Source organism: Cryobacterium sp. TMT4-31, assembly GCF_004403385.1.
GTDB lineage: Bacteria > Actinomycetota > Actinomycetes > Actinomycetales > Microbacteriaceae > Cryobacterium > Cryobacterium zongtaii.
Genome location: NZ_SOGI01000074.1, coordinates 57672 through 112701, shown reverse-complemented (window position 1 = coordinate 112701; position 55030 = coordinate 57672). Strand labels below are relative to the sequence as shown.

The window sequence follows — 55030 nt, the reverse complement described above, 5'->3', positions numbered from 1 at the left end:
CGGAACACTACTCGGCACCGGCACAATGGACCAATGCACATCACGGACGTCACCCCCGCCGATCTCGAGGCCGTGACCACCCTCTGGGAGGAAGCCGGCCTCACCCGCCCGTGGAATCCGCCCGCCACCGACCTCCATCGCGCGCTGGACGGATCGACATCGACAGTGCTCGGTGCCTTTCGCGACGGCAGACTGGTCGGCACCGTGATGGTCGGCCACGATGGCCACCGCGGCTGGGTCTACTACCTGGCCGTCGCCGTGCCCGAGCGCGGCATGGGCCTCGGTCGCCGGCTGATGCAGGCCGCCGAAGCCTGGCTGGTGGAACGCGGCGCCGTCAAGCTGCAGCTCATGGTGCGAGAGAGCAACACCGCCGTCACCGGTTTCTACGACCGGCTCGGCTATGCGGATGCCCACGTGCGCGTTGTCGCGAAACGGCTCGACTGATCTCACTCCCCGGCAGCCGGGGTGCTTGGTTTTCCACCGGGAGCGTGATTCGCTGGGGTCATGTCGAATCAGGGGAGCTCACCCGACGAGCCCGTCGGCGCCACCGGCCTGCCGATGTTCCCGCTCGGTTCGGTGCTCTTCCCCTACATGCCGTTGCAGCTGAGGGTGTTCGAGGAGCGCTACCTCATGATGCTGGCGAGCATCCTCGAATCGGAGCCCGCGGAGTTCGGTGTGGTCCTCATCGAACGCGGCCAGGAAGTGGGCGGTGGCGAGCACCCGTTCAGTACCGGGACCGTGGCGCAGGTGCTCGAGCTGGTGGCGCCGGAGGGGTTCGTCGGCCTCGTCGCGCAAGGAGACCGGCGCATCGAGGTGATCGAGTGGCGCCAGGACGCCCCCTACCCGCAGGCCGTGGTGCGGGAGCTGCCCGCCCTGGTCTGGGACGACGCCCTCACCCCGTTGCGGGTGCTCGCCGAGCAGACCGTGCGTCGTACCCTGTCGCTGGCCAGCGAGTTCACCGACGATGCTTGGTCGGCCAACGTCGCCCTGTCCGAGGACCCCGTCGAGGCCGCCTGGCAGCTGGCCGGCATCGCCCCGGTGGGTCCGCTCGACCAGGTCGCCATGTTGCGGTCCACCAGCATGGCCGGCCTGCTTCGGGCGATTTTCGACCACACTGAAGCGGCCGCCGACGCGTACAGGGTGCCCGGCCCCGGTGAGCTGGACGCGGATGATTTGAACACGGATGACCTGGACCCTGACGACCCGAACGCCTGACCCTCGCGAGCGACCGCGACCGGCTCGTCATCGGTGCCGGCGGTGTACCGTCGCGCGCCGTTGAGCACTGGAGCATTCCGGGGCAGCATGGGGGCATGCCCCCTCAATCGTCCTCCCCCTCGTTCTCACGGTCCGTCGGCTTCCCGATCCCCCGCCACGACCGCTTCCCCGATGGGTCGGTCAAGGCCAGCGGCTTTGAACTCGACGGCAAACTCCACGGACACTGGGAGTGGTTCCGTCTCGACGGTTCGCTGATGCGTTCCGGGGAGTTCGACCTGGGTCACCAGGTGGGCTTGTGGCGCACCTGGGACCGCACCGGGCGCCTCGTGAAGGAGACCTCGTTCGACCGGTCGACCCCGGGCACCAGCCCCGCGGACCCTGCCACCCGGTGATGACATGGCCGGAAACCGGATCGGCACCGGCACAATATTCGACGCCGATGTCCTGATCGTGGGCGCCGGGCCCACCGGGCTCGCCCTCGCCCGAGAGCTGCACACCCACGGGGTCACCGCGATGATCGTCGACAGGGCAGCGGATGCAGCGCACGAATCCCGCGCGCTGGCTATCCAGGCACGCACCCTCGAGGTCCTCGCCCGCAACGGCCTCGCGGACGACCTCGTGAGCGCCGGCAACCCGACCGGGACGCTGTTGCTGCACGGGCGCGGACGCCGCCGCCGCGGCAGCCTGAGCGCTGCGCCCGCTCATGCCGTGTCCCTGTTCGACGAGGCACTGTTCGACGAGGCACTGCTCGACGAAGCAATCGGTGACACGCGCTTCCCGTTCCTGCTGTTCCTCTCTCAGGCCGGCACCGAACGAGTGCTCGTCGACCGCCTGGCCAGCGCGGGCGTCGGCATCCGCCGGGGTCTCACCCTGACGGGCCTGAGTCAGGACGATGACGGGGTCACCTGCACCCTCGACTCCCCCGGCGTGCCGCCCAGGACGGTACGCACCCGCTATGTGGTGGGCTGTGACGGCGCGCACAGCGCGACCCGGCACCTGGCCGGCATCGGTTTCTCCGGTCGAGCCTTCCCGCAGCGCTTCCTCCTCGCCGATCTGGAGGCCGACGGTCTGGAACCCGGCCGGGTGCACGTCTACCTGTCCGGAGCCGGTCCGCTGTTCCTGTTTCCTCTCGGCTCGCCGGCCGGCTGGCGGCTGCTGGTGATGCTACCGCCGGGCAGCCGCACCGGCCCCGTCACCCTGGCCCTCGCGCAGGCGGCCGTCACCCGGTACACCCGGGACACCATCGTGCTGCACGACCCGGTTTGGCTCACCGAATTCACCATCAGCAGTCGGCTCGCCGATACCTTCGCGCGCGGCCGGGTGTTCCTGGCCGGCGATGCGGCTCATATCCACAGCCCGGCCGGCGCCCAGGGCATGAACACCGGCATCCAGGATGCCGTGAACCTCGGCTGGAAACTCGCCCTGGTCTGCCGGGGCGCCGCCGACCCGGCGCTGCTCGGGAGCTACGAGCAGGAACGACTGCCGGTGGCCCGCTCGGTGCTGGCCGGCACCAACCGTGCCTTCACGGTGGCGACCAGCCAGCACCCGGTGCTGCGTGGCCTGCGGGCCGGCCCGGCCGTGCCGGTGGCCGCGTTGCTGCTGCGCAGCCGGATGGCGCGCCGCACCGGCTTCCGGCTGATCTCCGAACTGGGCATCCACTACCGGCGCAGCTCGCTATCGGTGGACGGGGTCCCCAGCCTCGACCGGGGGCCGCGGCCGGGCGAGAGATTCCCCCAGCCCGGGATGGGCGCGGTGCCGGTTTCTTCCGTCAGGACCGCAGCCGCCGGTCACGGCGCGGCACCGGGCCCGCCGGTGTTCCGGATGCTGCTCTGCGGGCCGGCCGCTGAGTGGCCCGATGCAAGGGTGCGGGAGTTTCAGGCCCGCTGGGCGCACCTGCTCACCGTGGAACTGACCCCGTCCGCACCGCGATCCCGCTGGTCGGCCGCTCCACGCGCCGCCGCCGTCTCGCGCCGACGATCCGGCCTGGCCCAGTATCTGGTGCGTTGGGACGGCTACGTCGGCTACCGCGCTGACGGCTCCGACCTTGACGGCGCCGACGCCTACCTCCTGGGGTTCGGTGCTCGACCGCTCCCGCCCTGACCGGGGGCGGGCTCGGCGGGGTCTGCTCCTCGACCGATGAACCAGTAGTAGCCATCGGCGTCCCGCCGCACCAGGTCGCCCGTGAGGTACCAGCCTCCGACGAAGCGCCGCCGGTACCGGGCGTCGTCCCGCAGGTAGCCGCGGAACATCGACGGCCAGTCGGCGCGAAAGGCGAGCTCGCCGATGGCACCCGGTTCGGTGACCAACACCACCCCACCGTCGTCCCCGCGCACGAACCGCCCGTCGGCGTCGGTGAGCAGCACGGCGGCCTGCACCCCGGGTAGCGGCCGGCCGAGCGCGCCGGGCCGAATCGGACTGCCCGGGAAATTCGCGAGCATTATGCCACCGGTCTCGGTCTGCCGCCAGGTGTCGTGCACCGGCCGCCCGAACGTCTCCTGGGCCCAGGCGAAGACCTCGGCATCGAGCGGTTCACCACCGCTGGCCACATGGCGCAACGCCCTGAGGTCATGGGCGGCCGCGAGCGCGGGGCCGGCCGCCATGAGCATCCGGAGCACTGACGGTGTGGTGTACCAGACCGTCACCCGCTGGTCGGCGAGCACACTGTAGGTGCGCTCGGCGTCGGGCTCGCCCTCCACGATCAAGACTGTCGCCCCGTGGACCAACGGCGTGATCACGCCATGCGAATTGCCGCTGACCCAGCCGGGGTCCGCAGTGCTCCAATAGACGTCCTTCGGGTGCAGGCCGAGGGCGTAGAGCCCGGCGACATAGAGCGAGGCGACGGCATCATGCACGTGCACCACACCTTTGGGCGGACCCGTCGTGCCGCTGGTGAAGTGGAGCATGGCCATGTCCTCCGACTGCATCGCCACGATGTCGCCGTACGGCGGGGCATCGCGCATCAGCGCGACCAGGTCGACGGTGCCGGGGTCCGGTTCTCCGTCGGCATCGATGAGGAGGACCTGCACCAGCTCGGGCAGTTCTGCCCGCACCGGCGCGACGGTTTCTCGGTACAGCTCGCGGGTGGTCACGAGCGCCCGCCCAGAGCCGCGCTTGAGTCGTTGCCGCCCCTGCTCGGGGTCGAAGCCGGAGAACATCGGGCAGAACACGCTGCCGTTCTTGAGGGTGCCCAAGGCGGCCACGAAGAGTTCGGGTATGCGTCCGCAGAGGGAGAAGACCCTGTCCGCCCGCTCGATTCCCAACCGCTGCAGCACACTGGCGAAGCGTCCGGTTTGTTCGGCGAGCTCGGCGTAGCTGAGCGGGTGAGTGGTGCCGTCGGTGCGCACGAACCGCAGCGCATCGTGTCCGGCGAGCGCTCCGGCAGCGTGGCGGTCCACGGCTTCGTGGGCGATGTTGACACCCCGGCCGTCCGGCAGCCCCGACAGCACCTGTCGCACCCGGTCCCAGCTGAACTCCGCATAGACCTGCCCGTAGTCGACCAGAGTCGACCGCACCACGAAGGACGCGGAGTCTGTGTCAAGCGGGGGCCGCGCCGGCGCGGGGTCTGAGGCGTTTGATCCTGCCGTCATGCCCCCATAGAACTCCTGCTCGGTCGCCCGGCATAGGGGCCGGCCACAGCAACAGGGCGGTCACAGAAACAGGGCGGTCAGCGCAGCAGGGCGAGGACGATCCGCAGCGCCACGACGGCGAGCGTCGCTCCGGCCAGCGCCAGCGCCGCCACGGTGAGGCCTCGACCTCTGGCTCCCGCGGGAATGACCCTGTAGGCCTGCATGGTGAAGTAGAGGCCGACGGCGCCGATGATCAAGGCCGGGACCGGGTACACCACGGCGACGACGAGCCCGAGCAGGGCAACCCAGAAGCCGGGCACCCGGCCGGGCGCCTTCGTCCAGTCCGCCTGGGGGGCGCCCATGGCGAGGAGGCGGTTGCCGTCCATCTTGGCGCGGGGATCGTTCACTGTGGAGCTCCTTCGAGGGTCCGTTGGACCAGATCGGCCGCGACCACTCATCGCTCCCATTCTCGTGCATCCGATGCGCCGGTGGGCGACAATCAGCCGCGGCGTCGTCCGGCGGCCGCCTCCAGCTCCAGGGGGGTGGCACTGGCCAGCGGAATGTTGAGAAAGTCAACCAGGGGCGCCAGCACCCTGAACCGTTCGACGACGGTATCGACGAAGCCGTCCGTGAGGGCAGACTCCCCGGGCAGCTGTGCGAACAGTGCCCAGCTGCGCACGCGAAGCAGGTCGGCGGCCGGATGCTCGGCGGGAAAACCCTTGGGGCCGCGAATGAGCGGCCGGCCGGCCAACGGCTCCGCCAGCCTGGCCAGCGACGCGTCGGCGAGCAGGCTGCGCATCTGGTCATGGTGGTCGAGCAGGTACTCGCGGATCGCGTGCAACTGGGGCGAGCCCGGAGAGTAGGCGCCGGCGGCCACCATCACGCCGTGCACCCCCACCTGCAGGAAGAATCCGGCGCCGCCGGCCTTCTCCAGGCCCTGCCGGGGCCAGTTCGCCGCCAGATGGGTCTTGTACGGGGTCTTGTCGTTCGAGAACCGCACATCGCGGTAGATCCGCAGCATCGCCTTCGGCGCCGGCCGCAGATAGTCGGGCGCGAACCCCGCCAACTGCAGGTTGATCGCCTCGATCACCTCGAGCATCCGGGCCTTCAGCTCAAACTCGTAAACGCCCTTGTGCTCCTCGAACCACTCACGGTTGTTGCGGTGTTCGAGCTCCTCGAGAAAGTCGAACGCCTGCTCGCTGAAATGGGGACCCACCTGCACGCTCCTTCGATCACGTCAGTCCATTGTCTCGCGGCCATCTCCGAGCCCGTTCTTGCGCGGGCCGCCTTGAACGCCCCGGCACACCGGACTAGATTCACTCCATCTACGCCATCTGGCACCTCCGGCCCCACCTCAATCGGCTCCCGAAGGGACAATCATGACCAGCGAACCGGCATCCCCCGACACCATCGTGCTCATCCACGGGCTCTGGATGACGCCCCGAAGCTGGGAACTCTGGGTTCCCTACTACGAGGCCAAGGGCTATCGGGTGATCACCCCCACCTATCCGGGCTTCGAGATCGAGGTCGAGGCCCTGCGCGAGAACCCCGAGATCATCGCGGACCTGACCGTGCCCGAGACCGTCGATCACCTCGCTGCAGTCATCGGCGCGCTCGAGACTCCCCCGATACTCATGGGCCACTCCTTTGGTGGCACCCTCACCCAGCTCCTCACCGCCCGGGGGTTGGGCGCGGCATCCGTCGCCATCAACTCGGCGCCGACGGAGGGAGTGCGGGTCACCCCGCCGTCGCAGATCCGGTCGTTCTTCCCGATCCTCAACAACCCGGCCAACTACCACCGGGCTGTCGGGTACACGGCAGAGCAGTTCCACTACGTCTTCGCCAACACGCTGAGCCGAGAAGACTCCGACGCCGTGTACGAGCGTTACCACATCCCCGCACCGGGCAACTGGGTGTGGGCATATGGGTTGATCGCCAACTTCAAGCCGGGCAAGCAAGAAACCTGGGTGGATTACGCGTTCGACGACCGGGCCCCGCTGCTGTTCATCGCCGGCGGCGCGGACCACATCATGCCCGCGTCGGTGAACAAGTCCAACGCCGACCACTACCGCAAGTCCGCGGCGCTGACCCAGTTCCACGAGTTTCCCGGTCGGTCGCACTGGACCTGCGGGGAACCCGGCTGGGAGGCCGTCGCCGACTACGCGCTGGACTGGGCGGTGACGCACGCCAGCACCGCACACATCCGTCGTGCAGAGCTGGCCTGACGGCTGGCCCTGTTACCTGCCCGCGGATTCCTTCGCGGCGGCCTTCGCGGCCCGTTTGCTCTCGCGCACCCTGGCGAGCGATTCCGGGTCGACGATGTCGGCCACCGACCGCAGCGAGCCGTCCTCGCCGTACGGGGCGGATGCTTCGCGCCAGCCGGCTGCGGTGACGCCGAGCCGTTTGCCGAGCAGCGCCAGGAAAATCTTGGCCTTCTGCTCACCGAAGCCGGGCAGTGCCTTGAGGCGGCGCAGCACCTCGGTGCCGTCGGGGGCGGCCCCGTCGGAACCGGGGGCGGTCCAGATGGCGGCGGCGTCACCGTTCCAGTCTTGGGCGACGACCTCCGCTATCGTCTGCACCCGGGTGGCCATGGAGCCCGGGAAACGGTGCACGGCCGGGGTCTGCTTGAAGATCGCGGCGAATTCATCAGGGTTGTATCCGGCGATCACCGACGGGTCGAGGGTGCCGATCCGGTCCCGGATCTTCGCCGGTCCCGCAAAGGCTGCCTCCATGGCGATCTGCTGATCGAGCAACATGCCGAGCAGGAGCGCGAACGGGTCGTCACTGAGTAGGGCGTCTGCGGCGGTATCGCCGGTGATGTGCAGCGTCATCAGAGCATTCTCGCACCGTCGACACAGATTCGCTGGACGGCCGACTCGGGTTGGCAGCGGCAGATCGCGCTGCCAGCATGGCGAGTGCCGGCGCGAATCCGGCGGACAGGAGCCGTCATGTTCGATATCCCCGCTGGCAGCGTGATGCGCAGTTGGACCGGGTGGATCAGACCGTCCGACCGCGCCTCATACACGGCCTACATGGAACGCACCGGGCTCGCCGATTACAGGTCCACCCGGGGCAATCTCGGCGCCGCGATGGTGTTCCGCGACCTGCGCGACGGTCGGTGCGAGGTGCGCACGATCTCGTTCTGGCGCGCTTACGCCGATATCGTCGCCTTCGCCGGCGAGGACATCGAGCTGGCGGTCTTCTATCCGCAGGACGACTCCTTCCTCATCGATCGCGAACTCACGGTGGCCCACTTCGACGTGGTCTGACTCCGGTTTCGTCGCCGGGCGGGCTCCCGTTTCTGCCGGTTCGGGCCGATCATGGCTGCATGGATGCCGTGGATGCCCTCAGCGAGATCGCCTTCTGGCTGGAACGAGGCCTCGCCCCGAACTTCAAGGTGCAGGCATTCCGACGAGCCGCCTCGCTCATCAGCGACCTCGACCCGGTGGAGCTCGCCGATCGGGTGCACGACGGCCGGCTGCGGGCGATGAAGGGTATCGGCGGCCGCACGGCCGAGGTGATCTCCCAGTCGCTGTACGGCCTGCCCGACTACCTGGACAACCTGCGACGGAGCGGCACAGACCCTGTGGCCACCGGCGGCCGCGAGCTGCTCGCGGTGGTTCGCGGCGACCTGCACACGCACAGTGACTGGTCGGACGGCACCACGTCCATCGAACTCATGGTGATCACGGCGCGGATGCTGGGCCGGGAGTACCTGACGCTGACCGACCATTCGCCGAGCCTCACGGTCGCGCACGGCCTGACCGCGGACCGGCTGATGCAGCAGCTCGGTGTGGTCGCCGACATCAACGCAGACGCGGGATCCTCGCCCGACCCGGTCAGGCTGCTCAGCGGCATCGAGGTCGACATCCTCGAGAACGGCGAGCTCGACCAGGACCCGGCGCTGCTGGCCCGGCTGGATGTCGTCGTCGCCAGCGTGCACTCCAAGCTGCGCGCCGACTCGCTGAGCATGACCCCGCGGATGCTCGCCGGCATCCGCAACCCGCACACCAACGTGCTCGGCCACTGCACCGGTCGTCTCGTGACAGGGTCGCGCGGCACCCGGCCGCCGTCGAGCTTCGACGCCGAGCGGGTGTTCGCCGCGTGCGCCGAGAACGCCGTGGCGGTCGAGATCAACTCCCGGCCGGAACGCCAGGACCCGCCGGACGACCTCATGGCTCAGGCCCTCGCGGCCGGCTGTCTGTTCAGCATCGACAGCGACGCCCATGCCCCCGGGCACCTGGACTTCCTGGCCTACGGCGCCGAACGCGCCGCGGCGAACGGGGTGCCCGCCGAGCGGATCGTCAACACCTGGCCGGTCGAGAAACTGCTGGACTGGTCGCGAGCCACCCGCTGAGCGACCCGCTGGCCAGCGCCCGGTCAGGATGCTTCGCTAGGTTGGAGGTCTGCCACATCGGCTGCCCCGGCAACTCACGAGGAGCTCCATGCCCATCACCGTTCAAGGCGCGATCGCCCGTTCGAAGGGGGCTCCCGTGGAGCTCACCGACATCGTCATCCCCGACCCCGGACCCGGTGAGGTCGTCGTCGACATCGATACCTGCGGAGTCTGTCACACCGACTTCCACTACAAGGAGGGCGGCATCAGCGACGACTTCCCGTTCCTGCTCGGCCACGAGGCCGCCGGCCGGGTGAGCATCATCGGCGCCGGCGTCACCCACGTGGCCGTCGGCGACTTCGTGGTGCTCAACTGGCGGGCCGTCTGCGGCGACTGCCGGGCCTGCAAGCGCGCCGAACCCTGGTACTGCTTCAACACCTTCAACGCCAGCCAGAAGATGACCCTGATCGATGGCACCGAGCTCAGCCCGGCACTGGGTATCGGCGCGTTCGCCGAGAAGACCCTCGTGCACGAACGTCAGTGCACCAAGGTCAACCCGGAGGCCGACCCCGCCGCGGTCGGGCTGCTGGGCTGCGGCATCATGGCCGGCATCGGCGCCGCCATGAACACCGGCAACGTCGCCGCCGGCGATTCCGTGGCCGTGATCGGTTGCGGTGGTGTCGGCGACGCCGCTGTGGTCGGCGCGAAGCTGGCCGGCGCGAGCACCATCATCGCGATCGACCGTGACGCCAAGAAGCTGGCCAAGGCCACCGAGTTCGGCGCCACCCACACCATCGACTCCGCAGGGCTCGACGAAGACGGCGTGGTCGCAGCCGTGCAGGCGCTCACCGGCGGCTTCGGCGCCGATGTCGTCATCGACGCCGTCGGTCGCCCGGAGACCTGGCGGCAGGCGTTCTACGCCCGCGACCTTGCCGGCACCGTGGTGTTGGTCGGCGTGCCGACACCGGAGATGATGCTCGAGATCCCCCTTGCCGATGTGTTCGGCCGCGGTGGCTCGCTGAAGTCCTCCTGGTACGGCGATTGCCTGCCGGAGCGGGACTTCCCGATGCTCACCGAGCTCTACCTGCAGGGACGTCTGCCGCTGGCGGAGTTCGTCAGCGAACGCATCCGCATCGATCAGATCGAGGCGGCGTTCGCCAAGATGGCGTCCGGCGACGTGCTGCGTTCGGTGGTGGTGCTCTGATGGGCGCGCGCATCGAGCACCTCGTCACCGAGGGCACCTTCGACCTGGACGGCGGCAGCTGGGCGTTGGAGAACAACGTCTGGATCGTCGGCGATGACACCGAGTGTGTCGTCATCGACGCCGCCCATGACGCCGAGGCGATCCTCGCGGCGGTCGGCGAGCGCCGACTGCTCGGCATCCTGAGCACCCACGCGCACAACGACCACATCGGCGCGGCCGGTGCAGTGGCTGCAGCCACGGACGCACCGGTCTACCTGAATCCGGACGACCGCATGCTCTGGGACGTCGTCTACCCGGATGCCGCGCCGAACCGCGAGCTCGCCGACGGCGACACCATCGAGGTGGCCGGGATCGAGCTGCAGGTCATCCGCACGCCGGGTCACTCCCCCGGCTCGGTGTGCTTCTACGCGCCCGCGTTCGACACGCTGTTCAGCGGGGACACCCTCTTCCACGGCGGGCCGGGCGCGACCGGACGGTCGTACAGCGACTTCCCGACCATCATCGAGTCGATCACGACGAAGCTGCTGACCCTGCCCGCCCAGACCGTCGTGAACACCGGCCACGGCGAGTCGACCTCGATCGGCGCCGAGGCCCCCGACCTGCCCGACTGGATCGCGCGCGGCCACTGACGGCCCGCGAGTTGCCGCGAAATGCCCCTTGGATACCTCCTCAGGGGCATTTTTCGGCATCTCGCGGCGAGCAAGCTACTCCGGCCGGTGGGGGTCGGCGCGGCCGCCCTCCGACTCCCGAGCCCGGTGCCCGAAGTACTCGCCTGCGGTCACCGCGCGATACGACGTCGTGACCATCTGCTCGAGCACGTCCAGGTCGACCTTGTCGAGGTTGGTGACATACAGGCAGCTCAGTGCGGCCTTGTGCGGTCCGAGCCGAGCGAGCTCGTCGGTGTAGGTGCCCAGTCCGTCGGGAAAGTAGATCGACATCGACGCCTTGCGTGGTGAGAAGCCCGCCGCGCCCGCGTCGCCCTCCCGCCCGCTCTCGTACTTGTAGTGGTACTGACCGAAGCCGATGATCGACGAGTACCACAACCGTGCCGGCTCCCCCGTGATGCGCCCGAACATCGTCAAGAGGGTCTCGGCATCCCGCCGCCGGGTGGCGCCGGGGACGGCGTCGACGAAGGCGCGCACCTCGTCGTCGGCGGCCTGGTGGTCGGTGCGGTCGGCGGGGGTTCCTGTTGCCATGCCCCTACGGTAGCGCCGGGCCACCGACAGGGACAGGTGCCAGGGAGCAGCCTGCAAAGCTGTCTACGCGGGTTCGATTCCCGCCACCGCGTCGCCTGCGCCGGGGCCTCTGGAGCGACCCCGGCGGGCGCCGCGACGCGCGAGTCAGGCGTGCTGCTCGGTCTTGGCCAGCTGCCGGGCGAGGTCGTCCGGCGACAGGTTGGCGTCGCGGAACGCGTCCGTCAGCGGCAGCTGCAGGCGCAGGTCGGTGCCCAGGCAGAGCGCCGCGCTGCCGCTCTTGAGCTTGAAGTCGAGCACGTGGCCACCGCCGGTGCGGTCGTCGGTGATGAAGTGGGTGTGGCAGCCGGGCACGCCGATGCCCTGCTCGTAGAGCGGGGTGCGGAAGCCGACCAGGGAGCCGGACACGTTGTGCAGCTCGACGATGGCATCTTCGTCGGTCGCCTCCACCATCGGCCGGTACGGCTTCTGCTGCTTCACGACGGTGCGCATCCGGATCCACTCGAAGTCGCCGTCGATACGCAGCGCGTACATGTAGTTCTCGGATGCCGTCATGTGGTCGATGAACGCGGATGCCTCGGCGCGCACGATATTGTCGGGCAGCCGGCTCTCGATGTGCGGCACGAAGTTCGTCACCACGGCGTACGGGGTGTACGCGCCCAGGTCGGGCTTGGTCACCCCGCCGTCGGCGCGCAGCTGATAGCACTTGCCGTCGACGATGAGCATCTCCCCGTCGAGGCCGTTGAACGTGCCGATGCCGAAGCTGCCGTGGCCGAGCAGGTCGCGCACCGTCATCTCACCCTCGTAGACACCGTCGAGCAGCGCGCTCATCAGGCTGGTCTGGAAGATCTCGTGCCTGGACACGGTGATGTTGGTCACAGCAGCACGTCACTTTCCAGGTCGGCCATCAGCTCATCGCGATTGTTGCGGTAGTCCACCCGCACGTCGATGATGCTCGGGCCGTCGTCGTTCATGGCCTGCTCGAGCACCGCGGCGAAGTCGTCGAGGTGGGTGACCCGGTAACCGTGGGCGCCGAACGACTCGGCGTACTTCACGGCGTCGTAGTCGCCGAGCTGCACGCCGGAGGTGCGGCCGTACTTGCCCTGCTGCTGGAAGGCGACCATGTCGTAGGTGCCGTCGTTGAAGATGATGTGGGTGAATTTGGAGCCGAGCCGCACCGCGGTCTCCAGCTCCATGGCGGAGTAGAGGAACCCGCCGTCGCCGGACACCGAGACCACCGGGGTGCCGGGGCGCACCAGCGTCGCGGCGATCGCCCAGGGCAGTGCCACACCAAGAGTTTGCTGGCCGTTCGAGAACAGCAGGGTGCGCGGGTGGTAGGTGCGGAAGTGCCGGGCCATGTAGATGTAGTGCGAACCCACATCGCAGAGCACCGTGGTGTCGTCGGGCAGCAGGGCCCGCATCGCCAGGGTCAGCTCGGCGGGGTGCACGCCCTCCGACTCGTCGTCACGATGGACGGGCTGGTCGGCCTCGGCCAGGCGGGCGCGCTCGGTGGCGACGACCGCCGAGGCGGATGCCGACAGGGTGAGGCCATCGATCTGGCTGGCGAGCGCATCCATCGTCTCGGCCACGTCACCGCGCAGTTCGACGGTGGGCCGGTAATAGTCGTCAAGGTCGGCCGACAGCTCGTCCAGGTGGATGATGCGGCGCAGGTGATCCTTGTTCCATTTGGCGGGTTCGTACTCGACGAAGTCGTAGCCGATGGCCAGGATCAGGTCGGCCTTGTGCAGCAGAACGTCCCCGGGCTGGTTGCGGAACAGGCCGACCCGGCCGAGGTAGTGCTCCTCCAGGTCGTGGGAGATCACGCCGGCGGCCTGGAAGGTCTCCACGACGGGCAGCGCGGCAGCGCCGAGCAGGCGGTGCAGCGCGGCGACGGCCCGGTCGGAGCCGGCGCGGGCACCGGCGAGGATCACCGGGAACTGGGCTTCCTTGAGCAGCTGGGCGGCCTGGCTGATGCTGGCGGCCGGGGCCGCGCCGAGCTGAGGGACCCAGTGCGGGGTGGTCATCGACACAGTGGTGGAGTCGGTGAGAACGTCGTAGGGCAACACCACGGCCGCGGCGCCCTTGGGCTCCTGGGTGGCTTGGCGGAACGCGTTGGCGATGGCCTCCGGCACGTTGTCGGCGACGCTCACCTCGCCGGCAGACTTGGTGACGGCGGAAAGCATGCCGACAGCATCCATCGACTGGTGGGTGCGCTTGAGCCTGTCTCCGCGGGAAACTGCGCCGCAGATCGCGACCAGGGGGTCACCCTCGGTGGTGGCGGTGAGCAGGCCCGTGGCGAGGTTGGCGGTGCCGGGTCCGCTGGTGACCAGCACGACGCCGGGTTCGCCGGTGAGCCGGCCGACGGCGGCGGCCATGAAGGCGGCGTTCTGTTCGTGGCGCACCACGATCAGCTGCGGACCGCCGTCGAGGAGGGCGTCGTAGACGGGGTCGATCTTCGCACCGGGGACGCCGAAGATCCACTTGACGCCGTAGGCCTCAAGGCATTCGACGACGCGGTCGCCGGCCCGGCGGGGCGAGCCGAGTGCTGCGGAGCCGAAGGCGGTGCCGTCGACCGACTCGTCCGGGACCGTTGAATTCTGAGCCATGCCGTGCCTCCTGTAGTGCGGGTGACGCCGTGGTGTGAACCAGCGTCTCGTTCCAGCCTGCCCGATCGACCGATATAGAACAACGCCGATACCGGATGCCAATCATCTGCTTCTCAGATGAGACGTGGGAGGATGGGTGGCATGGATCTCAGGCAGCTTGAATTCTTCAGCGCCGTCGCCGGCGAGCTCAACTTCACCCGGGCGGCCGAGCGGCTCACCATCGCGCAGTCCGCGGTGTCGGCCGGGGTGCGTTCGCTCGAGAGCGAGCTCGGCGTGGAACTGTTCGACCGCAGCCGCCGGCAGATCCGGCTCACCTCTACCGGTGAACTGCTGCTGCCCAAGGTGCGCGGCGCCCTCGACGCCGTCAACGAGGTGCGGGATGTCGCCCAGCAGTCCACCCAGGCCATCACCGGCTCCATCGTGATCGGCCTGATGACGTCGGTGACGCTCGTGAACGTGCCCCGGCTGCTCGGGCTCTTCCGCACCGGGCACCCGGGTGTGGGGGTGCGGCTGCGCGCGGCGCGGCGCGGCTCGGCCGATCTCGTCGACGAGCTGGCCAGCGGCGAGCTGGACCTGGCCTTCCTGGCGCTCAGCGGAGCGGTGCCAGCGACGCTGTCGGCGGTGCCGATCGCGTCCTCCCCAATGGTCCTCGTGGTGCCCGCGGGGCATCCGCTGGCCGGAGCCGCCGGCGTGGACCTGGCCGACGTCGGCGACGAGGAGTTCATCGACCTGCCGCCGGGCTACGCGAGCCGGCAGATCGTGGACGACGCCTTTGTCGCCGCCGGGGTGGAGCGGCGGGTGATGATCGAGGTCTCCGACATCGGCACCGCCGCCGAGTACGTGACCAACGGCCTCGGTGTGGCGCTGTTGCCCGAGTTCGCCGCACACGATGCGCTCAACGTGCGCCGCATCCCAGTGGCGCACGTGCCCGACTTCACCGTCTACCTCGCCGCCTCCCGCAAGCGCCGGGCCTCAGCGGCCGTGCGCGCCTTCGTCAACCTGGCCCTCTCCGGCGAGTAGCCCCGCCGCCCGGCCCACCGATGCCCGCCCCACCCGGCCCACCAACTGTTCCCGAAGCGGACATCTGCGCCCGGCGCACCGGGCGCAGATGTCCGCACGGGCAACAGTTGCGCCGCGCTCGCCCACTCGTGGTGACCTGTGTGATGCGGTGTGCCCGTGGACTGGGACGACCTGCCGGCCGGCTGACCGCCCCTGCCGCGCACCCTCGCTAGACTTCGCGTAAGGGGGAACAACGATGAAAACTTTTCGCCATCTGACCGGGGACAACGCGTACCAGCAGAATTCCGGTGTGCTGAGGGTGGGCCCCCCTCGCGCTCAGTACCGAGCGGCCGCGGGCGCGCTCCTCGTCTCGGCGGTCCTGGTCCTCACCGGCTGCGCCGGTTCGGCGCCCGCCGCGGAGGCTCCGTCCAGTGCCGCCCCGGCCCCGGCCACACCGGCACCCACCGCCGTCGGCGCCTGCCCAGAGTCTGACGGACAGGGGCCCTGGGGCGACGTCATCGCCAAGGAACAGGTCACGGACGCCGCCGGCAGCTACTGCCACACGACACTCGACCCGGCGTCAGTCGGCGCCCAGTTCGACCCCGCGGTCGTCGATCTCGACTCGCTGGCGACGTACGGCTTCACCATTGAAGACGCCGAGACCGCACAGCGAGCGGCGCTCATCTACGTGACGGAAGCAGGGCTGGACTCTGCCCTCCTGGACGACTCCGCGACCGCCGACGCAGCCTGGTTCGAGAGCGCCTCGCCGTGGTTCACGCCTGCGGGTCACACCGCCCTGACACCCCAGGTGGCAAGCTTCGGGCTCAGTGAGGCCGGGGTCATCGTTTCCCAGAGTCTGCCGTCGCCGCTCACCAGGGACGGCGGTCCGCGTGCCACCAACACGGCCGTCGGCGTCGACAAGATCTTCGGCACCCTGAGCGTGGACCAACAGACTCCCCTGCTCCTGGTCCGCACGACCGTCACCGTCGACTATGCCGCCACCGATGCGGCCATCGTGGAAGCGGCCATCCGTGACGAGCGCGGGACCACGAGCCTGAGCGAGGACAGCCTGCGGGCGAGCGCACCCACCCTGTTCGACGGTTCAGACGACGAAGGACTCGTGCTGGTCGGCGGCTTCAACGTGGGCTTCGCCTCCGGCGACCTGACGGCGATAGAGTACATCAGCGCCGCATGGACCCTGTCCACCGGCGACGGAGCACTGCAGATCGACGCCATCGAGCCCGAGCTGGACCCGAGCCTGCGCTAGAGCTGAGTCCGCCCGGAGTCGCCACGCGGTGGGCGCCCGCCCATTCCGCCCCCAACTGCCACGCCCTCGCCCGCTCTTCCCGGCCGCCGTGGCCGGTGCCACGATGGGTCCACGCTGAGCATGCACGTTGAGCATCAACACGAGGAGCGAGGAACGAGGCGACGATGACGATCGACGTGAGCCCGGCCCACGACTTCGACGAGATGGCGACCATGTTCGCGCCGAAGAAGCCCGAATCCTCGGTCTGCTGGTGCCTCTCCTGGCGGCTGGACTCGAAGCAGAACCGCGCGCTCACTGGCGCCGCCAGAGCCGACAAGGTGCGGGAGCTCTGCGCGCGGAAGCTCGCCCCCGGTGTGCTCGCCCACCTCGACGGTGAGGTAGCCGGCTGGGCCGGCATCGCCCCGCGATCCGAGCTGCACCCGTTCGCCACCTCACGCAAGATCCCGCACCTGGACGACCTGCCGGTGTGGTCGCTGTGGTGCCTCCGAGTGCGCCCGGGGTACCGCAAACAGGGCGTCACGCCGGCGCTGATCGCCGGCGCCGTCGACTACGCACGAGCATCCGGCGCACCCTGCGTCGAGAGTTACCCCGTGGACAACGACGGACAGCGGGTGGACCTCACCATGGCCTACGTCGGCACCAGAACCATGTTCGAGCGCGCCGGCTTCACAAAGGCGGCCGACACCGACTCCGTAGCCGGCGGGTTCCCCCGCATCCTCATGCGGCTGATGCTGACTGACGCCCCGGCAGCCTGCTCCGGCTAGCCGCAGTACTCGCTGTCCATGAGCGCAGTGTCGCGTACGACGATGGTGTCCACCAGCCCGGCGGAGCTCAACGCGAAGTTGATCCAGTGTCCGCTGCCGTCGGGCAGGGAGTAGTACGGGGCGTACGTGCCGTCGTTTTGCTCGATGTCAGGGTAGGCGGCCGTGACCTGGTCCAGGGTGGCACCGATTCCGATTCCCGCGCTGGTCTGCGGCGAATTGGCGGCGACCGTGGCCTCAGACCCCCAGGCCTGCAGCACGATCTGGTCCGTGACTCCGGTGCCCGCCGGGTCCGGGAGCCAGATGCTCGGGAAGTCGGCCTTGTCGAGGGCGGTCACCCACGGGCAGCCATCCTGGACCGTGGTGGTGAACGCCGTCGTCGAGGCGGCTTGGTCGGCCAGCTGCCCGTGCAGAGTCAGCGGTCCGATGGCTGTGTAGTCGATGAGCCATGAGCTCGGATCATCCAGGTTCGGCTCGGCCGGCGCCGGCGTGGCAGACGGCACCGGTGTCTCGGTGGGAGCGGTGGATGCCGCCCCGGCTGCCGGTTTCTCGCCGGCCGGTTGTTCGCCGGCGGACTCGCCGGCACATCCTGCTACGAGCAGCACGCCAACGGCGAGTGCCGCAATCGTGCCCTGCCTGTAGACCACCGATGCTCTGCTATTCATGTGTATCCCCCCGGATGTCGATGCCCCGTATCGTACTCCCAGGACCTCCTGAAATACCAGATCGCAGGGAACTTCTCCGCGCCCTCATACCGAAGCTGTGACGGCATAGCGCTCAGCGAGGTGGCCGAAGGCCACGGAAAGCTCGGGCGGGCCCACGACCTCGATGGTGGTGTCGAACCGGCCCAACGATGCGGCCAGCGCCACCCACGACCAGGAGCCGACCTCGTAGCGGCAGCGGTCGGGTCCGAGGTCTTCGAGGATGCCGTCGCCGGCGAACGGCAGCACCGCGGTGGCGGGCAGCCCCAGGATCACAGTGCCCCGGCAGGGCCAACTGTTCGCCCGCTCCGATCCCGTGAATCGGGCCGAAACGTAGTCGCGCACGTTTTTCCCGGGAAGCTCACGCGGGGTGAACCGGGGCCCGGTGGGTGCGCGCGGCGCAACCCGATCGGCGCGGAAGATCCGCCAGTCTCCCCGGTCGAGGTCCCAGGCGACGAGATACCAGCGCCCGCTGGAGGTGACGAGGTGATGGGGTTCGACCCGGCGCGGCGGCGTCGGCGTCGGATCTGTGTCGCCGGGTTGCCGGCTCGCGTAGTCGAAACGGAGCACCTCACGGGCGCGGATGCCGGTGGACAGTGCGATGAGCACAGCCGGGGACACCGGGTCGGTGACGGCGTCCCCGGCGCGGGTCGGGATGGTCGTGAAGGTGAGGGCGTCCAGACGGTGACGCAGGCGGGCGGGCATCACCTGCCGCATCGTGGTCAGCGCTCGCACGGCGGCCTCTTCGATGCCGGCCCCGGTCGCGGTGGCGGCCTGCAGCGCCACGGTCAGGGCGATGACCTGGTCGTCGTCGAACAGGAGCGGCGGCAGTTCGGTGCCGGCGTCCAGCCTGTAGCCGCCGTCCGGTCCCTTCATGGCATGGATGCTGTAGCCCATCTCGCGCAGGCGGTCGACGTCCCGGCGCACCGTGCGGTGGCTGATCTCGAGCCGATCGGCGAGGAGGGCACCGGGCCAGTCCCGCCGGGTTTGGAGAAGCGAGAGCAACAGCAGCAGCCGTGAAGTAGTCGACGTCATGTTTTTCACTCTAGGCGCAGTAGAGGACCGAATCTGTCCTCTACTGGTGTGACCATGACAGGTATCCGGGACGAGCCCGGCGAACACCCTCGAATCTAGGAGCAGACATGACCATTCACACGACCACTCACCTCAACTTCCGCGGCGATGCCCGAGCCGCTCTGGAGTTCTATCAGAGTGTCTTCGGTGGCCGGCTGGTCGCCATCAGTTACGCGGATGCCCACCGGGCGACCGACCCCGCCGAGGCCGACCAGATCCTCTTCGGCTCGGTCACCTCCCACGACGGCTTCCGCATCATGGCGTACGACGTGCCGTCCGCCAAGGCCTACGCGCCGGGCACGATCCCCGTGTTCGTCTCCGTCCGCGGCACGGATGCGGCGGCGATCACCGGCTACTGGGAGAAGCTGGCCGAAGGCGCCACCGTCGTCGAGCCCCTCGCGACGTCACAGTGGTCACCGCTGTACGGGATGCTCACCGACCGCTTCGGGGTCACCTGGGTGCTGGATGTGGAGGTGGCGTGGGACGCGGCCTGATCTGACCAACCGGCGGGGCGGGTGGATGCGCTCGCCCCGCCCCTACCGGGACGCCCCTCCGACGATCGCCTTCAGCAACGCCGTGTTGTGCCCGAGGCCGAGCAGCGCCTGAGCGCGGCGCCGATGGCCGTCCCAGGTGCCCGGGTCCATGTTGCCCAGCAGGGAGACGACCATTCGCGTGCGCGGGTTCGCTGCGAAGACCTCGCGATGGTCGTCGATGAACGTCCAGTACAACCCGTCCCAATCGGCCATCCACTCGCCGGCGGGCAGGTCTGACATTTTTCGCAGGTAGTTGCTGCCAGACACATAGGGCTTGGTGGTGATCTCGTCGCCCGCGGCGAATTGGCTCATCGCGTAGACGTTGGGGACCATCACCCAGTCGTAGGCGTCGATGAACATCTCCATGAACCATTCGTAGACCGCATCGGGGTGGATGCGCAGCAGCGACATCGCGTTGCCGAGCACCATCAGCCGCTCGATGTGGTGGGCATATCCGGTGTCGAGCACCCGCGAGATGACCAGATCCACGGGAGCGAGACCGGTGGTCGCATCCCACCACCCGTCGCCAAGGGCCCTCTGGTGGTCGAGCCGGTTCGAGGTCCGCATTTCGCGACCGCGGGTTCGGTAGGTGGCGCGCATGTACTCCCGCCAGCCGATCATTTGCCGCACGAACCCCTCCAGGGACGCGAGGGGAGTGCCGTGATCGGCGCCCTCGAGCACCGCGTCAACGACGTCTCGCGGGTCCAGCAGCCCGACATTCAACGCGCCGGTCAGCAGGCCGTGATTGATGAACGGATTCGTTGCGGAGATCGCGTCCTCGTACGGGCCGAAGTCGTTCAGGCGGTCACGGACGAACTCCTGCAGGTGCTCCCGGGCTTCGTCTGCGCTGGTCGGCCAGGCGAACAGGTGCGGGTCACCCGGGGCATTCGGGAACTCGGCGCTGACCCAGGCGATCGCTGCGTCGACCTCGGCCGGCACCTCGACCGTGTCCGGGTCGTCCACCAGCGCGTCGAAGTCGAAGACGCCCTCCCGCCGAAGCACGGGATGGCCGGCGAAACGGCCGACGGGGTGGGGCGTGTACCCGCGCGGCAGCTTCTTGCGGTTGTCGACGTCGAAGGACCACTTCCCGCCGACCGGCTTGCCGTTCTCGAGCAGGATGTCCAGTCGGCGGCGTTGCCACACGTAGAAGTCCTGCATGCGAGAGCCGTTGTGGGAGAACCAGTCATCGATCTGCACCCGGTCGGTGAGGAAGTTCGGCGTCTCCAGCACGTCGCCCGGGCGCATCCGGTAGCCGCCGTCGGCGAGCCCGGCGAACAGATCCTGCTCGAGCCAGTCATCGACAACGTCGAACCAGGTCACCTGCGCCGGCTCGCGCTTCCGAATGCACTCCGCCAGTTGGTCGTGGGAGCTTCGCTCGGTATCGCTTGGAAGAACGACAACCTCGTACCCGTGCTCGCGCAGTCGGGCTGCGAAGCGGGCCAGCGACGCACGATGCAGGACCAGTTTGTGGGAATGGAACCGGTACTGGCGAAAGAGTAGATCATGCTCGATGAGCACGAACAGGGTCCCTCCGGCCGCCTCGAAGTGCTGGGCGAAGAGCTGGTGCGGCAGGACGAGGCGCACAGACGGGCCGGAACTCATACCCCAACGATAGAGCGGCGGGCGCTGGACGTCGACGAAGTTTGGCCAGAGGCTTCTGCGGTCGCCCATAGAATTGGTACGTGACCTGAGGAGTCCCCCCACCCTGATGGTCACGGTGCGTCCCGCCGCGTCCCCCCACGCGGCGGGACGTTTTTGGATGGAAGGTGATCCACCTCAAACCCGTCACAAGCGCGCCGGCCCCCCAAAAATCCGTCCCCTGGCTCCCGGCGCACCTCTGCCCTTGTCCCCCCTTGGACATGTCTAACCTTACCTCTATCGGAACGGTGCTGGTGCTATTCGTCTGTCAGGTCTGAGCCGGCGGACAACCCGTCCTCGAGAAGCTTCGTGATCTCGCGAAGTGCTTCTGGTGACGTATCCCCGAGGGTTCGGGCCGCGAAGTTGATTACTCGCTTGACTCGGATCATGCGGACCAACTCCAACTGAGAGTCGATACGCTCCGGCAGGTCATCGTCGGACCCGAGCAGGTACTCGGGTGCAATCCCGAAGAAATTTGCGATCTCGGTGAGAAGTAGGACGTCGCTGACCAGTGGGCCTTCCCCCCTGACCATGTACTGCCATCGGGCCCTCGAGAGCGAAACCTTCTTGGCTTTGAGACCCGCGGCGATCTCGCGGTAGGTATACGGGGTGTTTCCTTCGGCCACCACTACGTCGAGCAGCAGGTTCAGCTTGCGTGCAAGCTCCAGTTGTGGAGTGGGCAGTGGGGTCCCTGTCCCACCCGCTTCACTGGGCGTTTTGGTACTCATCGGTCCTCGAGTCGTTTGTGGTCCCGCGAGATGCATCTGACGCCTGCCGAATATGCTGTTCGATCCTCTGGATGAGCTTCACTTCGCGAGCCGAGAGTGACTGGTCGGGGTGCAGAAGGAGACAGTCCCGAACCTCGACGTAGCGGCGGTGGAGGTGCAAGGCGTGGCTCCCCCGAAAACAGAGCGCTAGCCGTGACGTCGGTGCTTCGATGCTGAGCTCAGGTCGGTCAGCCAGCAGCCGCTCCCACAGCGGGGTGACCTTCCACAGCAGCCAGCGGCTTGTGCCTGCGTCGCTCAGGTTCCTGAAAACTCCGACCAGCAGACGGAGACCGAGACCGACCGAGAGCAGAACGGGCGCAAGGAGCGGGCAAGCCACAGAGAGGGAATCAACTATCGCACTGACGTGGGTGCCACCTGCCGCCCTGTTGATCGCCACACCCATCTGAATGACGACGTAGAGCGATACGACCGCGCACCCGGCAAAGATGATCACCAGTGCCGTCTTGAGCGTTGTGTCCGACTGGCGTTTGTAGTCCGTGGAGCACGCGACCATTGTCGAGATCGCAAGGACGATCAGCGCAATCCAGGTCGTGAAGCTGTAGACCAGCTGACTCCAGTTGCCAGGACCGATGAACTGGATGTTGTCAATCTCCCAGCCGCTGGTGAAGAAGAGGGCAGCCTGAACGAGGATGAGTCCGGTCACTCCCCACAACGCAAAGCGCTTTCGGGTTGAGGTGAGTCCGTCCTTTGAGACAGCCGTCTGAATGAGGCAGTCGAACAGGGCCACACAGACGATCGCTGTCGCGTGGAAGATGAAATAGGTCAGGTCGACTCCGCCCAAGAGTCCGTCGACGAATGCATACGGGCCGTCGGTGATCAGCGACATGGTGACCGCGAAGGCCACCATGAACCAGAAAAGCAGACGCCGTTTGCCGCGGAGCGCGCTCGGCACGAGGAGCAGGGTCGTGCCCCAGAGAGCCGCGAGCACCGCGTACTCGATCAGAGCGAACATCAGAGAACCTGCCCGAATCCGGTCTCGGCTCCGCGCCTGCTTTGTGAGGCGTCCTTCCGAAGGATCATCGCAAGCTCGTCCCCGATAGCCTCCGCCATTGCCTCTTCCTCATCGGTGAAGCTGTTTCGGGACAGCGCCGCGACAATGGCGTTCATCGGGATGAGGGGTGCGAGAAGCGCGACCCTGTCGGCCGGCATGATCATCTTCTTGTGATTGAGGATCATGTGACCGAACTCATGATTCACGAACTGCTGCCGGTGGACGGCCGAGTCTGTTGGCGCGCAGTAGATCCGCTCGAATTCTTCACCGGCCACCTCGAGCCAGAGCGCGCAGATTCCACTGTCAAGCATTCCCTGAGGCGCCTGCACTACGACGATCTTCTTCGTGCGGATCTGCTCCATATGGTGGTGCAGGATTTCCGAGTTCAGGGGGCGTGGGAGGTCTATCTCCTGCACCAGTTGCTGAGCGCGTAGTTGCCGTGCTGCGTAGTTCACTATGGATCCGATTCTCGTGTCGATCCGCTGCGTCTCCCCGAGCCGGATCCAGCGCATCTGAGACATGGATGACTGCCGTCAGCATGGGATTACTCAAGGTCTCCATGATAGCCACGAGCCAGCGCCAGTGGCGCCCGCAGGGCTCAGGCGGGTTACCCGATGAGCCGATAATCCCGCGCCGATTGAATTCCGTTCTTGAAGAACGTGCGGCTGAACCAGCCGACGTCGAACTCATAGGTCGCCCCGGGTATGGAGCTGGCTGCGATCTCGTCCTGGTTATCGCTGGTCACGCCCCAGTGAATCGCCAGCGGACCGCAGTCCTGTGTCTTCACCAGAACGGACACGGTCGTCACTGACCCTCTCGATCCGCTTGAGGTCGAGGAACAGCACAACGGACAATCGGCTCACTGTGGTCGGTTTCTTGGGCGGCGGAGGCGTCCACGGAGTGGGGGCGGAACCGGGCGGAGCCCGAGTTTGCGCAGACGGGCATTAAGCATCTGCGTGTGCTCCACACGCGACCGGCGAGCGTCATCGGCCCTGCACTGCGCCGTCGTCCAACCGGCCTCCCGGTGTGCTGCCCACCGCCGACGGGCAGGCATCGAGCGGATGAAGAGGGTAAGAGCCACGGCGAAGGCAATAACCTGGCCCAGGGCTCCGAACATGAAGCCGGTGACGGCCATGTCGACGACCATGGCCTGATCGGTATATGCGGGGTTGCCGGCGCCTCCCGCAATCCCCCAGTACGTTCCCCAGCCACCGATCAGAACGACAAAAAGCAGAGAACACCGCCACAGGTAGGACCAAAACAGCCAGTGGGACGGAGGCCCGCCGGCCCTTACCGGAAGGGTACTTCCCGGCACGGTCCCCGCAGCGGCCCCGCCAGTCTCGGAATCTTGGTGCTGCTGACCCTCCCCTGTGGGCTGGGGGGTCGAGTCGCGGGTCATAGCTTCGCCTCGGCGACGGCGGGAGGAACGACGCTCCGGATGTCACGGCTCATCAACAGCTCTTTCTAAGCTTTGCGCCGAGATGTCGGAATGGCAGGCGCCGTCTCCGGGAGGCAGAATCTCAGCCCGCCGCCCCAAAATCCGTCGTTGATGCAGTAGAGCGGCACCTCCTCGTCACCGACGTGGAGGGTGGGGTTCCTTATTCCGTATTTTGAGAGGTTGAAAGTCAACTCGACGCTCCTATCGGGTGAGGTGCAGCTGTAAGCAACGTTCCATGGGCTCGTGTCTTCACACCGATTGAGTTCCCTCGTCGTGCCGGCCCCGTCCACGTACTCCCAGGTCCTGTCCCGATACCCGCCGACCTGAATGGCGGAGTTCGGAGTGGAGATGGCGTCGGCACGGGTGAATGGCCGCTCATCGCGGCCCGTCAGCGTGAGCAGGGCCAGCAGGGCGAGACCGATTGTTTTCCGGCACCATGCATTCTCAGTCGGACCACCCCCAATCCCACGCACGCCGTGTGGCTAGAGCAGCCCCGATGCTAGCTTGCCGATTCAACGGTCCTTGGCTTGCTTCTCACGGGCGGCGGCTACAGCTGGTCTTGAGCGCCTTTATGTTTGCTGCTGCTGCTTCGGCCGGCGTTTCCGTCGCCGGCGCCGCCGTCCCTGGCCGTTGAAGGGCGGCCGGGGCGCGCCGAACTGGGGGCCGCACCAGTACCGTCCGCCCAGCAAAATCCCGGCGAGGGCGCCATAAGCCGACGCATGCGGAATGGCCATCTGGTCGGTGGCACCACCCACGAACGCCAAGGCAACCCACACAACGGGTAGGCCAAGGCAAAGGAGGCCGTTTCTAATTTGCAGCGGCAGCGGGAAGCGGAACAATGCCCATCCTGCGATGACAGCGACAACAAGAACTGCAACAGCAGGCGCTGTCGGTGACAGGCGAACCAGTTGGGCTGTCCCGATGCCGAACAGCACCAGCGCGCAGGCTGCATTGATCAGTGCCAGGCGCCACCCGCCGGAGAACTTGCCGTCGGCGTCAGGCCGGCGCGGGCGGGTTTGCGTGCGCTCTCGCCCGGCACCCGGTCCCGACCAGATGTATCCGCCGGCGATCGAGCCGACCATGAACCCTATGAACCACGGCCCCGCCGCGGGGATGTCCAGGGCGCCATCGACGTCGAGCGAGATCAACATCCAGTAGTTCAGGAGGAACGACCAGAGCATCACCGTGAACGCCCGGAATGATCGTGAGACGACGCGAACCACGAGAAATGCGTAGACCGCCCCTACCGAAAGGAACACTGATGCCTCAAGGAGACGGTCGCCGGCAAACCACACTTACACCGCCAGCATCAGAGCAATCATCCCGGCGTACAGGATCCGCACGTCCCACTGGTCAGTTTTCTTCAGCACAGCAGTACCCCCATGTACACAAGGCTAGGGCAGGGCAAGCCGCATCCACGGCAGCCAAGATCACCTCCCCGCGGTCGCGGTTTGCGCTGGCGCGGGCGAAAGGCGAGCTCAGCACCGCTGCTCCTGTCCTGGAGGTACAGCAAAGCCCCACCGCGGGAGAACCGGGGCGGGGCCGAAATGCTGCCGGGATGGAACTAGACGTTGAACCTGAATTCCACGACGTCGCCGTCCTGCATGACATATTCCTTGCCCTCGATGCGGGCCTTGCCCTTGGCGCGGGCTTCCACCACGGAACCGGCGTCGATCAGGTCCTGGAACGCGAAGACCTCAGCCTTGATGAAGCCCTTCTGGAAGTCGGTGTGGATGACACCAGCGGCCTGCGGGGCGGTCCAGCCCTTGTGGATGGTCCAGGCCCGCGTTTCCTTGGGGCCGGCGGTGAGGTAGGTCTGCAGGCCCAGAGTGTCGAAGCCGATGCGGGCGAGCTGGTTGAGCCCGCTCTCCTCCTGGCCGGTGGAGGCCAGCATCTCGGCGGCATCCTCTTCGTCGAGTTCGGCGAGCTCGGATTCGAGCTTGGCGTCGAGGAACACGGCATTGGCCGGAGCGACGAGGGCGGCCAGCGTGGCCAGCTTCTCGGCATCCTGTAACACGGCCTCGTCGACGTTGAAGACGTAGATGAACGGCTTGGTGGTGAGCAGGCCGAGTTCGCGGATGGGCTCAACGTCGATCTTCGACGCCGACAGCGGCTTGCCGGTGTCGAGGAAGGTCTGCGCTTCGAGCGCGGTCTTGAGAACGCTGGGGTCGAGCTTGCGACCCTTGGTCTCCTTCTCGTACCGGACGATCGCCTTTTCGAGGGTCTGCAGGTCGGCGAGAACGAGCTCGGTGTTGATGGTCTCCATGTCACCGGCCGGGTTGACCGCACCGTCGACGTGCACCACGTCGGGGTCGGCGAAACCACGGATGACCTGCGCGATGGCGTCGGCCTCGCGGATGTTGGCGAGGAACTTGTTGCCCAGCCCCTCACCCTCGCTGGCGCCGCGCACGATGCCGGCGATGTCGACGAAAGACACCGGGGCCGGCAGCAGACGCTCGCTGCCGAACACCTTGGCGAGCTTCGCCAGGCGGTGGTCAGGCAGGTTGACGATGCCAACGTTGGGCTCGATGGTGGCGAATGGGTAGTTCGCCGCGAGCACGTTGTTCTTGGTCAACGCGTTGAAGAGGGTGGACTTGCCGACATTGGGCAGTCCGACGATTGCAATAGTAAGAGCCACGAGAGTCCATGGTACCGGCTCAGCCCGTTCGGACGCGCCCCTTCACGCCAGGCCCGGCCGGCGGATGCCCGCGGCGCGGCAGCGTCGGTGGCGCGTGAGACCATGAGGCGTGCCCGTCAATTTCACCGCCATCGATTTCGAAACCGCCAACTCCTCGGCCGCCTCGGCCTGCTCGGTGGGGTTGGTGAAGGTGCGCGACGGCGTCGTCGTCGACAAGATCGGCTGGTTCATCAAGCCGCCGCTGGGCCATGACCTGTTCCAGGAGTGGAACATCAAGATCCATGGCATCCGCCCCGAGCACGTGGCCGCGGCGCTCAGCTGGTCGCAGCAGCTGCCCGACCTCGTCGACTTCGCCGATGGCGACGTGCTCGTGGCACACAACGCCGGCTTCGACCTGGGTGTCATCAAGACCGCATCCGCGATCACGGGCATGACGGTGCCCGATTTCCGCTACGTCTGCAGTCTGCAGGTGGCCCGCAAGACCTATCACCTCGACTCCTACCGGCTGCCGGTCGCGGCGATGGCCGCCGGCTTCGAGGACTTCTCGCACCACAACGCCCTCGCCGACTCCGAGGCCTGCGCCGCGATCATGATCCACGCCGCCGACCGGCACGGCGCCGACACCATCGAAGACCTGGCCCGCATCTGCGGCGTCAACGTCGGCGTGATCGGCCCGGTCGCCACCCTGGAACACCGCGCCACGCACGGCCCGATGGCCTTGAACTAGCCGGCACCGACTGCCCTGGGCAGCTCCGGCCGCACGACGCGCGTCCCGGCTCCCGGCGGTGTCGGTGGCCGCTGTCAGACTGGCCGGATGGATCTCCTCGCGCTTCTCCTCGGCCTGCTTCTCGGTGTGCTGCTCGGTGCCCTCGTGAGCGCCGTGTTCCTCCAGCGTCGCCGGTCGCCCGGCCCTGCAGTCGATGATCCGGCCGTGCTCGAGGCCCGGCATCAGGTGGTGCTCGCCGACACCCGCGCCAGGGAGGCCGGTGTGCAGTCGCTGCTGCGGGAGGAGCTCGCCTCGATGCAGGCCACCGCCGACGGCCTGCGCGACCAGATCGCCGACCAGCGACGGCAGTACCGCGAGATCGTTGACCGGCAGCGCGACGACCAGGCTGCACGCACCGAACGGGACCGACAGGAGAGCCAGGTGTTGCAGGCCCTGGCCCCCGTGAAAGACAGCCTGGCGAACATGCAGCAGAAGGTAGCCGAGCTCGAGCAGCAGCGCAGTCTGCAGCACGGCGAGCTCACCGAACAGCTGCGCTCGGCCACCGAGTCCGAGGAGCGCCTGCGCAGCACCGCCGAATCCCTTGCCTCGGCCCTGCGCGCCAACAACACCCGTGGTGTCTGGGGCGAGACCCAACTGCGCAGCGTGGTCGAGGCCGCCGGGCTCATCGAACGGGTCGACTTCGACGTGCAGTCCAGCATCACGTCGGATGCCGGCGCCGGCCGGCCCGACATGGTCGTGCACCTGCCCGGCGGCAAGAACATCGCCGTGGACGCCAAGGTGCCCTTCACCGCGTTTCTCGAGGCCAGCCAGATTCCGGCGACGGCGACCGGTGCGGATGGCGCCCAACGCGCCGTGTTCATGAAGGCGCACGTGAAGGCCGTGCGCGACCACGTCACCGCGCTGGGCAGCAAGGCATACTGGCAGGGCCTGGCGGCCTCCCCCGAGCTCGTGATCGCGTTCATCCCCAGCGAATCGCTGGTGTCGTCGGCGCTGGAGGCCGACCCGTCGCTTATGGAGTTCGCGTTCAGCAAGCGCGTCGCACTGGCCTCCCCCGTCACCCTGTGGTCGGTGCTGAAGACCGTGGCGTTCAGCTGGCAGCAGGATGTGCTCACCCACGATGCCCAGGTGCTCTTCGACCTCAGCCGTGAGCTGTATTCCCGGCTGGCCACCACCGCCACCCACATCGAGAAGCTCGGCAGGGCGATCGAGCGCACCGTGAAGGACTATAACGGCTTCGTCGGCTCCATGGAGCGCCAGGTGCTGCCCACCGCCCGCAAGCTCAACGCCCTCGACGAGTCGAAGGTGCTGGCCCCGCTGGTGGGCATCGAAGAGACCCCCCGCGAGCTGGTGGCCTACGAGTTCGTGGCCGCGCTCGAGACCGATGCCCTGGAAGCGATCCCCACCCGCGACTGACCCCGCAGACACGTTGCCAGTTGAGGCCCCTTCAAGAACTCTGAAGGGGCACCAACTGCCATCTCGCCGGCATCCTCGCACCTGAGTTGCCAGTTCAGGCCCCCTCGGGCACCCGGAATGGGCGTGAAATGGCAACTCACCGGGCCGCCCGCCCGCCGAGATGCCGCAATGGGCCCCTTCAGCGTGCGCGAAGGGCACATTTGCGGCTCGTCGGCGGGGGTGTCGCTTCGAAAGGCGTGCACGGATGGCGCCGACGGCACCGCTACGGGATGGCGCGGGCGGTGCGCTCGAGGTCGGACACCGGCTGTTCGCGCTGGGTGGCGATCGCCGCGCCGGCCGCGGCGCAGACTACGACGATGGCGACCTGCTGCTGCAGAAGCAGGGTCTCTCCGAGCACCAGCACGCCGAAGACCGCCGCGACGACCGGACCGAAGCTCGTGATGATCGCGTAGAGCCGCGGGGTGATCCGACGCAGGATGAAGGTGTCGAGCGTGTACGGGAACGCCGAGGACAGCACGCCCACGGCGACGAGAAGGCCGATCACGCCCCAGTTCAGCTTCGAGTAATCCACGGTGACCAGCGCCAGCGGAACGAGCAGCACCAGGCTGACCAGGCTGGCGATGGTGATGCCCTCCAGGCCAGGCAGCTGGGTGGCCACCCGGCGGGTGAGCAGGATGTAGGCGGCCCAGGCGGCCGCGGCGGTGAGCGCCAAGGCGATGCCGAACGGGTCGAGTGTGCCATCCGACCAGGTGAGCAGGAACACCCCGCCGGCGGCAGCGGCCGCGCAGACGAAGTCGAGTGCTCGGCGGGACGCGGCCAGCGCCACGGCGAACGGGCCGAGGAACTCGATGGTCGCGGCCACGCCCAGACCGAGCCGGTCGACCGACTCGTAGAAGGTGAGGTTCATCACCGCGAGCACAACGCCCAGCATCAGTGCCGGCCACAGCCTTGCCCAGGTGAAGGTGACGAACTTGGGCCGGTAGAACGGCAGCACGGTGATCGCCATCACGAGCTGGCGCACCGCCACGACGACGGGCGAGCCGACCACGGGGATGAGTAGCCCAGCCAACGACGAGCCGTAGTTGATCGTCACCTCGGTGACGAGTTGGGCTCCGGCGCCGGTGAGGCGGTCACGCTTGGCTGTCACTATTCTCCCCCGCCGACCGGATGCGGCACTCCGACGACACTACCGGCCAGCCACCGCAGGCTGGCCGCGCGGTTCGGCAGGTCAGCTGCGCCGGTAGCCCAACCGACCAACGGCGGCCGGGTCGTCCTCGATCTCGGCGACCCCGTCGAAGACCGCATCGGCCGGGTAGACCAGCAGCGGCACGCCCGCCACCACCTGGATGGTGACGTCAACCGTCTGACCGGGGTCGGTGATGTAGCAGCGCATCTCGAAGAACTCCCCCAACGGCTTGCCCGAGGTCACGGCGTCGTTGAGGTAGCTCACGAGGGCGTCAGCAAAGCGGTCCGAGACGGTGAAGCTTCTGCCGTAGTAGTCAATGCGTTTCATGTCTGGAACTCTACCGAGCCTCGCTGCATCCGGGCAGATGCCACCTTCGGAGTCGTCAGTGGAACACCGACCGGGCCACCGCCGTGACCTCCACGGGCAGGCCATCGGGTACGAACAGGGTGAACACGGGCGGACGCCACCAGGCCTGCAGGGTGATCGTGGCGCTCTGGCCGTCCGCCGTGTCGGCGCGGGCCAGCACGAAGTTGTCGATCCCCGGCTGCTCCGCGGCGGCCAGGTACGCCGTCGCCGCGGCCCGGATCTCGCCGGTCGTCAGGGCCGCATGCAGTTCACCGGCCTCTATCGCGACCGAGTCGAGGGTGAACGATTCCGCCGCGGCGAGCGCCGCCCCATCCGCCAGCGTGAACAGCTTTTTGCGCTCGAGGTAGAGGCTCGTAGCGGCGACCACGATCAGCACCACCAGCAGCGCCAGAAAGCCGTAAAAGATGGTGATCAGCAGGGTTGAACCGTCCTCGCCCCGGGTGCTGCGGCCGATGCCGACGCCGGCCCTGTGCGCCATCGCGGTCACCCCTCGTGCCAGAATCTGGACACCGTCTGGGTGGCCGACGATTGCAGCGGGATGCTGCCGCCGTGCGACTGGGTGATGACGGCGGGCACAAAGGGCAGATCGACGACCACCCGCACCGTCACCGTCACCACGCTGCGACGTGACAGACACACGGCGGACCCCGGGCAGGTGATGCTCACCTCGGCGGCGGCCGCGTCGATGCCGTAGTCGGCCAGCCCCACCAACACGGCACGCTCGGCGCGGGCCTCAGCGGCGCCGGCAGTGGGCGCCTGAACGTACACCCGGGCCGCCTGCCGGGCCGCACCCTCCACCGCGAACGCACCGCCCTGCACCACGGACATCGTCAGGACCAGGTAGACCAGCGGCACCAGCAAAATCAGCCCGGCGGTGATGAACTCGAGCGAGGCTGACCCGCGCTCGCCGGTCGGTAGCCACCATCGGTCACTCGGTTTCCAACCCCTCCACGGCCGCATGTCCCCTCACCTCCAGGCCACGGTCCACACCCAACAGACCGAACATCGGCAGCGGGGCCACCACCCGCACCTGCACGCCGGTCTGCCCGGCGACATCGGCGTACCTGGCCGTGACATCGGCGGCGTAGACCGGTCCGAGCGCCGCCGTGATCAGGTCGCGGCTGCGTTCGGCGCCCTGCTCGAGGCCGCTGTCGGCCAGCGCGGCGTATCGGGCGCCTTCCGCTGCCGCATCCAGCACGGTGTTGCGGATGTGCAGGGCGAGCGCGAGCTGCAGGACCGCCAACGTGAGAGCGGTGAGCAGCGCCGAAACCATGACGAATTCCGCCACCGCCGTGCCACGCTCGGCGTCGCCTTGCGCACACCGCCACCTGCGGATCATGTCGGTATCAGGGCATCCGCTAGATGCCGCTGACCCGCTCGATGGCCTGCTCGAAGATGCCGCTGAGCGCGGGTCCGGCCAGACCCCAGATGATCATGACCAGCCCGGCTGTCATCAGGGTGATCAACACCCAGCCCGGTACGTCACCCCTCTCGTCGTGCAGACCAATGCGGATACGGTTCTGAAACTGGGTGGTGAGGCTCACGGTGTCCTGCTTTCTCTCGGTGGTGCACGGATGGAGCGGGGCGGTGCAGCTGGAACGGTGTCGGTCGGGGACGTCTAAAAACCGGCCTGCAGCACGAACAAGCCGGGAAAAATCGCAAAAAGTATGGTCATCGGCAGGATCAGGAACACCAGCGGCACCATCATCGCCACCTCTTTTTTGCCCGCCGCCTCGAGCAGATGCCGTTTGGATTCCTCCCGGCCGTCCTGGGCCTGGGCCCGCAGCACGTCGGCGAGCGGAGAGCCGCGGTCGATCGCCCCGACGACCTGGTCCACGAACCGGGTCAGTGACATGAGACGCATCCGGGTGGACAGCTCGGTCAGCGCCGTGCTGAGCGACACTCCGGCGTGAACGTCACCGATCACCCCGGCGAATTCGCGGGACAACTCCCCCGAGGTACTGCGGGAGACGCGGCGCAATGCATCGAGGATGCCCTCACCGGCCGCGAGGGACAGGGTGAGGAACTCCAGGATGGTGGGCAGCTCGCTGTCGATCCGGGCCAGGCGTGCCGTCGCCGCCCGTTTCAACAGGGTGTCCCGCAGCAGCACCCCCGCTCCGGCCGCGACGACGGGCGCCGCGACCTGCACGATCAGCGGCCAGCTACGGCCCGACGGCGTGCCGAGGGCGAACAGCAGCGCGCCGGCGGCGCCGATCAGCGCCCACGCCAGTTGCTCGGACCGGAAGGCGTCGACGGTTCGGGAGGAGCCCGATTGCGCAAGACGACGCTCGAGGATGTCGGCGCCGCCGAGCGCATTGGCAAGGGCCTGCGCGAGGGTCTCGAACACCGGCGAGAACAGGGTGCCCAGCACCGGGATCGGGTCGACGGAGCGGCGGCCCACGAAGACCCGGGCCTCGGCCGACACGTCGAGCAGGTAGGGCGCCAACCGGTTCGCGAGCCGGGGCCGGCTCAGCCGCGGGGTGAGGCTCACCAGCGACCAGAGTCCGATGCCGAGCACCGACCCGAAGAAGGCACCCCAGGCGAGCGCCGTCACTGGAACCACCGGCGTTCCTCGGGCAGCCGCCCCACGATGAGCATCACCCGGTAGGCCAGCACCGATACGGTGAGACCGCCCAGGATGACGACGGTTCCGGCCGGGGTGTTGAAGGCCTGGGCCGCCTCCGGACGGCTGCTGATCAGCACCAGAACGATCCACGGTGCGGCCACGCCCAGCCGGGCGGCGTTCACCACCCAGGACTGTTTGGCCTCGACCTCGGCGCGCACCGCGGCATCCTGCCGCAACCAGCTCGACAGGCTGCGAAGCACCACGGTGAGGTCGCTGCCGCCCACGTCCCGTGCCATCCGCAACGTCTCGATCAAGCGGTCGGCGAACGGGTCGGCGAGGGAGGCTTTGAGCGTGTCAGCGCTGTAGCCGAAGTTGCCGGTGGCCCGGTACTCTCGCTCGAACTCGGCGAACGCCGTGCGGGTGACCACCGGCCCGGCCTGCGCCAGGCTGCTCACGGCATCGGGCAGGGCCAGCCCCGACCGCACGGCGGAGACCAGGTGGTCGACCACATCGGGCCAGACCGTGCGGTTCAACCGCCGCCTGGCCCTGGCCCGCCACAGCACGATGAGGGAGGGCAACACCAGCCAGACCACACCGACGACCAGGGTGAGCGCTCGCACACCAAGCACCGCCTCGGCGAGCGCGGCGGAAGCCACCGCGAGCACCGCAGACAGCGCGGCGAACACCGGCACCGGCACCGACCCGAAGCCGGCCTGCGCGAGCCGGGCCCGCCAGCCCGACACCAGCCGGCCGCTGCGGGACGCACCATCGGTGGCCGGCCAGAGCAGCGGTGAGCTCAGCAGAAGCAGCCCGGCACCGAGCAGGCTGCCCAGAACCAGGGTCATGCCGCTCCCCTCCGCAGCACCTCGGCCGGGTCGAGACCTGCGGCCCGGAACTTGGCGAGCTTGGTGGGGAATCCGCCGGTGTGTTCCAGCACCCCGTTCTTCATGAGGAACAGCGGGCTGGCTTCGATGGTGGAGCCGGTCAGCTGACCGCTCGGTGCGATGATCTCGGTTACCCGGCGGCGCCCGTGCCGGTCCATCTCACAGTGCAGCACGATGTCGATACAGCCCGCCACGGTGGGCAGCACAAACGAGGAGTCGATGTTGCGCCCGGCCAGCAACGGCAGGGTCGACAGCTTCGCGAGGGCGTCCCTGGCGCTGTTGGCGTGGATCGAGCACATGCCGGGTAGCCCGCTGTTCAGCGCGATGAGCAGGTCCAGGCTCTCCGCCTCACGCACCTCACCCACAACGAGCCTGTCCGGCCGCATCCGCAGTGATTCCTTGATCAGCCGGCGCAGGGTGATCTCGCCCGCACCCTCCAGACTGGGCTGCCGGCACTGCATGGCCACGACATCACGCGCGCCGACGCTCAGTTCAAAGGTCTCCTCCACCGTGATGATGCGTTCGGTGCGACGCGTGGCCGACAGAAGCGCGTTGAGCATGGTGGTCTTTCCGGTCTGGGTGGCCCCGGAGACGAGGATGTTCTGCCCGCCACGCACGCACACCCGCATGAACTCCGCGGCCGGCTGGGTGAGCGCGCCCAGCGCCACGAGCTGGGTGAGGTCCCGGATGCGCCGGGTGAACTTGCGGATGTTGACCGACCAGTATCGCTGGGTGATGTCAGGGATCACCACGTGCAGTCTGGAGCCGTCGGGCAAGGACGCATCCACGAACGGTGAGGACAGGTCGACCCGCCGGCCGGACGCCTGCAACATCCGCTCAACCAGGTCGCGCACCTCCCGCTCGGTGAGCACCATCGGGGTCAGCTCTGGCACACCGTCACGGGCGACGAAAACCCGGCTGGGCGAGTTGATCCAGAACTCACATAGTGTGTTTGTCTGTGCTGGTGTGTGACTGTCTGCCTTGTAATTCCGGGCTTCTGAGCGTCGTGGGCAACTGTGAAAGTTGGTCCTTCGCAGGGACTCTTGCGGACTTCCTGCGGACTCGACCGGCGGGGACTACTCTCGCTCCATGGATGACCTCGATACTCCGAACTGTCCCGCGTGCCTATTGCCGATGAGGGCCGGTGAGCGCGCATGGGAGTGCCAGGAATGTGGCGTACGCCGGATGTGATTTATCCACACCATAAGGTTCCGGACGAGTATTCAAAGCGTTGGAACGAACAAAACACGACAAACGTGTTGAGTTATCCACAGGCCTGAGCAACGGAAAGCCCAGATCAGACGGAAATAGCAGACTTATTGGCTCGTCGCCGCTGCGCGAGAAATAAGAAAGCCGTGGGGATGCCGGATAATAGAAGACATAGGCGCTCGCCTTAATATGAAAAACACGCCCAGCATCACCGGGCGTGTTAGTCATGTAACTCTCTCAAAAAACCACGGACTCTGAAATCGGCAAAATTTCAGGCCGGAAAGGCACCCCCATGTTCACACCTACCAAGAGGTCTATCCATGAGTTCGTTTAGTTGTTACAACCGCACAAGTGCACAGTGCAACAATACAACAATGTTGTCCATATGGACACATAACGTGTCACAGCTAATCGCAACACTAATCACAAAGTTGTTTACAACGTCAATCACAGCGCTGGTCACAACGTCAATCACAACTTCACTTCTCGATAAAACAGTGCACGCGATTGTGCAAGGGTCGCTTACATCGCTCCGCGGTGTAGCCATGGCTATCTACCGCCAGTCCTATGAACTGTGCGTGTGGTTAAAGGGCGGGGCAGTTTCTGTGTGGAGCGGGCGTCCGAGTTCAAACGCAGTGCGGATGGCGCTTGACATGTGCCGCTCGGTCGTGAGCATCCTCAATGGTGTCCATAGCTTGAATAGCGCCACCGCGTAGGACGGAGCCCTCGCCTTAATCCCTAAGGCGGGGGCTTTTCCGCGCCTCAAACGGCTTTTGGGGGTACCCCCCGACCCGCACGTGCGGTCAACTAGGGGAATGAGCCAAACATTCGAAGAGATTCAGACCGTAATCATCAAGGAACTAAAGGCGATCGAGCCATCTACCGATTCCTGGGCTGACAGAACCCCCAATTGGGCGAGGCTAGCAGCGGCGAAGATCGCCCTTATTGCGGGCGATTCTCCTATTGTTTTTATAGACCACGACTTTGAAATACGAGAACCATCAGAGCCCAAGACCGTCGTCGCGTTCACCGACGACGTACTGATACTCCTCACCTTCGGATCTGAGAGTACCTGCGCGCCCTCACCCTCGACTCACCCATGCGAGTGAAGGTCACTCTTGACTATTCAGGCCCCACTTTGACACTGCCGTTCTTTGGCGGCAGCAATGCCCACGTCGAAAACCTCAGGCGCCTCGTGCCTTCGCTCGCCTGCGACCTAAGGCCGAGCAGACCGCGGTAAGCACTCCAACTAGGCAGTGGCGAGCCCTTCGCGCGACAGACCTTGGTCGTGCGCCGCTGGCGGGGCGATAGCCTCGGCGTATGCACTCAGCAATTGCGCCAATTCCCATTGACCTAATACCGTCATGGCTCGACGTTCTAGCAGTCTGGGCGACAGTCGGAGCGGCCCTGGTGGCTGCGGTCACCGGGGTCTTGATCTGGTTGCAGATCCTCCAGACCAAGCGCAGTGTGGACGCGACCGAGCAGACACTCACCTTGGCAAGGGAGGAGCAAGAGCAGAACCGCGAACTAATCGCAAATGCCCGCAAGTCGCGAATAGATGCAGAACTACCAAAAATTCTCGTCTGGATTCACACCCAGACACGCAAGGCACACGACCTGGGAGTGAGAAGTGCCTCCGGGGCTCCCAGACCGCTGACCGAATTGCCCGCTGGCAAAATTTGGTCGCTACCTGACGACGGCGCTTCGGAGTTGTTCATTAGCCTCACTGTGGCGGTGAGCAACGACGGCCCCCGCAGAGCAAGAGTTACCCTCGCCACCAGCAACAACTCATTTCTGCTCAGCGAGAATGAACAGGTCATCTCGGTGGGCGAGGAAACCTTGATTGAGGTGAGGCGCAAATACACGATTGAGGATTGGGCGGCGATGTCATCCGAAGTCGGGACACGCTCGATCCAGGACGTCCTGACGCTAACGTACGTTCACCAAGGAACTGAAGGCGCAATCGAACGATGGGTAGTCAGGCAAAGCGGCTCTCCGCTGGTGCCCGTCCCTGGAAGGCAAAATTGCTGGCAGTTGGGACCGTTTGCTGCTAGACGCGGTCCTCTGACCAGTCTGACCGCTGAAGTGGAGATGCCACACCGTGACTACTACTCATCCATGTCGGACTTGACTGTTCTCGTTTGACCCCGCCTAAGTAGTTCCACGACCATTCCGAAATTGTTCCGCGCTCCACGGGTCCACAGCGGCGTCATCTTCGACCGCCAACGGCTCCTGTAACTCCTGGATGAACAAGTCGTAATCGTCCAACACCGCAGGGGCAGGCGCAATCAAGCTACCCATCACGTACACAAGCTGCTTCGCGAGTGGCGCTATTGCTTGCCGAGAAGTGAGACTGTCAATCTCACGTGCCAGGGCGCGAGCCAGGGCGCGCTGCGTGCCGACACCCGGCCCGGCGAGCGCGGCGAGATCCCCGATAACCTCAGCCTCGATAGGCCCAATGTCTGGGAGGTCCGCCGGGTCTAACCCCGCTTTTCCGGAGACCCTCGCCGCCGTCAAGACACGCTCGTTGCCGGCCTTGCGCGCCCGCTCGCGCAAGTCAGCGGCCCTTTTCGTGTTCGCGGCCTTGCACACCGGGCACGCCTTGCCCAGGTTAGCCAATTCCCACCGATAGCGACCGTCCGAGCCGTGCGGAGATCGGCCCGTGTAACGCGGCCTCTCAGTAGACACCATGGTTATCCCCTTGATTTCGCCGCGAGAGAGAAAACGGAACAGAGGGCGGTCTACCGTGTGACCACTTCTCTAAAAAAATGTGCCGGCTAGCGCTCATTGTGTGTTGCCCCTCCGGTTTTCGTGGCCGTCTGACGTTGCTTAGGTCTCTCATGCGTTTACTCATGGCGTCGAGGTGTTTCGCATGCGATGCGTGTGTGTGTTGCCCGTGTTGCGTCGTGACTCGTAGTGGTGCGCGTGGTGTCTCAGCGTCTGCACTGCATTGTGCCTGTGACCGTGAGCCATCGTCATCGTGTGTGTCCTCGTCGTGGCGTCTACCGTGGCGCCGTGGTGTGGCGGGCGGGGTGCGGGGTGGCGGGTAACAGGTGGTGGGCTACCTGGTGGGGGTGCAGATGGGGGGGGGCTGGCAAGAGGTTGGACCCCCGACCTGCCGCTGAGTGTGACGGTAGGTCGAGGGTCCTGTGCGCAGGTAGGTCTACGGGCAAATGTCTGAATCCCTCGCTACCTTCCGTTCCCAGTGCAGATGGTTGTCTACCTGTCTGCGGGAGTGGTTGACGCGGCATTTCGCAAGATCACGTTGCGGAGTGGGCGAACCACTTGATCGCACCAGTGGTATCGATCAGGTCGCCGTCCAGTCGGGCGAGGCCGCGGAACGTCACCAGGTCGCGGTCAAAGGCGAACTCGTCGGAACGCTCGAACCGGATCGCACCGACCTGGCGAACCCAGTACTTCGAGATGTCGCCGTACAGGATGCTCTTCGCGTTCGCACCAGCGGCGGGCATTGCTTCATCAACGAAAACGGGCCGGCCCAGGATGGTACCGGCGGACCCGGAGCCGGGCACGATGTCAGCGGAGAAGATGTAACGCCCGGTGGAGTCACGGAGCTTCTTCACAATCTGCAACGTGCTCTGTCGCATGAGCCACGCGGCGGACTCCGAGCGAGCATAGGGACCGGCGAGCGAGCCCTGCAGGTCGATCAGGAGGTCAGCACCCTGACCGACAGTGGTCTGCGAACCGAGCGAGGTAGCCGTGCCGGTGGGGCCGGTGACACCGAGCGTTGCGCCCGTCAGGATGCCATTGGGCTGGCCGGTTCCGGTGCCCGAAATGGCGTGCGCGCCGAAGGCGTTTCCGATAGCGAGGCCGGACTGCTCAGCGAGGAATCCCAGCAGGTCGAAGTTTGCGTCGGCTGCGAGTTCGTAGGAAACCTGCACCAGGAAGCCGTACTTGTACGCGTCAAGCTGCGCGGAGCCCAGAGTCGGGTCAGAGGTGGGAATCGTCGCACCCTCAGCGATAAGCGAGGCGGTGGAAAACGCCGTGGTCTTGGGGACCTTCAGCGGCTCACCGGTCGGAGTCTGGATGACCGTTGCGCCCGCGGCGAGGATCGAAGACGACGCCACGAGGTGACGCTGCAACTGAGACCAGAAGCTGGTCGCAACGAGCCCGCCGCCGCTGGTCGTCGCAAGCGCTCGGCCCTCAATGCCAGGGCGGAACCCGGAGCGCATCTCGTCGGAACGCTGCGTGATTTCAAACGGAGCGAGGGACCGCTGCGCGATTGTCTGACGGAACTTCTCATCGATTTCGATGTCAGTCCGAGACAGGCTGCGGTAGGTGTTTCCGCCGTGAAGCTGTCGGAGGGAAGCATCCGCCGCGAGCGCGCTACGTTCTCCCGATTCGAGTTCATCGATACGGTTGGCGAGATCCTTGGCATCAGCCATATGAGCGTCGAATGACCGTTCTTCGGCGGTGGTGAGGCTCCGGTTCGCCGCCTTGGCTTTAGTCAAGATTTCTTCGGCCGCGTCACAAGCATCGCGCTTCATGGACTTGGCCCGGTCGATTGCTACTGCATTGCTCAAAGTTGTTCTGCTCCCTGGGTAGGAAAGTGAAACGTCTGCCCTTCAAGCTGAACTTGGTCAGCCCGCGAGCCTTGCGGCTCCCGGTTCACTTATCGATTTGTGATGTATTGCTGTAATTCCTCGGTGCTGATCTGCCAGCGATTCCCGACGCGTTCGGCTTTCAACGTCCCGCGGGATATCGCCTTACGGATGCCCCGGTCTGTTACCCGAGCCCGTTCGGCTGCCTCGGTTGTGCTGAGGTAGATCAAGGTTCGCTCAGGTTCCGGCATTGCACCAAAGGTTGTACCGAGTGCGGTACCCGGTGCGGAACTGTAGAGGGTCGCGACGTGGCGGAGTGCGCTGATCGAATTGAACACCTCTGTATCCGTTGGGTACCGGGAGAGGATCGCATCGAGGGCTCCTGACCGGAGGAGCATCACCGCGGCACGCGGCGGGATCAACACCACCAGACCGTTCTCCCCGGCGATGTAGCCGGAAGCCTCACGGATCACTCGGGCTCACCCTTGTCTAGCTCGCGCTCAATCTCGGCGGCGAGGTCTTCGCCACCATCCAGCAACCGGCGCTCGATGATGTGGCCTTGGATATCGGTCGTCGCCGCCGCGGCATCGTGTATGAATTCGAGGTTCAATTCAAACGCCGCCAAATACAGCTCGCGCAGGATCGAGGCGTGAGCCTGGGCGGGGATAGTTTCGAGGAATCCGGCCAGGAGTTCGCGCCTGGCCTTCGGTGTCGGCTGCGCGGCGAGCGCCGTTGTGAGTGGGCCGGATACTGCATCAAAGATGTTGCTCATGATCTGTTCCAATCGTTGAGGCCGTCAGAGCGAATCTGAGGCAGGTTCATGTTCGGCGAGTCCGTCGGACTCGGGAGCGCGCCTGTCGCGCCACAGGCCGCGTCCAAGGCGGGGGAAGTGAGGTTCTGCGCCTGAGCCCGCGCCTCACGATGAGCTAGTGAGGTCTTCCCGCAGATCCCAATGGCGCGGGATGCGGGATGCCACAACTCCTGAGTGCAACCCGGCACGGCGCAAATCAGATCAGCGACGCGGACCGGCGCGACAGGGGTGGTGACTCTCTCGGGCTCACGCACCCAAGCGTCAGCGGAGTTGACCGGAAGATCTTCGGGAGGAGCCACTGTGCGGATAGGCGAGACATTGCGCCGTATCGGTCTGCGCCTAGGCATGCTCCACCTCGAAACCGCCAGCTACTGACCTCACGTGAATCTCTGAGATCGTCCCCAGCAGGTTTTGAACTTCTTGCTCTGCGAAACGGATGCCAATAGGAGATCTCACAGAGCAAGAAATCCTTATCGACGCGCGTCGAATCCTCGCAGAGGTTCGACTCACTGTTAATTGACTTATCTCTAACTGGTCTATAACTACTAGTGCGCAGATTCCGCACCCATGCGGGTGCAGATTCCGCACGTATATGGGCGCAGATTCCGCACCCATATGGGCGCAGATTCCGCACGCGGTTTTTCGACAAGGGGGTGAGGTGGGTGCAGAATCTGCACCTATTTCTTGTTCCAGCGTTGCCACTCGGCGTCCTCCGCCCGGTAGATCTCGGGCACGTGCAGCACGTACCGACTTCGAAGGTGCTGAGCACCGACTGAGGCCGTGAATTTCTCTCTGGATAGCGCGCCGAACTCTTCCAAGAGGGCAAGGTTCGTTTCCGTCGCCCGTTTGCTTTGACCCGTCTCCCGCGCCAGAGTCTCCACAGTCGGAAAGGCGTATCCCCTCTGGGCGTTTTCGAAGTCGGCCAGCCGAGCGAGTGTGGCCACGGGACCCGCCTTTAGTTTCAGTATCCGACCGTCTGGGGCCGTCAGCGTTGTTACCGCCCAAGCCCACTTTCTCGCTGAAATCGTCAAGATTCACCGTCGCCCCCTGCCGTTGTCACGTACGTGCCAACCGGTCGGTAATCGCTCCACGTCTGTCGGTAGAGCCCCACTCCGGCGAAGTCCCATACGCTCACGAAATGGTGACCCAAGTGACCGGTGTGCAGAGCACACGTGACCCCGTCTCCATCATTGGCGGGGCATAGCTTCGGGCATTCAGGGGCGTTGTTAGAATCGCTCATGATCGGTCCTTTTGTAGAGTGCCTGATTGAAACGGCCCCCGTGACGCCCTGCCAGGCAGCGGGGGTTTTCTTTGTGCTCATTTCTCCTCGTCGGAAAACGCGGCCTCAATGTACGCTTCGACGTCCGACTCACGGAACATTCGACGACCCGCGATTTTTCCCGACTTTGGCGCGGTGCCGTTGTGAATCAGCCAGCGCATTTGATTCGGGGTCTTTCGCAGCATGGCCGCCGCCTCTTCGAGGGTGAGTAGCTGGTGCATTCGGATTGTCCTTTCGGGTCACAACGCCTCGGGGGTGAGCGCGTTATATTTCATTGTTTCATACAACATCCGCTCTCGGGGATCAACAGCTAACAAAATGTTGTACAGTCTTCTCATGGCGAACAACAAGACACCACGCGACTACCCCTGGGAGGCCAACTTCCGGGAGCAAATGCGCCGACGACGCGAGGCCCAGGGCATGACCCAAACCGACCTAGCTCGAGGCCTGAGCCGGAAGGGACTGCCGTTCCACCAGCAGACCATTCAGCGCATTGAGAGCGGCGAGCGGCCCATCCGCCTCGATGAGGCATACCTGATCGCGAACAAGCTCGAAACGCCAATGGACACAATGCTTTCCGCCCCCGATACCGAGTTCGGCGAAATTAGAGACGCAGTCGAACGCATCAGGCGGGAAGTGTCCGGGGAGCTGAACGGCGGGATCATCGACGTTTTTGACGAGTGGCAAGGGCACCTGAGCGCCCTCGACGTGGCATTTGAGGCTTTGCTCGCTCGCGCGGCCGGCGAAGCCACCGCCGAGGTGCGTTGGGCCGCGGCTTGGCTCATCAAGGCCGTTCGAGTAGACGACGCATTGCGAGCCCTCTTCAAGTCAATGCATTGCTTGGCCGGAGACGTCGTCGAAACTGGCACAGACGGAATCGCCGATCATCGCCGCCCGTTATTGGCCGCAGATTACGCGCTCTGGCAAGGCCTCCAACCCGATCAGAATCCCGTGCACCTGGCAGATCTGGATCCGGGCGCGTTCGAATTGGCCTCCCCGGAAGCGGCGGCGTCAGTAGTGGTTCAATACGTCACGGCCTCCCTGTCGGAATTCGAGGAGAGTGAGCATGTCCAGCATCAAACGGCGCGATAACGGCTCATGGCGCGCCCGATACCGCGACGATGCAGGCAAAGAGCACGCCCGGCACTTCGACCGCAAGATCGACGGTCAGCGATGGCTAGATGAGGTCACGGCAGGAAGGGTCACCGGAACCTACGTCAGCCCTGCCGCGGGAAAGGTCACACTGAGGGCGTTCTATCTCGTCTGGGCAGAGCGCCAGATTTGGGAGACAGGCACGCGGCGGGCAATGGACCTTGCGGTGCGGTCATGCACCTTCGAGGGTATCGAGCTTCGAGCCCTGAAACGCTCACACGTCGAGTCCTGGGTGAAGTCAATGTCGAACGCCGGGCTGGCACCCCTCACCATTCACGGTCGCGTGCGCAACGTGCGCTCGGTGTTGCGCGCCGCCGTCAGGGATCGAGCGCTCAGCGCTGACCCCTCCGAGGGCGTCTCACTCCCCCGCAAACGTCGTGCCGACATGGCTATGGACATTCCCGCCCCCGAAGACGTGAGACGGCTCTACGAGGCCGCTGAGGACTGGTTCAAGCCCGTCGTGGCCCTTGCGGCCTTCGCGGGCCTCAGGCTTGGCGAGTTGAACGGCCTACAGCTCGCAGACATCGATTTTTTGCCTCGCTCGATCTCCGTGATACGTCAGGTGCAACGCACTCCCGGCATGGCGCTAGAGATCCGGCCTCCCAAGTACGGGTCCGAGCGGGTCATTCCGGTGCCGGATTCGCTCTTGCTGATCCTCTCGCGGCACGTTGAACAGGTCGGCGTTTACGGCGATGCTGGGTGGCTACTGCCAGGGCGTGACGGCGGGCCTATCTGGCCGCGAACTATCGCGTATCACTGGGACCGCTTGACCGCCAAAGTAGGGTTGAAGGGCGTTCGGCTTCACGACCTCCGCCACTTTTACGCATCGGGCCTGATCGCTTCCGGGTGTGACGTGGTGACCGTGCAGCGCGCCTTAGGACACCGGTCCGCATCCGTGACGCTAAACACGTACAGCCACCTCTGGCCGAACGCCGATGACCGCACCCGCTCAGCGTCTCAGGCACTGATGGCGGGCGCGTTGTCGTTTACTGCGGACTCCCTGCGGACTGCGGACGTCTAGCCCCCGCAATTCCAACGATCTGAGACCCTTCGGCGAGATGATCCAGATCTCCTCGATGTCGGGGTCGTCGAGGAACGGTTGCAGGGCACCGAACCCGGTGAGCGCGGCGACCACCTCTCTGCTGGCCTGGAACTCATCGGTGAGCAACGGCAGTGATCCGCCGAGGGCCCGTTCGCTGTACCGGCGCACCTCGTCGCGCACGTATTGGTCGGCGAGGGCGTCGTCGGCGGCCAGGTCGACGCCGTCGCGGCGCACGCGCAGCCGCACCTGCTCGGTGATGATGCGCACGGCCTCGGTCATGAAGGAATCCTGCTGCACAACCGGGCACGCGCGTGCGAGTTATCCACAGCCTGACCGGACGGGTGACCGTTCCACCACTCCGGCGCAGAACCAGGGCACTCTAGACTGGAGCCTCACTCGCGGGAGTGGTGAAATTGGTATACACGCAGGTTTTAGGTACCTGTGCTTTCGAGCGTGAGGGTTCAAGTCCCTTCTCCCGCACCGACGGGCTCCGGCTGTCGGCACTCAGATGCCGTCCGGCTCCGCTGTAACCGAGAATTCTCTTCGATGCTGGCCACCCTGAATACGCTGTGGTTAGGATTGCCTTACTCGTCTCCCAGCAGATCGGTTCTCATGACCGCGACCCCCAGCTCTCCACAGCGCCCCCAGGACCAGCAACAGAATCTGGCCGACTACCTTCGCGCCAGCTCGAGCACTCAGCACCGCGATACCGAAACGCGGTCCTTCATCACCGAACTGATGAGCGGTGCGCTCTCGCTCGCGGACTACACCCGGTACCTCGGGCAGTACGCCTGGGTCTATGAGGCTCTCGAGCAGCTCGTCGACCGGGTATCCCAGGTCGACCGCATCGACGTCTTCGACCCCGCCCTCGACCGGCTGCCCGCCATCGAAAGCGACCTCGCCGCGCTGGGCGTCGACGACTGGCGCCGCGAGCATCCGCCGCTACCGGCGACGACCGAGTACATCGCCCACTTGCAGTCCCTCACCAGTGCCGACAGGGTGCGCTGCCTGGCCCACCATTACACCCGCTACCTCGGTGACCTGTCGGGCGGCCAGGCCATCGCGGCTCTCGTGGCCCGGTACTACGGTGCCGCGCCCGAACAGCTGGGCTTCTACAGGTTCGATGCGATCAACAACATCGTGCAATACAAGCGTGCCTACCGCGATCGGCTGAATGCCATGTCGCTTGCACCGGCCGAGGTGAACGCCCTCGTCGCGGAGGTCGATGCCGCGTTCACCTACAACGGCGCCGTTTTCGACGGGTTGGCGCGCTAACCGATGGTCCGCGCCGCGGCCCTGGACGGCCAGCTCAGCGACTTCCTCTCCAGCGCGGGAGTCGTGGTGTTCTACCTGCTCGTCTGGGCCCTCGTGTTCGCCGGCACTGCCCTGTTCCTGGGGGTGTTCATCCCGTTCGTCACCGGTGACTCGCTCCTGTTCGGCGCCGGCCTGGTGGCAGCGTCCACGACCAACCTGAACATCGTGGTGCTCGCCGTCGGCGTCGGGATCGCCGCGTTCCTCGGCGACCAGGTGGGCTTCCTGCTCGGTCGACGATACGGTCGCGGCTACCTCGACAAACGCGGTGGCCGGCGCACCCAATTGGCAATTGTGAAGACCGAGTCCTTCTACCTCAAGTACGGCTGGTGGGCGGTGGTCGTGGCGCGTTTCATGCCGTGGGCACGGGTTTTCGTACCCGTCGTTGCCGGAGTCGGCCGCATGAACTACTACAAATTCCTCTCCAGCAACATCGTCGGAGCCCTGGCTTGGGGTGTGGGCATCACCCTGACGGGCTACTACGCCGCAGCGATCCCCGGAGTGAAGAGCGCGGCCTACATCATCGCGGGTTTCTTCATCACGGCGTCGATAGTTTTCGGCCTGCGCACCTGGTTCGCCGATCGTGCCCAGATGCGCCTCGACGCCCGCACGAGCACCGGATCTCACAACACATTGGGGGGTTAGCCCACCCCTTCATCAGGCCTTCAGATGCCAGAACGCGCTAACCTGTAGCGACGCAAGCGATCACCGCCGACTGGCCGATCTAGCCGCCGACGACTGGAGTTTTCTTCGTGATTAACACAGCACTCATCCCCTGGCTCGACCCCGAGATCCTCATCAACGGATTCGGACCCTGGGCGCTGCTTGGTGTGTGCGCGATCGTCTTCGCCGAGACCGGCCTGCTGATCGGGTTCCTGCTCCCCGGTGACACCCTGCTCGTCATCACCGGCCTGTTCGTCTTCTTCGACATCATCACCATCGACATCTGGTGGGTGGCCCTGGCCATCGGTGCTGCCGCCTTCGTCGGCGGCGAGGTGGGCTACCTGATCGGCCACAGGCTCGGCCCGCGGGTGTTCGAGCGCAAGGAATCGGGCCTGTTCAGCGTCAAGAACGTGCAACGCACGAACGCCTTCTTTGTGCGCTTCGGCGGATTCGCCGTGATCGCCGCCCGCTTCGTGCCGATCGTGCGCACCTTCGCCCCGGTCGCCGCGGGCGTCGGACACATGGACTACCGCAAGTACAGCCTGTACAACTTCATCGGCGCCATGATCTGGGGCGCCGGCCTCACCTTCTTCGGCTACTTCCTGGGCTACATCCCGCCGCTGGCCGACTTCGTGCGCAACTACATCGACCTGATCCTGCTGGGCGCCGTTGTGCTCACCCTGCTCCCCACGATCTACCACTACGTGCAGTCCACCGTGAAAGCCCGCCGCGAGGCCCGGTCCGGCGTGACCGTTGACCCGAAGAACCTGGTGCTCGATCCCGAGACCTTCAAGACCGACAACGACGGCAAGCACGAGGCCTGACCCCTCCTCAGCGCGTGACGCTCAGAACGTCAGCGGTGCGAGTGGTGCTCGTGTTCGGCATCCGCCGCATGATCGGCCGGCTCGAGCTGAAACGTGGAGTGCTCGACGTCGAAGTGGTCGGACAGGCATCCGGACAGCTCGCGAAGCAGCGCGCCCGACCGTCCGGCCGCGAGCAGCTCGGGTTCGACGACGATGTGGGCGCTGAACACGTGTGACCCCGACGTGATCGCCCACACGTGCACGTCGTGCACGGCCACGACGCCGGCGGTGCCCTCGAGGTGCTCCCGGATCGCCCGCACATCGGTATCCGCCGGCACCGACTCGCTGAACACCCGCACCACGTCGCGCAGCAGACCGAAGGCCCGCGGAATGATCATCGTGGCGATCACCAGTGATGCGATGGCGTCCGCCTGCGCGAAACCGGTCAGTAGGATGACGACGGCCGCCGCGATCACGGCTACCGATCCCAGCGCATCGCCGAGCACCTCGAGGTAGGCGCCGCGCATGTTGATCGACCCGGCCGCGGCCGGACGCAACAGCAGGATCCCGACGATGTTGGCCAGCAGGCCGACCACGGCCACCACGAGCATCGGGCCGGCCAGAACCTCGGCGGTGGCGCCGGAGGTCAGCCGGTTGATGGCACCGACGACCACGAAGCCCGCCACCACGATCAGGATCAGGCCGTTGAGCAGCGCACCGAACACCTCGGCCCGCTGGTAGCCGAAGGTCTGCCGATCGGTGGCGGGGCGGGCCGCGACGACGGTAGCGGTGAGAGCGATGATCAGACCGGCCAGGTCGGAGAACATGTGGCCGGCATCGGCGAGCAACGCCAGCGAGCCGGTGAACCAGGCACCGACGATTTCGACGACGAGGACCGCAGCGACCAGGCCGATCACGATCGACAGGCGTGAACGATTGCTCGTCGAAGCGGATGCGTGATCGTGGCCCATGCGTCAACGCTACGAGCCCGCCCGGGCGAAAGCCAGCCCAGCGGCTAGTTGGGAATGAGTGCCGTTCTCAGCTGGCTAGAAGCTCGGTGAGTACCGGCCCGAGGGCTGCAAAGGCGACTGCCCGGTGGCTCTCGGCGTTCTTCACGTCGGCGGGCAGTTCGGCGGCCGATACGTCCTGTCCGTCCGGCTGGAAGATCGGGTCGTAGCCGAAGCCGCCGGCACCGGCCGGCTCCCGCAAGATACGACCCGGCCACTCCCCCGAGACAGCCCGTTCTACGCCGTTCGGCAGCGCCAGCGCAGCCACGCAGGTGAAGTGACCGGCCCGGTGTTCGTCGGTCATGTCGCTGAGCTGCCAGAGCAGCAGACGCAGATTCTCCTCGGAGTCCCGCGCCGGCCCGCCCCAGCGGGCAGAGAAGATGCCGGGTGCGCCGCCCAGCACATCGACGCAGATGCCGGAGTCATCCGCGATCGCGGGCAGGCCGGTGTGCGCGGCGGCGGCACGCGCCTTGATCAGCGCGTTCTCGGTGAACGTCGCGCCGTTCTCGACAGGCTCCGGCCCGTCGTAGGCCAGCACCTCCAGGTCCGGCAGCATGGGCGCGAGGATGCGGCGCAGCTCCTCGACCTTGTGGGCGTTGTGGGTGGCGAGAACGACGCGCATGTCAGCGGCCCAGCGTGGTCTTCTGCAGCTCGGTGAGCGTGATCGCCCCGCCGAGGGCCAGGTCGAGCAGGGAGTCGAGCTCGCTGCGGTCGAAGGGGGCGCCCTCGGCCGTGCCCTGCACCTCGATGAACTTGCCTCGACCGGTGACGACGACGTTCATGTCGGTCTCGGCGCGCACGTCCTCGGTGTAGGCGAGGTCGAGCATCGGCACGCCGGCGATGATGCCCACCGAGACGGCCGCGACACTGTCGGTGAGCGGCTGGGCCTTCTGGGCGATGAACTTCTTCTCACGGCCCCATTCGAGGGCGTCGGCCAGCGCCACGTAGGCGCCGGTGATGGCGGCGGTGCGGGTGCCGCCGTCGGCCTGCAGCACGTCACAGTCGATGACGATGGTGTTCTCGCCGAGCGCCTTCATGTCGACGACGGCGCGCAGGCTCCGACCGATCAGCCGGCTGATCTCGTGGGTGCGGCCACCGATACGGCCCTTGACCGACTCGCGGTCCATGCGGGAGTTCGTCGAGCGCGGCAGCATCGAGTATTCGGCGGTGACCCAGCCCTTGCCCTTGCCGGCCATCCAACGCGGCACGCCGTTGGTGAACGACGCGGTGGCGAGCACCTTGGTTCGACCGAAGGAGATCAGCGCGGATCCCTCGGCCTGGTCGCTCCAGCCGCGCTCGATGGTGACGGGGCGCAGCTGGTCGTTGGTGCGGCCATCGGCGCGCAGGATGTCGGTCACGGGTTCTCCTTGGAATGACGGGGGGTGAAGAGGCGGGATGGAGCGGTCGAGGCGGCCAGTCTGGTCACCTCGCTGAGACTGATGGTGCCGGTCGCGACGAGGTCCACGTGGGAGATCTCCGGGCCGAGTAGGCGGTGGGCGAGGCGGAGGAAGTCGTCGGCGCTATCGCCGGTGGCCTCGTAGCGGTAGCTGGGCGGGGCGGCATCCACCCGTTCGAGACCTTGGCCCACCAGCACCCTGTAGACGTCGTTGGCCGTCTCAGTGTGGCTGGAGACCAGCGTCACCGCGTCACCCATGACGTAGGAGATGACCCCGCGCAGGAACGGGTAGTGGGTGCAGCCGAGCACGAGCGTGTCCACGTCGGCGGCCTTGAGCGGTGCGAGGTATTCCTCGGCGACGCGCAACACTTCCGCGCCTGTGGTGACTCCAGATTCGACGAACTCCACGAAGCGCGGGCAGGCCTGCGAGAACAGCTGGATGTCGGTGGCCGCGGCGAACGCGTCGTTGTAGGCCCGAGAGTTCACGGTGCCCGCCGTACCGACCACGCCGACCCTCTTGTTGCGGGTGGTGCCCACCGCACGGCGCACCGCGGGCTGGATAACCTCGATCACCGGGACGCTGTAACGTTCCCTGGCATCCCTCAACACGGCCGCAGAAGCGGTGTTGCAGGCGATTACCAGCAACTTCACATCTTGGGACACCAGGTCGTCGAGAACCTCGAGTGCGTACTCGCGGACATCGGCGATCTTCTTCGGCCCGTAGGGCGAATGCGCGGTGTCGCCGATATACAGGATCGACTCGTTGGGCAGTTGGTCCTTGATGGCCCGGGCGACGGTAAGCCCGCCGACCCCGGAGTCGAAAATCCCAATCGGTGCATCAGTCACGTCGATCAAGCCTAGCCGGGTTCGGCGTTCGGCCACGCTGGACACCGCTATATGCCCAGAACCGCCCAACGTACGTGGGCCGGAATATAGCCGTAACTACACTCGGCATATGGGCCAGGCCAACCAGGCAGAGCCCGCACCGGAGACGTCCCTCGCGCCGTCTGAGGAGATGATCGTCATGAATGATCGAGTCGTAATCACCGGACTGGGCGCACTGACGCCCCTCGGTAATTCGTGGACCGAAACCTGGGACGGCCTGACTAACGGCCGCAGCGGTGTCGCCCGCATCACGCAGTTCGACGCCACCGACCTGCCCACCCAGATCGCCGGTGAGGTGAAGGACTTCGACCCGGCCACGCGGATGTCGATCAAGCAGGTCAAGCGGGCCTCGCGCGCCTCCCAGCTGGCGATCGCCGCGGCCCGCGAGGCAGTCGCGGACGCCGGCTTTGGGCCGTCAATGGAGGGTATCCACACCGGCGTCATCGTCAATAGCGCCGTGTCCGGCTACGCCGAGATCCAGGATGCCACCGAGCACGTCAACGCAGGCAGCGCCCGCCGCATCTCGCCCCGCTTCGTTCCGCAGTCGCTGATGAACATGGCCGCCTGCGAGATCGCCATCGACCTGGGCGTGCACGGCCCGGTGAACGCCAGCGCCCTGGCCTGCGCGAGCGGTGCCTACGCCCTCCTCGAGGCGCGCACCATGCTCGTCACCGGCGATGCCGACGTCGTGATCGCCGGCGGTGTCGAGGCCGCCATCACCCCGGTGATGTTCGCCGGGCTGAACGCCATGCACGCCGCATCCACCCACAACGACGAACCCACCGAGGCCAGCCGCCCGTTCGACGCCAACCGCAACGGCCTGGTCTTCGGCGAGGGCGCCGTGGTGTTCGTCATGGAGCTGCTCTCCCACGCCCGCGCCCGGGGTGCCCGCGTCTACGCCGAGGTGCTCGGTGGGGCGCTCACCAGCGACGGCTTCAGCATCGTGGCCCCCGACCCGTCGGGCACCTACGCCAGCCAGGCGATCACCCGCGCCCTGGACAAGAGCCGGCTCAACCCGGCCGACATCGACATGATCGTGGCCCACGGCACCTCCACCCAGGCCAACGACAAGGCGGAGACCCTCGCGATCCGCAACTCACTGCGCCACTTCGCCGACAAGATCTCCATCACCGCGCCGAAGTCGATGACCGGGCACATGATCGGCGCTGCCGGAGCCCTGTCCGCCCTGGTCGGCGCCCTGTCGATCAAGAACGGCATTGTGCCGCCCACGATCAACCTGCGCACCCCCGACCCGGACTGCACCCTGGATTACACGCCGCTCACCGCGCGCATCCAGCCGATCAAGCACGCCCTGGTGAACGCGTTCGGCTTCGGCGGCCAGAACTGCATCGTCGCCTTCGGCGCCCTGTAGGCCCCAGCCGGGATCCGCGAGTTGCCGCAGACGGCCCCTTCAGTGCATCTGACGGGGCCGTTTGACGTATCTCGGCGAACGGGCGGCGGGAGGGTGTGCACCGGGCGTCCAGCCCGGGCAGTGCGGTGACGGCTAGGCTTCTCGCGTGACCGAGACTTCTGCCTTTCGAACCGACCGCTACGAACTCACCATGGTGGATGCCGCGATCCAGAGCGGCACCGCGAACCGGGAGTGCATGTTCGAGGCCTTCGCCCGGCGGCTGCCCGCCGGCCGACGGTACGGGATCGTGGCCGGCACCGGCCGCCTGCTCGACCTGATCCGTGATTTCAGATTCGACGAGGCTGAACTCGACTGGCTGCGCGCCAACAACGTGGTGCGCCCGCCCACCCTCGACTGGCTGGCGGACTACTCCTTCAGCGGCAACATCTGGGGATACCGCGAAGGCGACGCGTATTTCCCGGGCTCGCCACTGATACAGGTCGACGGCACCTTCGCCGAGTGCGTCGTGCTCGAGACCCTGATCCTCAGCGTGCTCAACTACGACAGCGCCGTGGCCAGCGCCGCCGCCCGCATGGTGTCGGTGAGCCTGGGCCGGCCGCTGGCCGAGATGGGATCCCGCCGCACGGGCGAACACTCCGCCGTGGCCGCGGCCCGCGCCGCGTATATCGCCGGGTTCGCCTCCACCAGCAACCTCGAAGCCGGCCGGAGCTGGGGCATCCCCACCATGGGCACCGCCGCGCATTCCTTCACTCTGCTGCACGACACCGAAGAGGACGCCTTTCGGGCCCAGGTGGATGCGTTCGGCGCGTCGACCACGCTGCTGGTCGACACCTACAACATCGAGCGCGGCATCGAACTGGCCGTCTCCGTGGCCGGCACCGGGCTGGGTTCGATCCGCATCGACTCCGGCGACCTTCCCACCGTCGCCGCCGCCGCGCGCGCCCAGCTGGACTCGCTCGGCGCCGTGAACACCCAGATCACCGTCACCAGCGACCTGGACGAGTACTCGATCGCGGCGCTGTCCGCGTCGCCGGTGGATGCGTTCGGGGTGGGTACCTCACTCGTGACAGGGTCCGGCGCACCGGCCGCCGGCATGGTCTACAAGCTGGTGGCGCACAGGAACACCGCAGACGAGTGGGTTTCGGTGGCGAAAACCTCGGCCTCTAAGGCCTCGGTCGGCGGGCGCAAGAGCGCCGTGCGACTGCTTGACGCGACAGGCACGGCGCGCGAAGAGATCGTTATGGTGGCGGCGAACGGCCCGACGGACGCACCGGTTGACGCCCACGAACCCCACGCCGCCGGAGCCACGGAACGGTCGTTGCTGGTGCCGCTCATGGAGGCCGGGGTTGTCGACGAACGCTACGTGGGCTCAGCCGGCACCCGGCTGGCCCGCGAGCAGAACGCCGCAGCCATGCGTGAGCTGCCGATCGATGCGTTCAGGCTCGGCCGCGGCGACGCCGTCATCCCGACGGTGTTCCGCTAGCGGGGTGTCGACAAGCTCGACCAACGAACGGGTTAGTCCTGCTTCATCTTTTCGTAGATTGACTTGCAGGTCGGGCAGACCGGGAACTTCTCCGGGTCGCGGCCCGGCAGCCACTTCTTGCCACACAGCGCCTTGACCGGCTTGCCGGTCATCGCCGACTCGAGGATCTTGTCCTTCGGCACGTAGTGCGAAAAGCGTTCGTGGTCACCGGGCTCGATCTGCTCTTGGTTGAGCAGTTCCTCGAGTTCACGATCGAGGGTGGATGTTCCGCCACCAATATCTGGGCCGCGGCCAGGCTCTGCGATGCTCGCGCGAATGTCGTGTGTCATGGAATCAAGTGTATGCAGCTACGCGCGCAATGCGGAGGAGAGCATTTCGGGACCACGGCGTTCGAAGGTCCGCGAGCCCAGCCAGACCCCGCCGATCAGCATGACGAAGCCGATGCCGAGCCCCCAGTAGAGAGCCGGCAGGTTCCACACCGGATCCACGAAGACACCCAGAACGGCGCACACGATGGCCGGCAGGGCCACCACGATGGACCCGACGAAGGTGAACGACTGGATGATCGCGGCGGCGGTATCCGACGACTGCGGCTGCGCGAACGGGCTGTCCCCTGGCTTGGTCGCCGGGTAGGGGAACCGGGCCGACGTGAAGCTGGAGAAGCCCAGCCCGGCGAGCAGGATGCAGGTGCTCACGCCGAGCAGACCGGGCAGCACCGCCCAGTCCCCGTGCACGCTGACGCTGACGGCCGAGCCCAGCCCGATCAACGGGATGCCCACGAAGAGCGCCGGAACGAGCCGGCCGACGCGGTCGGCCACTCCGCGCGGTCCGGAGACCACGTGCAGCCAGATGGCGGTGTGGTCATACGCGACGTCGTTGTGCAGCGTCCAGCCGAGGAAGACGCACATCAGAGGCACCGGAACGAGGACGAGGTATTCGAAGGGCATCCCCGCAAAGACGAGAGGCAGGATCACCAGGACCGGGACGATGGGGATCATGATCAGCGAGACCCAGTAGCGCGGGTCGCGGCCCCAGTAGGTGATGCTGCGCGCGGCGATCGCACCGATCGGGTTGTGCGGCATCCGGTCGAACCAGCCCAGGCCGACGTAGGCCTTGGCCTGAGCCTCGCGACCCGGCGTGATGAGCATCCGGGCCACCAGACCCTGCCAGGCGAGCCAGAGCAGGTACACGGTCGCGGCGGCGATGAGGAGCTTGAGGAAGGCGATCCCCCAGTCGCCGACAGCGGCGTCTCCCGGCACGGCCCACGCTGCGCCCAGCGGCGTCCAGCCGAGGATGCTCGCGAAACCGCCGAGCACGTCGAGCCCGTATTTGCTCCAGTCCACATTGACCAGCAGGACCACCACGGGGGTGATCATGACGATCAGCAGGATGCCGATGATGCCGGTGAACTCGCGGGCGCGGCGGGTGGACAGCAGGAATGCCGAGATGGACGTGCTCACCCGGGAGGCGAGCATGCAGGTCGCCAGAAGCAGCGCGGCCGCCAGGATGGCGAACAGGGTCTCCCCCACACCCCTGGACCAGGTCACGATGGTGCCCAGCAGCACCAGCGCGAGGGTGGTCGCCGGTACGCCGACGAGTGCGGATACGGCGAGGCCGAACGACAGCTGCTTGTTCGGGATGCCCAGGGTGGAGAATTTGCGCGGGTCCATGCTGTCGTCCACGCCGAAGACGAGCGGCACGAGGAAGAAGCCGAGAACCACCAGCGAGCCGGCCACGATGAGGCCCTCCCGAATGGCGCCGACGTCGTCGACGAACCGGAACGTGATGAGCATGGCCACCAGGGCCGCGGCGACGAGCAGCCCGTAGAGCAGGCCGAGCACCACTCCCACGACCTGCCAGGGGCTACGCCGGAACAGATTGGCGAGCAGCCTCAGTTTCAGTCCGAGAAATTGTGCAACCACTCCAGGCCCTCCGCAACCTTTCGTCCGCCGGCGAGGTCGACGAAGC

62 protein-coding genes and 1 tRNA gene (1 of these 63 running past the window's edge) are annotated in these 55030 nt (G+C 66.5%); 25 read left to right on the top strand and 38 right to left on the bottom strand.

Features of this window, described 5'->3' with window-relative positions:
- The first annotated feature begins 33 nt into the window (after window positions 1-33).
- The 4 genes from E3T19_RS18210 to E3T19_RS18195 all read left to right on the top strand — a co-directional run bounded on the left by E3T19_RS18210 (window position 34) and on the right by E3T19_RS18195 (window position 3315).
- Entirely contained in the window at window positions 34-444 is a 411-nt protein-coding gene (locus tag E3T19_RS18210) for a GNAT family acetyltransferase (RefSeq protein ID WP_103459509.1), read from the top strand.
- A gap of 60 nt (window positions 445-504) precedes the next feature.
- Window positions 505-1215: an LON peptidase substrate-binding domain-containing protein gene (locus E3T19_RS18205; protein WP_240632407.1), complete on the top strand. Its 711-nt coding sequence runs from the start codon at window positions 505-507 to the stop codon at window positions 1213-1215.
- Window positions 1216-1310: 95 nt separating this feature from the next.
- Window positions 1311-1607: a toxin-antitoxin system YwqK family antitoxin gene (locus E3T19_RS18200; RefSeq protein ID WP_088455602.1), complete on the top strand. Its 297-nt coding sequence runs from the start codon at window positions 1311-1313 to the stop codon at window positions 1605-1607.
- Window positions 1608-1611: 4 nt separating this feature from the next.
- Window positions 1612-3315 (top strand): FAD-dependent monooxygenase, encoded by a 1704-nt coding sequence (locus tag E3T19_RS18195; protein WP_088455601.1) that lies wholly within the window; start codon window positions 1612-1614, stop codon window positions 3313-3315.
- Here E3T19_RS18195 and E3T19_RS18190 read toward each other — a convergent pair.
- The 3 genes from E3T19_RS18190 to E3T19_RS18180 all read right to left on the bottom strand — a co-directional run bounded on the left by E3T19_RS18190 (window position 3276) and on the right by E3T19_RS18180 (window position 5997).
- On the bottom strand, window positions 3276-4802 hold the full coding sequence (locus E3T19_RS18190; protein WP_134409516.1) for an AMP-binding protein: 1527 nt from the start codon (window positions 4800-4802) through the stop codon (window positions 3276-3278). The two genes, E3T19_RS18195 and E3T19_RS18190, sit on opposite strands and share 40 nt — an antisense overlap.
- Window positions 4803-4879: 77 nt before the next feature.
- Entirely contained in the window at window positions 4880-5188 is a 309-nt protein-coding gene (locus tag E3T19_RS18185) for a hypothetical protein (RefSeq protein ID WP_134409515.1), read from the bottom strand.
- 92 nt (window positions 5189-5280) lie between these two features.
- Window positions 5281-5997, bottom strand: a complete 717-nt coding sequence (locus E3T19_RS18180; protein ID WP_088455598.1) for a DUF2461 domain-containing protein — start codon at window positions 5995-5997, stop codon at window positions 5281-5283.
- Window positions 5998-6160: 163 nt separating this feature from the next.
- Between E3T19_RS18180 and E3T19_RS18175 the strand changes: the two genes are divergently transcribed.
- Window positions 6161-7006, top strand: a complete 846-nt coding sequence (locus tag E3T19_RS18175; RefSeq protein WP_088455597.1) for an alpha/beta hydrolase — start codon at window positions 6161-6163, stop codon at window positions 7004-7006.
- 12 nt (window positions 7007-7018) lie between these two features.
- Here E3T19_RS18175 and E3T19_RS18170 read toward each other — a convergent pair whose 3' ends face one another.
- Window positions 7019-7612, bottom strand: a complete 594-nt coding sequence (locus tag E3T19_RS18170) for an HhH-GPD-type base excision DNA repair protein (RefSeq protein ID WP_088455596.1) — start codon at window positions 7610-7612, stop codon at window positions 7019-7021.
- A gap of 117 nt (window positions 7613-7729) precedes the next feature.
- Here E3T19_RS18170 and E3T19_RS18165 point away from each other — a divergent pair, with 117 nt between their 5' ends.
- The 4 genes from E3T19_RS18165 to E3T19_RS18150 all read left to right on the top strand — a co-directional run bounded on the left by E3T19_RS18165 (window position 7730) and on the right by E3T19_RS18150 (window position 10950).
- Window positions 7730-8050 carry a hypothetical protein gene (locus E3T19_RS18165; RefSeq protein ID WP_240632406.1) on the top strand — a complete coding sequence of 107 codons (321 nt, stop codon included), beginning with the start codon at window positions 7730-7732 and terminating at the stop codon, window positions 8048-8050.
- Window positions 8051-8109: 59 nt separating this feature from the next.
- Complete coding sequence (locus E3T19_RS18160; protein ID WP_134409514.1) at window positions 8110-9138, top strand: PHP domain-containing protein; 1029 nt, start codon at window positions 8110-8112, stop codon at window positions 9136-9138.
- Window positions 9139-9226: 88 nt separating this feature from the next.
- A complete protein-coding gene (locus E3T19_RS18155; protein WP_134409513.1) occupies window positions 9227-10321 on the top strand; it encodes an S-(hydroxymethyl)mycothiol dehydrogenase in 1095 nt (364 codons plus the stop codon).
- Complete coding sequence (locus E3T19_RS18150; RefSeq protein WP_174776728.1) at window positions 10321-10950, top strand: MBL fold metallo-hydrolase; 630 nt, start codon at window positions 10321-10323, stop codon at window positions 10948-10950. The genes E3T19_RS18155 and E3T19_RS18150 overlap by 1 nt, the downstream gene beginning before the upstream one ends.
- A 75-nt stretch (window positions 10951-11025) precedes the next feature.
- Here the strand turns inward: E3T19_RS18150 and E3T19_RS18145 are convergent, their stop codons facing one another.
- From E3T19_RS18145 to alsS, 3 genes are all read right to left on the bottom strand, one after another.
- A complete protein-coding gene (locus E3T19_RS18145; RefSeq protein WP_088455593.1) occupies window positions 11026-11517 on the bottom strand; it encodes a DUF1801 domain-containing protein in 492 nt (163 codons plus the stop codon).
- A 144-nt stretch (window positions 11518-11661) separates the two neighbouring features.
- On the bottom strand, window positions 11662-12393 hold the full coding sequence (gene budA, locus E3T19_RS18140; protein ID WP_240632405.1) for an acetolactate decarboxylase: 732 nt from the start codon (window positions 12391-12393) through the stop codon (window positions 11662-11664).
- Window positions 12390-14120 carry an acetolactate synthase AlsS gene (gene alsS / locus E3T19_RS18135; RefSeq protein WP_134409512.1) on the bottom strand — a complete coding sequence of 577 codons (1731 nt, stop codon included), beginning with the start codon at window positions 14118-14120 and terminating at the stop codon, window positions 12390-12392. The genes budA and alsS overlap by 4 nt, the downstream gene beginning before the upstream one ends.
- A gap of 141 nt (window positions 14121-14261) precedes the next feature.
- On the opposite strand from alsS, the gene E3T19_RS18130 reads away from it, so the two are divergent.
- The 3 genes from E3T19_RS18130 to E3T19_RS18120 all read left to right on the top strand — a co-directional run bounded on the left by E3T19_RS18130 (window position 14262) and on the right by E3T19_RS18120 (window position 17150).
- On the top strand, window positions 14262-15140 hold the full coding sequence (locus tag E3T19_RS18130; protein ID WP_088455591.1) for a LysR family transcriptional regulator: 879 nt from the start codon (window positions 14262-14264) through the stop codon (window positions 15138-15140).
- Window positions 15141-15375: 235 nt separating this feature from the next.
- Window positions 15376-16386 carry a hypothetical protein gene (locus E3T19_RS18125; protein ID WP_134409511.1) on the top strand — a complete coding sequence of 337 codons (1011 nt, stop codon included), beginning with the start codon at window positions 15376-15378 and terminating at the stop codon, window positions 16384-16386.
- Window positions 16387-16550: 164 nt separating this feature from the next.
- Window positions 16551-17150, top strand: a complete 600-nt coding sequence (locus E3T19_RS18120; RefSeq protein WP_134409510.1) for a GNAT family N-acetyltransferase — start codon at window positions 16551-16553, stop codon at window positions 17148-17150.
- Here the strand turns inward: E3T19_RS18120 and E3T19_RS18115 are convergent.
- Both E3T19_RS18115 and E3T19_RS18110 read right to left on the bottom strand, forming a co-directional pair.
- Window positions 17147-17812 (bottom strand): hypothetical protein, encoded by a 666-nt coding sequence (locus E3T19_RS18115; RefSeq protein ID WP_134409509.1) that lies wholly within the window; start codon window positions 17810-17812, stop codon window positions 17147-17149. The two genes, E3T19_RS18120 and E3T19_RS18115, sit on opposite strands and share 4 nt — an antisense overlap.
- 84 nt (window positions 17813-17896) lie before the next feature.
- Window positions 17897-18883, bottom strand: a complete 987-nt coding sequence (locus tag E3T19_RS18110) for a YafY family protein (protein WP_134409508.1) — start codon at window positions 18881-18883, stop codon at window positions 17897-17899.
- Between the two features lie 107 nt (window positions 18884-18990).
- Here E3T19_RS18110 and E3T19_RS18105 point away from each other — a divergent pair, with 107 nt between their 5' ends.
- On the top strand, window positions 18991-19416 hold the full coding sequence (locus E3T19_RS18105) for a VOC family protein (protein WP_134409507.1): 426 nt from the start codon (window positions 18991-18993) through the stop codon (window positions 19414-19416).
- Window positions 19417-19458: 42 nt separating this feature from the next.
- Here the strand turns inward: E3T19_RS18105 and E3T19_RS18100 are convergent, their stop codons facing one another.
- The 7 genes from E3T19_RS18100 to ychF form a co-directional block, all read right to left on the bottom strand.
- A complete protein-coding gene (locus E3T19_RS18100) occupies window positions 19459-21057 on the bottom strand; it encodes a cryptochrome/photolyase family protein (RefSeq protein WP_134409506.1) in 1599 nt (532 codons plus the stop codon).
- Between the two features lie 293 nt (window positions 21058-21350).
- Window positions 21351-21821 (bottom strand): hypothetical protein, encoded by a 471-nt coding sequence (locus E3T19_RS18095; protein WP_088455584.1) that lies wholly within the window; start codon window positions 21819-21821, stop codon window positions 21351-21353.
- A complete protein-coding gene (locus E3T19_RS18090) occupies window positions 21799-22833 on the bottom strand; it encodes a DUF6545 domain-containing protein (RefSeq protein ID WP_088455583.1) in 1035 nt (344 codons plus the stop codon). The genes E3T19_RS18095 and E3T19_RS18090 overlap by 23 nt, the downstream gene beginning before the upstream one ends.
- Window positions 22833-23327, bottom strand: coding sequence for a hypothetical protein (locus E3T19_RS18085; protein WP_133159859.1), 495 nt, complete (start codon window positions 23325-23327; stop codon window positions 22833-22835). The genes E3T19_RS18090 and E3T19_RS18085 overlap by 1 nt, the downstream gene beginning before the upstream one ends.
- 152 nt (window positions 23328-23479) lie before the next feature.
- Window positions 23480-23680 carry a hypothetical protein gene (locus E3T19_RS19455; RefSeq protein WP_241980341.1) on the bottom strand — a complete coding sequence of 67 codons (201 nt, stop codon included), beginning with the start codon at window positions 23678-23680 and terminating at the stop codon, window positions 23480-23482.
- 1199 nt (window positions 23681-24879) lie between these two features.
- Entirely contained in the window at window positions 24880-25533 is a 654-nt protein-coding gene (locus E3T19_RS18075; RefSeq protein WP_134409505.1) for a hypothetical protein, read from the bottom strand.
- Window positions 25534-25874: 341 nt separating this feature from the next.
- The gene (ychF, locus tag E3T19_RS18070) at window positions 25875-26948 is read right to left on the bottom strand and encodes a redox-regulated ATPase YchF (RefSeq protein WP_088455577.1); all 1074 of its coding nucleotides are present in this window, start codon (window positions 26946-26948) and stop codon (window positions 25875-25877) included.
- Between the two features lie 109 nt (window positions 26949-27057).
- On the opposite strand from ychF, the gene E3T19_RS18065 reads away from it, so the two are divergent.
- Together E3T19_RS18065 and rmuC are read left to right on the top strand one after the other, a co-directional pair.
- Complete coding sequence (locus tag E3T19_RS18065; protein ID WP_134409504.1) at window positions 27058-27675, top strand: exonuclease domain-containing protein; 618 nt, start codon at window positions 27058-27060, stop codon at window positions 27673-27675.
- An 87-nt stretch (window positions 27676-27762) separates the two neighbouring features.
- The gene (rmuC, locus tag E3T19_RS18060; protein WP_134409503.1) at window positions 27763-29088 is read left to right on the top strand and encodes a DNA recombination protein RmuC; all 1326 of its coding nucleotides are present in this window, start codon (window positions 27763-27765) and stop codon (window positions 29086-29088) included.
- A 262-nt stretch (window positions 29089-29350) separates the two neighbouring features.
- Here the strand turns inward: rmuC and E3T19_RS18055 are convergent, their stop codons facing one another.
- The 9 genes from E3T19_RS18055 to E3T19_RS18015 form a co-directional block, all read right to left on the bottom strand.
- On the bottom strand, window positions 29351-30235 hold the full coding sequence (locus tag E3T19_RS18055) for a DMT family transporter (RefSeq protein WP_240632403.1): 885 nt from the start codon (window positions 30233-30235) through the stop codon (window positions 29351-29353).
- 81 nt (window positions 30236-30316) lie between these two features.
- Window positions 30317-30601 (bottom strand): hypothetical protein, encoded by a 285-nt coding sequence (locus E3T19_RS18050; protein WP_088455573.1) that lies wholly within the window; start codon window positions 30599-30601, stop codon window positions 30317-30319.
- A gap of 55 nt (window positions 30602-30656) precedes the next feature.
- A complete protein-coding gene (locus E3T19_RS18045; protein WP_134409502.1) occupies window positions 30657-31118 on the bottom strand; it encodes a pilus assembly protein TadG-related protein in 462 nt (153 codons plus the stop codon).
- A 5-nt stretch (window positions 31119-31123) separates the two neighbouring features.
- A complete protein-coding gene (locus E3T19_RS18040; protein ID WP_088455571.1) occupies window positions 31124-31600 on the bottom strand; it encodes a hypothetical protein in 477 nt (158 codons plus the stop codon).
- Window positions 31569-31928 carry a TadE/TadG family type IV pilus assembly protein gene (locus tag E3T19_RS18035; RefSeq protein WP_370028230.1) on the bottom strand — a complete coding sequence of 120 codons (360 nt, stop codon included), beginning with the start codon at window positions 31926-31928 and terminating at the stop codon, window positions 31569-31571. The genes E3T19_RS18040 and E3T19_RS18035 overlap by 32 nt, the downstream gene beginning before the upstream one ends.
- A 70-nt stretch (window positions 31929-31998) precedes the next feature.
- Complete coding sequence (locus E3T19_RS18030; protein ID WP_088455569.1) at window positions 31999-32184, bottom strand: hypothetical protein; 186 nt, start codon at window positions 32182-32184, stop codon at window positions 31999-32001.
- Between the two features lie 74 nt (window positions 32185-32258).
- Window positions 32259-33203, bottom strand: coding sequence for a type II secretion system F family protein (locus E3T19_RS18025; RefSeq protein ID WP_240632402.1), 945 nt, complete (start codon window positions 33201-33203; stop codon window positions 32259-32261).
- A complete protein-coding gene (locus tag E3T19_RS18020) occupies window positions 33191-34051 on the bottom strand; it encodes a type II secretion system F family protein (protein ID WP_088455567.1) in 861 nt (286 codons plus the stop codon). Before E3T19_RS18020 ends, E3T19_RS18025 begins: the two co-directional genes overlap by 13 nt.
- Complete coding sequence (locus tag E3T19_RS18015) at window positions 34048-35127, bottom strand: CpaF family protein (RefSeq protein ID WP_134409501.1); 1080 nt, start codon at window positions 35125-35127, stop codon at window positions 34048-34050. Before E3T19_RS18015 ends, E3T19_RS18020 begins: the two co-directional genes overlap by 4 nt.
- 987 nt (window positions 35128-36114) lie before the next feature.
- Here E3T19_RS18015 and E3T19_RS18010 point away from each other — a divergent pair.
- A complete protein-coding gene (locus E3T19_RS18010) occupies window positions 36115-36408 on the top strand; it encodes a hypothetical protein (RefSeq protein ID WP_134409500.1) in 294 nt (97 codons plus the stop codon).
- A gap of 211 nt (window positions 36409-36619) precedes the next feature.
- The gene (locus E3T19_RS18005; RefSeq protein WP_134409499.1) at window positions 36620-37444 is read left to right on the top strand and encodes a hypothetical protein; all 825 of its coding nucleotides are present in this window, start codon (window positions 36620-36622) and stop codon (window positions 37442-37444) included.
- A 1115-nt stretch (window positions 37445-38559) separates the two neighbouring features.
- Here E3T19_RS18005 and E3T19_RS18000 read toward each other — a convergent pair.
- The 5 genes from E3T19_RS18000 to E3T19_RS17980 form a co-directional block, all read right to left on the bottom strand.
- Window positions 38560-39804 (bottom strand): phage major capsid protein, encoded by a 1245-nt coding sequence (locus E3T19_RS18000; protein WP_241980357.1) that lies wholly within the window; start codon window positions 39802-39804, stop codon window positions 38560-38562.
- A gap of 125 nt (window positions 39805-39929) precedes the next feature.
- Window positions 39930-40331, bottom strand: a complete 402-nt coding sequence (locus E3T19_RS17995; protein WP_134409497.1) for a helix-turn-helix domain-containing protein — start codon at window positions 40329-40331, stop codon at window positions 39930-39932.
- Window positions 40328-40630: a hypothetical protein gene (locus E3T19_RS17990; protein ID WP_134409496.1), complete on the bottom strand. Its 303-nt coding sequence runs from the start codon at window positions 40628-40630 to the stop codon at window positions 40328-40330. The genes E3T19_RS17995 and E3T19_RS17990 overlap by 4 nt, the downstream gene beginning before the upstream one ends.
- A 716-nt stretch (window positions 40631-41346) precedes the next feature.
- Window positions 41347-41613: a helix-turn-helix domain-containing protein gene (locus tag E3T19_RS17985; RefSeq protein ID WP_166788921.1), complete on the bottom strand. Its 267-nt coding sequence runs from the start codon at window positions 41611-41613 to the stop codon at window positions 41347-41349.
- 373 nt (window positions 41614-41986) lie between these two features.
- Window positions 41987-42169 carry a helix-turn-helix domain-containing protein gene (locus E3T19_RS17980; protein ID WP_134409494.1) on the bottom strand — a complete coding sequence of 61 codons (183 nt, stop codon included), beginning with the start codon at window positions 42167-42169 and terminating at the stop codon, window positions 41987-41989.
- 115 nt (window positions 42170-42284) lie between these two features.
- Here E3T19_RS17980 and E3T19_RS17975 point away from each other — a divergent pair, with 115 nt between their 5' ends.
- Both E3T19_RS17975 and E3T19_RS17970 read left to right on the top strand, forming a co-directional pair.
- On the top strand, window positions 42285-43040 hold the full coding sequence (locus tag E3T19_RS17975; RefSeq protein ID WP_166788920.1) for a helix-turn-helix transcriptional regulator: 756 nt from the start codon (window positions 42285-42287) through the stop codon (window positions 43038-43040).
- Window positions 43015-44121: a tyrosine-type recombinase/integrase gene (locus tag E3T19_RS17970; RefSeq protein WP_134409492.1), complete on the top strand. Its 1107-nt coding sequence runs from the start codon at window positions 43015-43017 to the stop codon at window positions 44119-44121. The genes E3T19_RS17975 and E3T19_RS17970 overlap by 26 nt, the downstream gene beginning before the upstream one ends.
- On the opposite strand, the gene E3T19_RS17965 is transcribed toward E3T19_RS17970, so the two are convergent.
- Window positions 44050-44421, bottom strand: a complete 372-nt coding sequence (locus tag E3T19_RS17965; protein ID WP_134409491.1) for a hypothetical protein — start codon at window positions 44419-44421, stop codon at window positions 44050-44052. The two genes, E3T19_RS17970 and E3T19_RS17965, sit on opposite strands and share 72 nt — an antisense overlap.
- 119 nt (window positions 44422-44540) lie before the next feature.
- Here E3T19_RS17965 and E3T19_RS17960 point away from each other — a divergent pair.
- From E3T19_RS17960 to E3T19_RS17945, 4 genes are all read left to right on the top strand, one after another.
- A tRNA-Leu gene (locus tag E3T19_RS17960) sits at window positions 44541-44622 on the top strand.
- 132 nt (window positions 44623-44754) lie between these two features.
- Window positions 44755-45417, top strand: a complete 663-nt coding sequence (locus E3T19_RS17955) for a heme oxygenase (biliverdin-producing) (RefSeq protein ID WP_165788009.1) — start codon at window positions 44755-44757, stop codon at window positions 45415-45417.
- 3 nt (window positions 45418-45420) lie between these two features.
- Entirely contained in the window at window positions 45421-46098 is a 678-nt protein-coding gene (locus E3T19_RS17950) for a DedA family protein (RefSeq protein ID WP_174776258.1), read from the top strand.
- A gap of 107 nt (window positions 46099-46205) precedes the next feature.
- On the top strand, window positions 46206-46940 hold the full coding sequence (locus tag E3T19_RS17945; protein WP_088455550.1) for a DedA family protein: 735 nt from the start codon (window positions 46206-46208) through the stop codon (window positions 46938-46940).
- Between the two features lie 29 nt (window positions 46941-46969).
- Here E3T19_RS17945 and E3T19_RS17940 read toward each other — a convergent pair whose 3' ends face one another.
- The 4 genes from E3T19_RS17940 to murI form a co-directional block, all read right to left on the bottom strand.
- Window positions 46970-47890 (bottom strand): cation diffusion facilitator family transporter, encoded by a 921-nt coding sequence (locus E3T19_RS17940; RefSeq protein ID WP_134409490.1) that lies wholly within the window; start codon window positions 47888-47890, stop codon window positions 46970-46972.
- A gap of 67 nt (window positions 47891-47957) precedes the next feature.
- Window positions 47958-48548 (bottom strand): RdgB/HAM1 family non-canonical purine NTP pyrophosphatase, encoded by a 591-nt coding sequence (gene rdgB / locus E3T19_RS17935; RefSeq protein ID WP_088455548.1) that lies wholly within the window; start codon window positions 48546-48548, stop codon window positions 47958-47960.
- Window position 48549: 1 nt separating this feature from the next.
- A complete protein-coding gene (gene rph, locus E3T19_RS17930; protein WP_088455547.1) occupies window positions 48550-49284 on the bottom strand; it encodes a ribonuclease PH in 735 nt (244 codons plus the stop codon).
- Window positions 49281-50168 (bottom strand): glutamate racemase, encoded by an 888-nt coding sequence (gene murI / locus E3T19_RS17925; protein ID WP_103432628.1) that lies wholly within the window; start codon window positions 50166-50168, stop codon window positions 49281-49283. Before murI ends, rph begins: the two co-directional genes overlap by 4 nt.
- A gap of 109 nt (window positions 50169-50277) precedes the next feature.
- On the opposite strand from murI, the gene E3T19_RS17920 reads away from it, so the two are divergent.
- Both E3T19_RS17920 and E3T19_RS17915 read left to right on the top strand, forming a co-directional pair.
- Window positions 50278-51579 carry a beta-ketoacyl synthase gene (locus tag E3T19_RS17920; RefSeq protein WP_198414981.1) on the top strand — a complete coding sequence of 434 codons (1302 nt, stop codon included), beginning with the start codon at window positions 50278-50280 and terminating at the stop codon, window positions 51577-51579.
- Between the two features lie 145 nt (window positions 51580-51724).
- Window positions 51725-53062, top strand: coding sequence for a nicotinate phosphoribosyltransferase (locus E3T19_RS17915; protein ID WP_134409489.1), 1338 nt, complete (start codon window positions 51725-51727; stop codon window positions 53060-53062).
- 32 nt (window positions 53063-53094) lie between these two features.
- On the opposite strand, the gene E3T19_RS17910 is transcribed toward E3T19_RS17915, so the two are convergent.
- The 3 genes in view from E3T19_RS17910 to E3T19_RS17900 are tightly spaced (at most 18 nt apart) and all read right to left on the bottom strand, a layout consistent with a single transcriptional unit that may run on beyond the window.
- Entirely contained in the window at window positions 53095-53391 is a 297-nt protein-coding gene (locus tag E3T19_RS17910; protein ID WP_088455545.1) for a DUF3039 domain-containing protein, read from the bottom strand.
- An 18-nt stretch (window positions 53392-53409) separates the two neighbouring features.
- Window positions 53410-54984: a hypothetical protein gene (locus tag E3T19_RS17905; RefSeq protein ID WP_240632399.1), complete on the bottom strand. Its 1575-nt coding sequence runs from the start codon at window positions 54982-54984 to the stop codon at window positions 53410-53412.
- Window positions 54960-55030, bottom strand: the end of a protein-coding gene (locus E3T19_RS17900; RefSeq protein WP_134480754.1) for an ABC transporter ATP-binding protein. The gene runs 733 nt beyond the window's last position; the window shows 71 of its 804 coding nt (coding positions 734-804); its start codon lies beyond the right edge, outside the window; it ends in the stop codon at window positions 54960-54962. Before E3T19_RS17900 ends, E3T19_RS17905 begins: the two co-directional genes overlap by 25 nt.

Coding starts and splice junctions, on each gene's coding strand:
- E3T19_RS18110 (WP_134409508.1), bottom strand. CDS start 18,883: ATGACGTCGACTACTTCACGGCTGCTGCTGTTGCTCTCGCTTCTCCAA.
- E3T19_RS17975 (WP_166788920.1), top strand. CDS start 42,285: ATGGCGAACAACAAGACACCACGCGACTACCCCTGGGAGGCCAACTTC.
- rdgB (WP_088455548.1), bottom strand. CDS start 48,548: ATGCGCGTCGTTCTCGCCACCCACAACGCCCACAAGGTCGAGGAGCTG.
- E3T19_RS18040 (WP_088455571.1), bottom strand. CDS start 31,600: ATGCGGCCGTGGAGGGGTTGGAAACCGAGTGACCGATGGTGGCTACCG.
- E3T19_RS18105 (WP_134409507.1), top strand. CDS start 18,991: ATGACCATTCACACGACCACTCACCTCAACTTCCGCGGCGATGCCCGA.
- E3T19_RS18100 (WP_134409506.1), bottom strand. CDS start 21,057: ATGAGTTCCGGCCCGTCTGTGCGCCTCGTCCTGCCGCACCAGCTCTTC.
- E3T19_RS18195 (WP_088455601.1), top strand. CDS start 1,612: ATGGCCGGAAACCGGATCGGCACCGGCACAATATTCGACGCCGATGTC.
- E3T19_RS18170 (WP_088455596.1), bottom strand. CDS start 7,612: ATGACGCTGCACATCACCGGCGATACCGCCGCAGACGCCCTACTCAGT.
- E3T19_RS18145 (WP_088455593.1), bottom strand. CDS start 11,517: ATGGCAACAGGAACCCCCGCCGACCGCACCGACCACCAGGCCGCCGAC.
- E3T19_RS18125 (WP_134409511.1), top strand. CDS start 15,376: ATGAAAACTTTTCGCCATCTGACCGGGGACAACGCGTACCAGCAGAAT.
- E3T19_RS17970 (WP_134409492.1), top strand. CDS start 43,015: ATGTCCAGCATCAAACGGCGCGATAACGGCTCATGGCGCGCCCGATAC.
- E3T19_RS18165 (WP_240632406.1), top strand. CDS start 7,730: ATGTTCGATATCCCCGCTGGCAGCGTGATGCGCAGTTGGACCGGGTGG.
- E3T19_RS18115 (WP_134409509.1), bottom strand. CDS start 17,812: ATGAATAGCAGAGCATCGGTGGTCTACAGGCAGGGCACGATTGCGGCA.
- rmuC (WP_134409503.1), top strand. CDS start 27,763: ATGGATCTCCTCGCGCTTCTCCTCGGCCTGCTTCTCGGTGTGCTGCTC.
- E3T19_RS18005 (WP_134409499.1), top strand. CDS start 36,620: ATGCACTCAGCAATTGCGCCAATTCCCATTGACCTAATACCGTCATGG.
- E3T19_RS18000 (WP_241980357.1), bottom strand. CDS start 39,804: ATGAAGCGCGATGCTTGTGACGCGGCCGAAGAAATCTTGACTAAAGCC.
- E3T19_RS17990 (WP_134409496.1), bottom strand. CDS start 40,630: ATGAGCAACATCTTTGATGCAGTATCCGGCCCACTCACAACGGCGCTC.
- E3T19_RS18120 (WP_134409510.1), top strand. CDS start 16,551: ATGACGATCGACGTGAGCCCGGCCCACGACTTCGACGAGATGGCGACC.
- E3T19_RS18010 (WP_134409500.1), top strand. CDS start 36,115: ATGAGCCAAACATTCGAAGAGATTCAGACCGTAATCATCAAGGAACTA.
- E3T19_RS17980 (WP_134409494.1), bottom strand. CDS start 42,169: ATGCACCAGCTACTCACCCTCGAAGAGGCGGCGGCCATGCTGCGAAAG.
- E3T19_RS18090 (WP_088455583.1), bottom strand. CDS start 22,833: ATGTTCGCTCTGATCGAGTACGCGGTGCTCGCGGCTCTCTGGGGCACG.
- E3T19_RS18160 (WP_134409514.1), top strand. CDS start 8,110: ATGGATGCCGTGGATGCCCTCAGCGAGATCGCCTTCTGGCTGGAACGA.
- E3T19_RS18210 (WP_103459509.1), top strand. CDS start 34: ATGCACATCACGGACGTCACCCCCGCCGATCTCGAGGCCGTGACCACC.
- E3T19_RS18020 (WP_088455567.1), bottom strand. CDS start 34,051: ATGACCCTGGTTCTGGGCAGCCTGCTCGGTGCCGGGCTGCTTCTGCTG.
- E3T19_RS17950 (WP_174776258.1), top strand. CDS start 45,421: ATGGTCCGCGCCGCGGCCCTGGACGGCCAGCTCAGCGACTTCCTCTCC.
- E3T19_RS18045 (WP_134409502.1), bottom strand. CDS start 31,118: ATGGCGCACAGGGCCGGCGTCGGCATCGGCCGCAGCACCCGGGGCGAG.
- E3T19_RS17955 (WP_165788009.1), top strand. CDS start 44,755: ATGACCGCGACCCCCAGCTCTCCACAGCGCCCCCAGGACCAGCAACAG.
- E3T19_RS17920 (WP_198414981.1), top strand. CDS start 50,278: ATGGGCCAGGCCAACCAGGCAGAGCCCGCACCGGAGACGTCCCTCGCG.
- E3T19_RS18130 (WP_088455591.1), top strand. CDS start 14,262: ATGGATCTCAGGCAGCTTGAATTCTTCAGCGCCGTCGCCGGCGAGCTC.
- E3T19_RS17965 (WP_134409491.1), bottom strand. CDS start 44,421: ATGACCGAGGCCGTGCGCATCATCACCGAGCAGGTGCGGCTGCGCGTG.
- E3T19_RS18175 (WP_088455597.1), top strand. CDS start 6,161: ATGACCAGCGAACCGGCATCCCCCGACACCATCGTGCTCATCCACGGG.
- E3T19_RS18190 (WP_134409516.1), bottom strand. CDS start 4,802: ATGACGGCAGGATCAAACGCCTCAGACCCCGCGCCGGCGCGGCCCCCG.
- alsS (WP_134409512.1), bottom strand. CDS start 14,120: ATGGCTCAGAATTCAACGGTCCCGGACGAGTCGGTCGACGGCACCGCC.
- E3T19_RS17940 (WP_134409490.1), bottom strand. CDS start 47,890: ATGGGCCACGATCACGCATCCGCTTCGACGAGCAATCGTTCACGCCTG.
- E3T19_RS18150 (WP_174776728.1), top strand. CDS start 10,321: ATGGGCGCGCGCATCGAGCACCTCGTCACCGAGGGCACCTTCGACCTG.
- E3T19_RS18095 (WP_088455584.1), bottom strand. CDS start 21,821: ATGAGTACCAAAACGCCCAGTGAAGCGGGTGGGACAGGGACCCCACTG.
- E3T19_RS18200 (WP_088455602.1), top strand. CDS start 1,311: ATGCCCCCTCAATCGTCCTCCCCCTCGTTCTCACGGTCCGTCGGCTTC.
- E3T19_RS18205 (WP_240632407.1), top strand. CDS start 505: ATGTCGAATCAGGGGAGCTCACCCGACGAGCCCGTCGGCGCCACCGGC.
- E3T19_RS17910 (WP_088455545.1), bottom strand. CDS start 53,391: ATGACACACGACATTCGCGCGAGCATCGCAGAGCCTGGCCGCGGCCCA.
- E3T19_RS18155 (WP_134409513.1), top strand. CDS start 9,227: ATGCCCATCACCGTTCAAGGCGCGATCGCCCGTTCGAAGGGGGCTCCC.
- E3T19_RS18050 (WP_088455573.1), bottom strand. CDS start 30,601: ATGAAACGCATTGACTACTACGGCAGAAGCTTCACCGTCTCGGACCGC.